At 69.4% G+C, this 55,102-nt stretch carries 55 protein-coding genes (2 of these 55 cut by a window edge); 34 read left to right on the plus strand and 21 right to left on the minus strand.

Features of this window, described 5'->3' with window-relative positions:
• Window positions 1-1,102: the 5' portion of a site-2 protease family protein gene (locus ACT535_RS12580; RefSeq protein ID WP_476364621.1), read on the minus strand. Its footprint begins 26 nt before the window's first position; only the first 1,102 of its 1,128 coding nucleotides appear in the window; it begins with the start codon at window positions 1,100-1,102; the stop codon falls past the left edge of the window.
• Window positions 1,103-1,219: 117 nt separating this feature from the next.
• Here ACT535_RS12580 and ACT535_RS12585 point away from each other — a divergent pair, with 117 nt between their 5' ends.
• The 4 genes from ACT535_RS12585 to ACT535_RS12600 all read left to right on the plus strand — a co-directional run bounded on the left by ACT535_RS12585 (window position 1,220) and on the right by ACT535_RS12600 (window position 4,225).
• A complete protein-coding gene (locus tag ACT535_RS12585) occupies window positions 1,220-1,720 on the plus strand; it encodes a MarR family winged helix-turn-helix transcriptional regulator (RefSeq protein WP_476364622.1) in 501 nt (166 codons plus the stop codon).
• Window positions 1,717-3,075, plus strand: coding sequence for a multidrug effflux MFS transporter (locus ACT535_RS12590; protein ID WP_476364623.1), 1,359 nt, complete (start codon window positions 1,717-1,719; stop codon window positions 3,073-3,075). The genes ACT535_RS12585 and ACT535_RS12590 overlap by 4 nt, the downstream gene beginning before the upstream one ends.
• Before the next feature lie 92 nt (window positions 3,076-3,167).
• Window positions 3,168-3,608, plus strand: a complete 441-nt coding sequence (locus tag ACT535_RS12595) for a hypothetical protein (RefSeq protein WP_476364624.1) — start codon at window positions 3,168-3,170, stop codon at window positions 3,606-3,608.
• Between the two features lie 14 nt (window positions 3,609-3,622).
• Window positions 3,623-4,225, plus strand: coding sequence for an OmpA family protein (locus ACT535_RS12600; protein ID WP_476364625.1), 603 nt, complete (start codon window positions 3,623-3,625; stop codon window positions 4,223-4,225).
• A gap of 106 nt (window positions 4,226-4,331) precedes the next feature.
• Here ACT535_RS12600 and ACT535_RS12605 read toward each other — a convergent pair whose 3' ends face one another.
• The gene (locus ACT535_RS12605) at window positions 4,332-5,036 is read right to left on the minus strand and encodes a hypothetical protein (RefSeq protein WP_476364626.1); all 705 of its coding nucleotides are present in this window, start codon (window positions 5,034-5,036) and stop codon (window positions 4,332-4,334) included.
• A gap of 262 nt (window positions 5,037-5,298) precedes the next feature.
• Between ACT535_RS12605 and ACT535_RS12610 the strand changes: the two genes are divergently transcribed.
• Complete coding sequence (locus ACT535_RS12610; RefSeq protein WP_476364627.1) at window positions 5,299-5,757, plus strand: arsenate reductase/protein-tyrosine-phosphatase family protein; 459 nt, start codon at window positions 5,299-5,301, stop codon at window positions 5,755-5,757.
• 143 nt (window positions 5,758-5,900) lie between these two features.
• Here the strand turns inward: ACT535_RS12610 and denD are convergent, their stop codons facing one another.
• The 5 genes from denD to ACT535_RS12635 all read right to left on the minus strand — a co-directional run bounded on the left by denD (window position 5,901) and on the right by ACT535_RS12635 (window position 11,151).
• Entirely contained in the window at window positions 5,901-6,878 is a 978-nt protein-coding gene (denD, locus tag ACT535_RS12615; RefSeq protein ID WP_476364628.1) for a D-erythronate dehydrogenase, read from the minus strand.
• 20 nt (window positions 6,879-6,898) lie between these two features.
• Complete coding sequence (locus tag ACT535_RS12620) at window positions 6,899-7,645, minus strand: SDR family oxidoreductase (RefSeq protein WP_476364629.1); 747 nt, start codon at window positions 7,643-7,645, stop codon at window positions 6,899-6,901.
• Between the two features lie 29 nt (window positions 7,646-7,674).
• Window positions 7,675-8,376: a GNAT family N-acetyltransferase gene (locus ACT535_RS12625; protein ID WP_476364630.1), complete on the minus strand. Its 702-nt coding sequence runs from the start codon at window positions 8,374-8,376 to the stop codon at window positions 7,675-7,677.
• On the minus strand, window positions 8,376-9,206 hold the full coding sequence (locus ACT535_RS12630; protein ID WP_476364631.1) for an isocitrate lyase/PEP mutase family protein: 831 nt from the start codon (window positions 9,204-9,206) through the stop codon (window positions 8,376-8,378). The genes ACT535_RS12625 and ACT535_RS12630 overlap by 1 nt, the downstream gene beginning before the upstream one ends.
• A 94-nt stretch (window positions 9,207-9,300) precedes the next feature.
• Window positions 9,301-11,151: an IlvD/Edd family dehydratase gene (locus tag ACT535_RS12635; protein ID WP_476324938.1), complete on the minus strand. Its 1,851-nt coding sequence runs from the start codon at window positions 11,149-11,151 to the stop codon at window positions 9,301-9,303.
• Window positions 11,152-11,357: 206 nt separating this feature from the next.
• Between ACT535_RS12635 and ACT535_RS12640 the strand changes: the two genes are divergently transcribed.
• The 7 genes from ACT535_RS12640 (at window position 11,358) to ACT535_RS12670 (ending at window position 18,944) form a co-directional block, all read left to right on the plus strand.
• Entirely contained in the window at window positions 11,358-12,128 is a 771-nt protein-coding gene (locus ACT535_RS12640; protein ID WP_476364632.1) for an energy-coupling factor ABC transporter ATP-binding protein, read from the plus strand.
• Window positions 12,125-12,757, plus strand: a complete 633-nt coding sequence (locus ACT535_RS12645; protein ID WP_476364633.1) for an energy-coupling factor transporter transmembrane component T family protein — start codon at window positions 12,125-12,127, stop codon at window positions 12,755-12,757. Before ACT535_RS12640 ends, ACT535_RS12645 begins: the two co-directional genes overlap by 4 nt.
• A gap of 14 nt (window positions 12,758-12,771) precedes the next feature.
• On the plus strand, window positions 12,772-13,347 hold the full coding sequence (locus tag ACT535_RS12650; RefSeq protein ID WP_476364634.1) for a biotin transporter BioY: 576 nt from the start codon (window positions 12,772-12,774) through the stop codon (window positions 13,345-13,347).
• Window positions 13,344-14,804, plus strand: a complete 1,461-nt coding sequence (locus tag ACT535_RS12655; RefSeq protein ID WP_476364635.1) for an AMP-binding protein — start codon at window positions 13,344-13,346, stop codon at window positions 14,802-14,804. Before ACT535_RS12650 ends, ACT535_RS12655 begins: the two co-directional genes overlap by 4 nt.
• The gene (locus ACT535_RS12660; protein ID WP_476364636.1) at window positions 14,801-15,928 is read left to right on the plus strand and encodes a thiolase family protein; all 1,128 of its coding nucleotides are present in this window, start codon (window positions 14,801-14,803) and stop codon (window positions 15,926-15,928) included. The genes ACT535_RS12655 and ACT535_RS12660 overlap by 4 nt, the downstream gene beginning before the upstream one ends.
• 26 nt (window positions 15,929-15,954) lie before the next feature.
• Window positions 15,955-16,815 (plus strand): CHAD domain-containing protein, encoded by an 861-nt coding sequence (locus ACT535_RS12665; protein ID WP_476364637.1) that lies wholly within the window; start codon window positions 15,955-15,957, stop codon window positions 16,813-16,815.
• Between the two features lie 374 nt (window positions 16,816-17,189).
• Window positions 17,190-18,944, plus strand: coding sequence for a PHA/PHB synthase family protein (locus ACT535_RS12670; protein WP_476364720.1), 1,755 nt, complete (start codon window positions 17,190-17,192; stop codon window positions 18,942-18,944).
• Window positions 18,945-19,007: 63 nt separating this feature from the next.
• On the opposite strand, the gene ACT535_RS12675 is transcribed toward ACT535_RS12670, so the two are convergent.
• The 4 genes from ACT535_RS12675 to mbfA form a co-directional block, all read right to left on the minus strand.
• A complete protein-coding gene (locus ACT535_RS12675) occupies window positions 19,008-19,991 on the minus strand; it encodes a zinc-dependent alcohol dehydrogenase family protein (protein ID WP_476364638.1) in 984 nt (327 codons plus the stop codon).
• A gap of 134 nt (window positions 19,992-20,125) precedes the next feature.
• Window positions 20,126-20,539: a carboxymuconolactone decarboxylase family protein gene (locus tag ACT535_RS12680; protein WP_476364639.1), complete on the minus strand. Its 414-nt coding sequence runs from the start codon at window positions 20,537-20,539 to the stop codon at window positions 20,126-20,128.
• Window positions 20,475-20,903, minus strand: coding sequence for a MerR family transcriptional regulator (locus tag ACT535_RS12685; protein ID WP_476364640.1), 429 nt, complete (start codon window positions 20,901-20,903; stop codon window positions 20,475-20,477). The genes ACT535_RS12680 and ACT535_RS12685 overlap by 65 nt, the downstream gene beginning before the upstream one ends.
• 71 nt (window positions 20,904-20,974) lie before the next feature.
• On the minus strand, window positions 20,975-21,952 hold the full coding sequence (mbfA, locus tag ACT535_RS12690; protein WP_168461472.1) for an iron exporter MbfA: 978 nt from the start codon (window positions 21,950-21,952) through the stop codon (window positions 20,975-20,977).
• A 93-nt stretch (window positions 21,953-22,045) separates the two neighbouring features.
• Between mbfA and ACT535_RS12695 the strand changes: the two genes are divergently transcribed.
• Window positions 22,046-23,932 carry a heavy metal translocating P-type ATPase gene (locus ACT535_RS12695; RefSeq protein ID WP_476364641.1) on the plus strand — a complete coding sequence of 629 codons (1,887 nt, stop codon included), beginning with the start codon at window positions 22,046-22,048 and terminating at the stop codon, window positions 23,930-23,932.
• On the opposite strand, the gene ACT535_RS12700 is transcribed toward ACT535_RS12695, so the two are convergent.
• From ACT535_RS12700 to ACT535_RS12715, 4 genes are all read right to left on the minus strand, one after another.
• Window positions 23,929-25,062: a tryptophan 7-halogenase gene (locus ACT535_RS12700; RefSeq protein ID WP_476364642.1), complete on the minus strand. Its 1,134-nt coding sequence runs from the start codon at window positions 25,060-25,062 to the stop codon at window positions 23,929-23,931. The two genes, ACT535_RS12695 and ACT535_RS12700, sit on opposite strands and share 4 nt — an antisense overlap.
• On the minus strand, window positions 25,029-27,137 hold the full coding sequence (locus ACT535_RS12705; RefSeq protein ID WP_476364643.1) for a LodA/GoxA family CTQ-dependent oxidase: 2,109 nt from the start codon (window positions 27,135-27,137) through the stop codon (window positions 25,029-25,031). The genes ACT535_RS12700 and ACT535_RS12705 overlap by 34 nt, the downstream gene beginning before the upstream one ends.
• A gap of 88 nt (window positions 27,138-27,225) precedes the next feature.
• Window positions 27,226-28,455, minus strand: coding sequence for an argininosuccinate synthase (locus ACT535_RS12710; protein ID WP_168461459.1), 1,230 nt, complete (start codon window positions 28,453-28,455; stop codon window positions 27,226-27,228).
• A gap of 97 nt (window positions 28,456-28,552) precedes the next feature.
• Window positions 28,553-29,302, minus strand: a complete 750-nt coding sequence (locus ACT535_RS12715) for a phosphatase PAP2 family protein (RefSeq protein ID WP_476364644.1) — start codon at window positions 29,300-29,302, stop codon at window positions 28,553-28,555.
• 110 nt (window positions 29,303-29,412) lie between these two features.
• Here ACT535_RS12715 and ACT535_RS12720 point away from each other — a divergent pair, with 110 nt between their 5' ends.
• From ACT535_RS12720 to ACT535_RS12740, 5 genes are all read left to right on the plus strand, one after another.
• The gene (locus tag ACT535_RS12720) at window positions 29,413-30,027 is read left to right on the plus strand and encodes a DsbA family protein (protein WP_476364645.1); all 615 of its coding nucleotides are present in this window, start codon (window positions 29,413-29,415) and stop codon (window positions 30,025-30,027) included.
• Window positions 30,028-30,289: 262 nt separating this feature from the next.
• Window positions 30,290-31,411 carry a glycosyltransferase gene (locus tag ACT535_RS12725; RefSeq protein ID WP_476364646.1) on the plus strand — a complete coding sequence of 374 codons (1,122 nt, stop codon included), beginning with the start codon at window positions 30,290-30,292 and terminating at the stop codon, window positions 31,409-31,411.
• A gap of 138 nt (window positions 31,412-31,549) precedes the next feature.
• Window positions 31,550-32,248: an orotate phosphoribosyltransferase gene (locus ACT535_RS12730; RefSeq protein ID WP_168461452.1), complete on the plus strand. Its 699-nt coding sequence runs from the start codon at window positions 31,550-31,552 to the stop codon at window positions 32,246-32,248.
• Between the two features lie 8 nt (window positions 32,249-32,256).
• On the plus strand, window positions 32,257-33,327 hold the full coding sequence (locus ACT535_RS12735) for a quinone-dependent dihydroorotate dehydrogenase (protein WP_476364647.1): 1,071 nt from the start codon (window positions 32,257-32,259) through the stop codon (window positions 33,325-33,327).
• Between the two features lie 215 nt (window positions 33,328-33,542).
• On the plus strand, window positions 33,543-34,439 hold the full coding sequence (locus ACT535_RS12740) for a proline iminopeptidase-family hydrolase (RefSeq protein WP_476364648.1): 897 nt from the start codon (window positions 33,543-33,545) through the stop codon (window positions 34,437-34,439).
• A 15-nt stretch (window positions 34,440-34,454) separates the two neighbouring features.
• Here the strand turns inward: ACT535_RS12740 and mscL are convergent, their stop codons facing one another.
• Window positions 34,455-34,919 carry a large conductance mechanosensitive channel protein MscL gene (mscL, locus tag ACT535_RS12745; protein WP_476364721.1) on the minus strand — a complete coding sequence of 155 codons (465 nt, stop codon included), beginning with the start codon at window positions 34,917-34,919 and terminating at the stop codon, window positions 34,455-34,457.
• 323 nt (window positions 34,920-35,242) lie between these two features.
• Here mscL and fabA point away from each other — a divergent pair, with 323 nt between their 5' ends.
• From fabA to ACT535_RS12775, 6 genes are all read left to right on the plus strand, one after another.
• Complete coding sequence (gene fabA / locus ACT535_RS12750; RefSeq protein ID WP_168461873.1) at window positions 35,243-35,785, plus strand: 3-hydroxyacyl-[acyl-carrier-protein] dehydratase FabA; 543 nt, start codon at window positions 35,243-35,245, stop codon at window positions 35,783-35,785.
• A gap of 55 nt (window positions 35,786-35,840) precedes the next feature.
• A complete protein-coding gene (gene fabB, locus ACT535_RS12755; protein ID WP_168461447.1) occupies window positions 35,841-37,058 on the plus strand; it encodes a beta-ketoacyl-ACP synthase I in 1,218 nt (405 codons plus the stop codon).
• Window positions 37,059-37,196: 138 nt separating this feature from the next.
• Window positions 37,197-38,045, plus strand: coding sequence for an enoyl-ACP reductase FabI (gene fabI / locus ACT535_RS12760; protein WP_476364649.1), 849 nt, complete (start codon window positions 37,197-37,199; stop codon window positions 38,043-38,045).
• A gap of 9 nt (window positions 38,046-38,054) precedes the next feature.
• A complete protein-coding gene (locus ACT535_RS12765) occupies window positions 38,055-38,684 on the plus strand; it encodes a thioredoxin domain-containing protein (protein WP_476364650.1) in 630 nt (209 codons plus the stop codon).
• Window positions 38,685-38,861: 177 nt separating this feature from the next.
• The gene (locus tag ACT535_RS12770; protein WP_168461440.1) at window positions 38,862-39,626 is read left to right on the plus strand and encodes a bestrophin-like domain; all 765 of its coding nucleotides are present in this window, start codon (window positions 38,862-38,864) and stop codon (window positions 39,624-39,626) included.
• Between the two features lie 146 nt (window positions 39,627-39,772).
• Window positions 39,773-40,663: a cation diffusion facilitator family transporter gene (locus tag ACT535_RS12775; RefSeq protein WP_476364651.1), complete on the plus strand. Its 891-nt coding sequence runs from the start codon at window positions 39,773-39,775 to the stop codon at window positions 40,661-40,663.
• 7 nt (window positions 40,664-40,670) lie between these two features.
• On the opposite strand, the gene mog is transcribed toward ACT535_RS12775, so the two are convergent.
• Window positions 40,671-41,204, minus strand: coding sequence for a molybdopterin adenylyltransferase (gene mog / locus ACT535_RS12780; protein WP_476364652.1), 534 nt, complete (start codon window positions 41,202-41,204; stop codon window positions 40,671-40,673).
• A gap of 201 nt (window positions 41,205-41,405) precedes the next feature.
• On the opposite strand from mog, the gene ACT535_RS12785 reads away from it, so the two are divergent.
• The gene (locus ACT535_RS12785; protein ID WP_476364653.1) at window positions 41,406-42,314 is read left to right on the plus strand and encodes a substrate-binding domain-containing protein; all 909 of its coding nucleotides are present in this window, start codon (window positions 41,406-41,408) and stop codon (window positions 42,312-42,314) included.
• A gap of 91 nt (window positions 42,315-42,405) precedes the next feature.
• On the opposite strand, the gene ACT535_RS12790 is transcribed toward ACT535_RS12785, so the two are convergent.
• Window positions 42,406-44,112, minus strand: coding sequence for an AAA family ATPase (locus ACT535_RS12790; RefSeq protein WP_476364654.1), 1,707 nt, complete (start codon window positions 44,110-44,112; stop codon window positions 42,406-42,408).
• Window positions 44,113-44,576: 464 nt separating this feature from the next.
• Here ACT535_RS12790 and ACT535_RS12795 point away from each other — a divergent pair, with 464 nt between their 5' ends.
• The 7 genes from ACT535_RS12795 (at window position 44,577) to ACT535_RS12825 (ending at window position 50,567) form a co-directional block, all read left to right on the plus strand.
• The gene (locus ACT535_RS12795; protein ID WP_169124693.1) at window positions 44,577-45,449 is read left to right on the plus strand and encodes a branched-chain amino acid ABC transporter permease; all 873 of its coding nucleotides are present in this window, start codon (window positions 44,577-44,579) and stop codon (window positions 45,447-45,449) included.
• Window positions 45,449-46,285 (plus strand): branched-chain amino acid ABC transporter permease, encoded by an 837-nt coding sequence (locus tag ACT535_RS12800; protein WP_374253168.1) that lies wholly within the window; start codon window positions 45,449-45,451, stop codon window positions 46,283-46,285. Before ACT535_RS12795 ends, ACT535_RS12800 begins: the two co-directional genes overlap by 1 nt.
• Window positions 46,285-47,046: an ABC transporter ATP-binding protein gene (locus ACT535_RS12805; protein ID WP_476324881.1), complete on the plus strand. Its 762-nt coding sequence runs from the start codon at window positions 46,285-46,287 to the stop codon at window positions 47,044-47,046. Before ACT535_RS12800 ends, ACT535_RS12805 begins: the two co-directional genes overlap by 1 nt.
• Before the next feature lie 3 nt (window positions 47,047-47,049).
• Window positions 47,050-47,775 (plus strand): ABC transporter ATP-binding protein, encoded by a 726-nt coding sequence (locus ACT535_RS12810; protein ID WP_476364655.1) that lies wholly within the window; start codon window positions 47,050-47,052, stop codon window positions 47,773-47,775.
• 115 nt (window positions 47,776-47,890) lie between these two features.
• Window positions 47,891-49,063, plus strand: a complete 1,173-nt coding sequence (locus ACT535_RS12815; RefSeq protein WP_168461409.1) for an ABC transporter substrate-binding protein — start codon at window positions 47,891-47,893, stop codon at window positions 49,061-49,063.
• Window positions 49,064-49,155: 92 nt separating this feature from the next.
• The gene (locus ACT535_RS12820) at window positions 49,156-49,839 is read left to right on the plus strand and encodes a DUF2848 domain-containing protein (RefSeq protein ID WP_476364656.1); all 684 of its coding nucleotides are present in this window, start codon (window positions 49,156-49,158) and stop codon (window positions 49,837-49,839) included.
• A 38-nt stretch (window positions 49,840-49,877) separates the two neighbouring features.
• Entirely contained in the window at window positions 49,878-50,567 is a 690-nt protein-coding gene (locus ACT535_RS12825) for a GntR family transcriptional regulator (RefSeq protein ID WP_476364657.1), read from the plus strand.
• Here ACT535_RS12825 and ACT535_RS12830 read toward each other — a convergent pair.
• The 3 genes from ACT535_RS12830 to ACT535_RS12840 all read right to left on the minus strand — a co-directional run bounded on the left by ACT535_RS12830 (window position 50,564) and on the right by ACT535_RS12840 (window position 53,504).
• Window positions 50,564-51,883, minus strand: coding sequence for a class I SAM-dependent methyltransferase (locus ACT535_RS12830; RefSeq protein WP_476364658.1), 1,320 nt, complete (start codon window positions 51,881-51,883; stop codon window positions 50,564-50,566). The genes ACT535_RS12825 and ACT535_RS12830 overlap by 4 nt on opposite strands.
• A 213-nt stretch (window positions 51,884-52,096) precedes the next feature.
• Window positions 52,097-52,810: a 4'-phosphopantetheinyl transferase family protein gene (locus tag ACT535_RS12835; RefSeq protein ID WP_476364659.1), complete on the minus strand. Its 714-nt coding sequence runs from the start codon at window positions 52,808-52,810 to the stop codon at window positions 52,097-52,099.
• The gene (locus ACT535_RS12840; RefSeq protein WP_476364660.1) at window positions 52,803-53,504 is read right to left on the minus strand and encodes a thioesterase II family protein; all 702 of its coding nucleotides are present in this window, start codon (window positions 53,502-53,504) and stop codon (window positions 52,803-52,805) included. The genes ACT535_RS12835 and ACT535_RS12840 overlap by 8 nt, the downstream gene beginning before the upstream one ends.
• Window positions 53,505-53,793: 289 nt before the next feature.
• Here ACT535_RS12840 and ACT535_RS12845 point away from each other — a divergent pair, with 289 nt between their 5' ends.
• Window positions 53,794-54,603, plus strand: a complete 810-nt coding sequence (locus ACT535_RS12845) for an ABC transporter permease (RefSeq protein WP_168461390.1) — start codon at window positions 53,794-53,796, stop codon at window positions 54,601-54,603.
• 10 nt (window positions 54,604-54,613) lie between these two features.
• Window positions 54,614-55,102: the 5' portion of an ABC transporter ATP-binding protein gene (locus ACT535_RS12850; RefSeq protein WP_476324866.1), read on the plus strand. It continues 336 nt past the right edge of the window; the window shows 489 of its 825 coding nt (coding positions 1-489); the start codon lies at window positions 54,614-54,616; the stop codon falls past the right edge of the window.

The raw sequence follows: 55,102 nt of genomic DNA on the forward strand, positions 1-55,102 counted from the left end.
CCGCTCTGGCGTCGCGGGCTACATGTATCATCATCAGCTCGCCCACATTCTCCGGCGTGAGCAGGCCCACGAGGCGGCCGCCGGCGGTGTCGAGGACGCCGACGGCGGGGGCCTGTGCGCTGGTGATGAGCTTCAGCGCCGCATCGAGGCGGGAGCGGGCCTCCACGGTCGGGATGTCGTGCTGCATCACCTCGATGACGGGGGTGGACGGCCCCTGTTCCTTCAGCGCCCGGATCATGGCGTCGCGGGTGAGCACGCCGCGCAGATGGCCGGCGCCGTCCACCACCGGGAATTCCTTCTGGGTGGAGCGGATGAGCGCCTCCGCGGCGTCGTCCACGGTGGACTGCGGCCCCAGCGTCTCGAAATGGGTAATCATGGCGTCCGCCACGATATGTCCGCGCGAGGCTTCCTTGAGCTGCACCTGACCGGCCTCGCCGGAGGCGGCGAGGAAGACGAAAACGCCGATGATCATCAGCATCGGGTTGGTGAAGATGCCGAGCAGCCCGAGGCCGATGGCGAGGCCCTGGCCGATGGAGGCGGCGAGCGCCGTGGCCCGGGCAAAGCCCATCTTCATGGCGAGCAGCGCGCGCAGCACCCGCCCCCCGTCCATGGGGAAGGCGGGAATCAGGTTGAACAGCACCAGGAAGATGTTGGCGCCGGCGAGCTTGACCAGCATGGAGGTGCCGGGATCCTCGATCTTCGCCAGATCCTCCGCCTTGAGGTCGCCGCCGGCCAAGGTGAAGCTCAGCACCGCCAGCAGCACGAGGGCGATCACCACGTTGACCGCCGGCCCGGCGATGGCCACCACCAGCTCCTGCGAGGGTTTTTCCGGGATGCGCTCCAGATTTGCGATGCCGCCGAACGGCCAGAGCGTGATGTCCGGCGTCTTCACCCCGTAGCGGCGTGCGGCGACCACGTGCCCCAGCTCGTGCAGCAGCACGCAGAAGAACAAGAGCGCCACGAACAGCACGCCCTCCCACGCCGCCTGCGATCCGCCGGACCGGTAATAGGCCGCCCAGATCCACACGAGGAACAGGAGGAAGGTCACGTGGATGCGGATGGCGGTCTCGCCGAGGCGGCCGATGGTCACGGACCAAGGCATCGCAAGTCTCCCTGAGGGATGTCGCCCCACACATAGCGCGTCGGACTGGGCGCGCAATGACATGTGTCAGGCCGGGCAAGGCTTGTTAGTAAGGAAGGCTTATTATATATTGGCCTTATGAGATCGCCCCCGTCTCCCGCCACGCCCCCGCTCGGCTTCCTGCTCGTGGACTCCGCGCGCCTCTATCGCGCCCGCATCGACCGAGCCTTCGACGGCGCCGGCCTCGGCCTGACCATCGGCGAGGCGCGGGCGCTGGCCCACATCAACATCAACCCGGGCCTGCGCCAGTCGGCGCTCGCCGAGAAGATGAGCGTGGAGCCGATGACGCTGGTGGGCTTCCTCGATCGCCTCGAAGGCCTGGGGCTGGTGGTGCGCGAGACCGACCCCACCGACCGGCGCGCCAAGATCGTCGTGCTCACGGATGCGGCGCGGCCCTATCTGGACGGCATCGAGCAGGCGGCGGCGCGGGCGCGCGAGGAGGCGACGCGCGGCTTCTCGGATCAGGAGCGCGCGCAGCTGCGCGAATTCCTCGACCGCATCCGCGGCAATCTCGCCCGCGACTGCGCCACCCGCGAGGCCGCCCCGCGCGAGACCCGGACCAGGGAGGCGCGGCGGTGAGCGCGTCCCATCCGGCGGAGCCCGCCGCACCGCCCCAGCCGCTCATGACCGAGCGCGAGGTGTCGATCATCGGCGGCATGATGGTCATGCTCGGCCCGGTCAGCCTCTCCCTCTACACGCCGGCCTTGCCGACGTTGGTGGAGGTGTTCGGCACCTCGATTGCCACGGTGAAGCTCACCCTCACCGTCTTCTTCTTCGGCTTCGCCGTCTCGCAGCTCATCTGCGGCCCGCTGTCCGACGCCTACGGCCGGCGGCCGGTGGCGCTTGGCTTCTTCGGGATTTATCTGTCGGGCGCGGTGGTCGCCATGCTGGCACCGACCATCGGCTGGCTGGTGGCCGGGCGCATCCTGCAGGGCATCGGCGCGGCGGCGGGCATCGCCCTGTCCCGTGCGCTGGTGCGCGACCAATATATGGGGCAGGCCTCGGCGCGGGTGATGAACCTCATCGGGACCATCCTCGCCATCGGTCCGGCCATCTCGCCCACCATTGGCGGTTTTCTGCTGGGCGCCTTCGGCTGGCATTCGGTGTTCGTGGCCATGACGGGCTTCGGCCTCACCCTCATGTCGGTGCTGCTGCTGCGCGTGCCGGAGACCAACCGCGCGCCGGACCCGCGCCTCGCCGCGCCCCGGGCGGTCGCGGTGAGCTATCGCCGCCTCCTGACCGACCGCGGCTTCATGCGCGCCGCACTCACCGCCGGTTCCGCGCTGGGCGGTATCTATACGCTGGCGGCGGCGCTGCCCTTCGTGCTCATCGACCGGGTGGGGCTCTCGCCCACCCGTTTCGGCCTCGCCATGATGATGCAGACCGGCGCCTTCATGCTGGGCACCCTCATCGCCCGCCCGCTGCTCAACCGCTTCAAGGCGCAGCAGCTCATCCTGCCCGGCCTGCTGCTGGTGCTCACCGGCGCGGTGGCCATGGCGGTGGGGCCGCATGTGATGGCGCTCTCGACGCTCAGCGTGATGCTGCCCATCTCCTTCTGGGCCTGCGGCTGCGCCCTGCTGCTGCCCGGCTGCACCACCAGCGCGCTGGCCGGTTTCGGCTCCATTGCCGGCGCTGCCTCCGCGCTCACCGGCTTCCTGCAGATCGGCAGCGGCTTTCTCGGCACCTCCATCTCGGCGCTGCTGCCCTCGCCGCTGATGGCCATGACGATGCTGGTGCCGGCCATGGCCGTGGCCGCGCTCGCCTTCCACCTCGCCCTCGCTCCACGCCGGTCGCCCGTGGCCGCGCCGGTGGAGGCCGAGCCGCAGGCCTCGGACCTTGCGCCCGATCTGGAACTCGCCGCCGATCCCCTCGGGCTCGTGGGCGCCGCGGGAGACGAGATCGAAGCCGGAACCTACCACCGCCGGGCGTCCTGATCGCGCCACGGCCGCGCCCCCGCTGGTTGACCAAGCGGGAGCTTGAATGGTCAATTCCCTCCGGCCCGCGATTCCGGGCGATGGGGGGACACATGAGACTTCGGGGACTGGCCCTCGCAGCGCTGATCGCGCTCGGGGCAGGAACGGTCGGCCACAGCGCCGGGGCGCAGGCGCAGACCATGAGCTACGCGCAGGCCGCCGGCCTTCTCGCGCAGCATTGCGGCGAAGACATCATGAAGCTCTGCCGGGGCCAGAACCTCGGCAATGGCGGCATCTACACCTGCCTCAGCCAGAATGTGGGACGCCTCTCTCCCGCCTGCGCCGCCAACCACGAGGGCATCCGCCAGATGACCGAGGCGCGCGCTGCTGCGCAGCAGGAGGTCTACAAGGTCTGCGACCGCGACCGCGCTCAGTATTGCCCCGGCATGGTGCCCGGCGATGGCAACATCGTTTCGTGCCTGCTCGAGGCCTCCAAGGTGGTGAGCCGCGCCTGCACGAGCGCCCTCATCAACGCCGGCTACAATCAGCAGTGAGAGGGGAGGGACATATGAAGATCCAGATGCGCTCCACCCTGCTGCTGTCGGCAGCTCTTCTCGTGCCGGTGCTCGCCGGCCCGGCCTCGGCGCAGGTCGCCACCTCCAATGCCCAGATCGTCCAGGGTCTGCAGGCCAGTGTGGCCGATGTGCCGACCGTGTCCGCCGAGGCCCTGCGCGGTCTCGCCGTGGCGCACATGAAGTACACCGGCCCGCCCGAGAGCCGCCCGCCGCTGGCCATCCAGCTCGATCAGCTCGCGCAGATCAACGTGGAGATCGAGTTCGATCTCAATTCCGCGATGATCAAGCCGTCGTCCTACCGGACGCTCGGGTCCATCGCCGATGCCATGCACAACCCGATCCTGCTGGGCTACAAGTTCCTTGTGGTGGGCAATACGGACACCACCGGCACGCGCGAGCACAATCTCAAGCTGAGCCAGGAACGCGCCGACGCGGTGATGCAGGCCCTCGCCACCACCTTCCGCGTCGACCCGCGCCGGCTTCAGGCCGTGGGCCTCGGCGAGGAAAACCTGCAGGACGTGAAGAATCCGCACGCCGCCATCAACCGGCGCGTCCAGATCTTCAACCTGGGCAGCACGGGCGTCCTCGCGCCCTGATCCCTTCCGTATCCTGAACGAAAGAACGCCGCCGCCGGGCATCCCCGACGGCGGCTTTCTTATTTCAGCAGACCGGTCAGGCCTTCTCGTCTCAAGCCTTCTCGTCTCACGCCTTCTTGGCGCGGGCCGGCTTGGCGGCCGCCTTCGGCGCGGCCTTGGCCGGCGCCTTGGCGGCCGGAGCGGGAGCCGTCTTCACGGCCGCCGACTTGGCGCGGGCGGCCTTCGGGGCGGGGGTCTTGGGCGCAGGGGCAGCCTTCGGAGCCTTCGGCGCAGCGGCCTTGGGCGCAGTGGCCTTGGCAGCGGCGGTCTTAGCAGTGGCGGTCTTGGGAGCCTTGGCGGCGGTCTTCGGAGCCGCAGCCTTCGCCTCGGCCGGCTTCGCCTCGGCCTTGGGCGCCTCGGACTTCGCAGCCGTCTTGGGAGCGGCAGACTTGGGAACGGCAGACTTGGGAGCGGCGGCCTTGGGCGCAGCAGCCTTGGAAGCGGCAGCCTTGGGCGCCGCCTTGGCGGGAGCCGCGGCCTTCACGGCAGCAGCCTTCGGGGCCGCGGCCTTGGCGGGGGCCTTAGGCGCGGCCTTGGCCTTGGCCGGGGCAGCCTTCGCAGCCGCAGGCTTCGCGGCAGTGGTCTTCGGGGCGGCCTTCGCTGCAGGCTTGGCAGCCGTCTTCGCCGCAGGCTTGGGCTTGTCGGGGGACTGGGTCAGAGCCGAAGCCGCGAGCGACTTGATCTCCGCGTGGGTGAGGCTGCCCGGATCGCGAAGGGCCTTCGCGGCGAGGCTGCTCACTGCGTCACTGGTGACTTCCGGCTTCTTGGCCATGACTCTTCTCCGAAATTCTACGCGCCGGCGCGAATTCCGTGTCGAATCACGACGTTCGCCAGCATGTGATCCATCCCCCGGAAAATTTTCGGAATGGTTAACGCCAGTCTTATCAGGACGTTCCCGTGCCGCCGCGCGCGGCCTCCGGCGTATCCCGCGAAGGTGTCACACCCTCGTCCCACCCTCCATCTAGGGTGCCGAATCAAAAAGCGGGCGCGGGGCGCGATGCTCGCAAATTCCGATTATAAATGAAGGGGTTCGCATGCCCGGCCGTCCGACCGTGCTCTTCCTGTGCCCCGACAACGGGGCCCTCAGCCTGATGGCGGAAGCGGTGGCGCTCCATCGTCATCCCGACCTGCGCCCGTTCAGCGCCGCCGCCGCGGTGCCGGGTCCGGTCGATGCCGCCGTCGTGGCCGCGCTGGAGGCGGAAGGCATCCCCGCCGATGGCCTGTCCGCCAAGCCGGCCGGGGTGTTCCTGCTCTCCGGCGCGCCGCGCCTGGACGTGGTGGTGGCGCTGGGCGAAGCGAGCCGGCGGGCCATCCGCCGCCAGCCCTTCCTCGGACTGTTGCGACTGGAGACGTGGGGTCTCGCGGAGGTCGTCCGCAGCCTGCCGGCGCCGGCCCGCCGCTCCGCCTATCGCCGCCTGCTGCCGGACATCGGCGCCGCCATCGCACGGCTGGAGGAGCGCATCGCGCTCCGCCTCTCCGGGGTCGCCGCGTAAGGTTTTGCGCGTTATTTGCGTTGTTTTCGCTCAAACGCCGCGCGGGCTTTTCGCGTTGCCTTCGCTCAGGCGCCGCGCGGGCTTTTGGCGTTGCCTCGCTCAAGCGCCGCGCGGGCTTGGACGGCCCGCGCGCAACGCCGGCCTCAGTCGGCGATCTTGCCGCCGAGCTCGTCCTCGATGTGGATGCGGATGATCTCCTCGAAGGAGCTTTCCGCCTTGAAGCCCAGCTCGGTCGCGCGGACGGCGTCGAACTTGCGGGGCCAGCCCGAGACGATGGTCTCGATCACCGGGTCCGGCACCTTCTTGATGCGCGCCACGGCCTTATCGCCGGCCACCTTCCGCAGCGCCTCGATCTGCTCGCCCACGGTCACGGCGAGGCCGGGCATGGTGAGGTTGCGGCGGGTGCCCACCTTCGCCCCGTCGATGGTCGCGGCATGGATGAGGAAGCCCACCGCCGAGCGCGGCGAGGCGTGCCAGTGCATCACGTCCTCGGAAACCGGAAGCACCGCCTCCTGTCCCGCAAGCGGCTCGCGGATGATGCCGGAGAAGAAGCCGGAGGCCGCCTTGTTGGGCAGGCCCGGCCGCACGCAGATGGTGGGCAGGCGGATGCCGATGCCGTCGAAAAAGCCGCGCCGCGTGTAGTCCGCCAGCAGCAGCTCGCCCATGGCCTTCTGCGTGCCGTAGGAGGTGAGCGGCGTGTGGAAATACTCGTCCGGGATCGCCTCCGGGAAGGGCGCGCCGAACACCGCGATGGACGAGGTGAAGACGAGGCGGGGCGTGTAGCCCTCGATCAGCCGCACTGCGTCGAACAGGTGGCGCGTGCCGTCGAGATTGATGCGGTAGCCCTTCTCGAAATCCGCTTCCGCCTCGCCGGAGACGATGGCCGCGAGGTGCAGGATCACGTCCGGACGGTCCGCCACCAGCGCCGCCGCCTCGCCGGGCACGGAGAGGTCGGAGACGCGGGTGTCGATGGGGAACGGCGCCTCGGGGGGCTTCGGCGTCACCACGTCATGGGCGGTGATGCGGGTGATGGGTTTGCCGCCGAGGCGGCCGTCGCGGGCGAGGCGCTCGATGAGCTTGCGGCCGACCATGCCGGCGCCGCCGATGACCAGAATGTGCATCTTGGAAGATCCCCTCGCGCTCAGAGTGCCCAGCCGCCGTCGATGATGTGGATCTGGCCCGTGGTGAAGGCGCTCTCATCCGACGCGAGATAGAGGGCGAGCGCGGCGATTTCCTCCGGCGTGCCGAGGCGCCCCATGGGCTGGCGGCCGACGAAATCGGCGCGCACCTGCTCCAGCGAGCGGCCGGTCTGGGCCGAGACCGCGGCGATGCGCTCGTCCAGCGAGGGCGACTGGATGGTGCCGGGGCAGATGGCGTTGGCGCGCACGCCCTTCAGGATGAAGTCCGCCGCCACCGCCTTGGTCAGGCCGATCACCGCTGCCTTGGTGGTGCCGTAGGCATAGCGGTTCGGCACGCCGCGGATGGAGGAGGCGGCCGAGGCGATGTTGACGATGGAGCCCGCGCCCGTCTCCAGCATCCCCGGCAGGAAGGCCGAGATGGTGCGGTGCATGGACTTCACATTGAGGTCGAAGGAGAAGTCCCAGTCCTTCTCGCTGGTCTCGAAAATGGTGCCCTGATGGACATAGCCGGCGGCATTCACCAGCACGTTGATCGGGCCGATCTCCTTGGCAAGCGCCGTCACGGCATCGGTGGAGAGCACGTCCAGCGACCGCGTCTGCGCCCCCTCGAGGCCGGCCAGCTTGCCGGTGTCGAGATCGGTCGCGATGACGCTCGCGCCCTCGCGCACGAAGGTTTCCGCAATGGCGCGGCCGATGCCCTGTCCCGCCGCCGTCACCAGCGCGGTCTTGCCCTGAAGTCGTCCACCCATGGTCTGTCCTCTTTCATTGTCGCGCGGGGTTACAGCCCGGCGCGAATGTCCTCCAGCCGCCGGAGCTGGCGGCCGTTTTCATCGAAATTTGCCGGCGCCAGCCACGCCTCGAAGGCCGCTCTGGCGCGCGGCCATTCATGGTCGAGCAGGGAGAACCAGGCGGTGTCCCGGTTTCGGCCCTTGACGATCATGTGCTGGCGAAAAAGCCCCTCGAAGGTGAAGCCGAGGCGCACCGCCGCCTGCCGTGAGGGGGCGTTGAGCGCGTTGCACTTCCATTCGTAGCGGCGATAGCCGAGCGTCTCGAAGGCGTGGCGGGCCATGAGATACATGGCCTCCGTCGCGCCCCGCGTGCGCTGGAGTGCCGGGGTGTAGAGGATGTTGCCGACCTCGATCACCCGCTGCGCCGGCTCGATGCGCATATAGGTGGCATGGCCCACTGCCCGGCCGCTGTCCGCTTCCTCGATGGCGAAGAGCAGCGGGTCCGCCTTCTTCGCGGCCTCACCGTAGAAGGCGGTGAAGGCAGCTTCGTCGGGAAAGGGGGCAGGGGAGAGATAGGCCCAGAGCACCTCCTTCTCCGGCCCGTGGGAGAGCGTGAAGAGCGATGCCGCATGCCGCGCCGCGTCGAACGGCACGAGGCGGACGTGGCGGCCCGCCAGTGTCGTCGGCTCCGGCCGGCAGGCGGGGGCGGTGTCCACGGGCGCGCCGAGGGGGATGGACGGATCGCCGGACATCACTTTTCGCCCCCGGCGCGGAAGAAACCGTTGATCTCGGCGAAGGGCACGGCGCCCGCGAATTTCTGGAAGGTGCCCGCGTCGCGGATCTCCTCCACCGAGGCGATGAAGGCGCCCCAGGCGACCCGGCTCAGGGTGCTGCCCACGCTGATGCGCCGCACGCCGAGCCCGGCGAGATCGGCGACACCGAGCCCGGTCGAACCCGGCATCAGCACGTTCACCGGCAGCGGCGCCACCGCCTCCACCACGGCGGAGATGTCCTCCCGCGTCCTGATGCCCGGCGCATAGAGGCAGTCCGCCCCCGCCGCCGCATAGGCCTTCAGGCGGGTGATGACCTCGCCGAGGTCCGGCCGGCCCACCAGGAAGCATTCCGCGCGGGCGGTGAGGATCACGTCCGCGCCTGACGCGTCGAAGGCCTTGCGCGCCGCGCGCACCCGCGCCACCGCGTCGTCCAGATCATAGAGCGGATGCGCCGCATCCCCTGTCGCATCCTCGATGGAGAGGCCGGCAACGCCGGTTTCGGCGCACAAAGTGACGCTCTCGGCGACACCGGCGGGGTCATGCGCATAGCCCGCCTCGAAATCCGCATTCATGGGCAAAGCGGTGGCCGCGACGAGATCGGCGATGTGAGCGAGCATCTCGTCCCGTCCCACCGCGCCGTCCGGCCGTCCGGTGGAGAAGGCGTAGCCCGCGCTGGTGGTGGCGAGCGCCTTGAAGCCGGCGGCCTCCAGATAGCGCGTGGTGCCCACGTCCCACGGGTTCGGCAGCACGAAGCAGCCGCTCTCGTGGAGCGTGCGGAAGGCGCGGCGCTTGTCTGTGGGCGAGGTCATGAGGGCAATCCCGTTCGCCGCCGGGGCGTGGCGGCGGGGAGAGATTAGGGCCGGCGCGGGCGGACGGGAAAGAGTCCGCCCGGCGGCAAGGCGATCAGTGGTTGTCGCGCGGCACGCCCATGGTCTGGGCGATGTGCTGGTATTTGACGGCCGGCTTCAGCACCATGCCCTCGTCGAACTGGGCGACCATGGAGCGCTGGATTTCCTGCCAGGGGGTCTGGCTCTCCGGCGCCTTGTAGCCTCCGTGGCCCTGCAGGTCGGCGCGGCGCTGGGCCAGCTCCTCCGGCGAGATCAGGATGTCGGCGGTGCAGGTGTTGAGGTCGATGCGCACCCGGTCGCCGGTCTTGAGCAGCGCCAGCCCGCCGCCCGCCGCCGCTTCCGGCGAGGCGTTGAGGATGGAGGGTGAGCCCGAGGTGCCCGACTGCCGGCCGTCGCCGATGCAGGGCAAGGCATGGATGCCCTTCTTCAGCAGGGCGGCCGGCGGCTGCATGTTCACCACCTCGGCGCCGCCGGGATAGCCCAGCGGGCCGGTGCCGCGGATGAAGAGCAGGGTGTATTCGTCGATCCCGAGCGAGGGATCGTCGATGCGGTGGTGGTAGTCCTCCGGCCCGTCGAATACCACGGCGCGGCCCTCGAAGGCGTCCGGGTCGTTCGGGTTGGAGAGGAAGCGCGCGCGGAACTCCTCGGAGATCACCGAGGTCTTCATCACCGCATTGTCGAACAGATTGCCGTGCAGCACGATGAAGCCGGCATCCTCCTTCAGCGGCGCGTCATAGGCCTTGATGACCTCGCGGTCCCAGGAAAGCTTGCCCTTGCAGTTCTCGCCCATGGTGCGCCCGTTCACGGTGAGCGCGCCCTCGTGGATCTTGCCCTGCTCGATCAGTTCCGCCACCACCGCCGGCACGCCGCCGGCGCGGTGGAATTCCTCGCCCAGATATTCGCCGGCCGGCTGCAGGTTCACCAGAAGCGGGATCTTGTGGCCGACGCTCTGCCAGTCGTCCACGCTCAGCGGCACGCCCACATGGCGGGCGATGGCGTTGAGGTGGATGGGGGCGTTGGTGGAGCCGCCGATGGCGCTGTTCACGCGGATGGCATTCTCGAACGCCTCGCGGGTGAGGATCTGCGAGGGCTTCAGGTCCTCCCACACCATGTCCACGATGCGCTTGCCGGTGTCGTAGGCGATCTGCCCGCGCTCGCGATAGGGCGCCGGGATGGCCGCGCAGCCGGGCAGGGACATGCCGAGGGCTTCCGCCAGCGCGTTCATGGTGGAGGCGGTGCCCATGGTGTTGCAATGGCCCACCGACGGGGCGGAGGAAGCCACCACATCCATGAACTCGTCATAGTCGATCTCGCCGGCGGCGAAGCGCTCGCGGTTCTTCCACACCACGGTGCCGGAGCCCGTGCGCTCGCCCTTCCACCAGCCGTTCAGCATCGGCCCGCCCGAAAGCACGATGGCCGGGATGTTCACGGTGGCGGCGGCCATGATGCAGGCCGGAGTCGTCTTGTCGCAGCCGGTGGTCAGCACCACGCCGTCGAGCGGGTAGCCATAGAGGATTTCCACGAGCCCGAGATAGGCAAGGTTGCGGTCCAGCGCGGCGGTGGGCCGCTTGCCGGTCTCCTGGATGGGATGCACCGGAAACTCGAACGGCACGCCGCCCATGGCCTCGATGCCCGCGCGGACGCGGTGGGCGAGGTCCAGATGGTGGCGGTTGCAGGGAGAGAGGTCCGAGCCGGTCTGGGCGATGCCGATGATGGGCTTGCCGGACTGCAATTCCTCGCGGGTGAGGCCGAAATTCAGGTAGCGCTCGAGATAGAGCGCGGTCATGCCGGGATTGTCCGGATTGTCGAACCACAGCTGCGACCGGAGCTTCAGGCCGTGCTTCTCGGGCTGGTCGCCCTTGCGCTCGATCGTTCCGTTTTTCCCCTGGTCGGCAGGACCGGACATGGCTTTCTCCGCTGTTCCGGCGTTCGGGTGCGCCGGATTTTAATCGATTTGATCGGCGGGATTTATGCGCCCGGCCGGCGCGGAAATCAATCCGGGAATGCCGGGCGCGCAGTGTGCAATGCACCCTTGGGAGCCAGCCTATGCCTATGGTGCTCTTGCCTCGCCGCGCGAACCGTTTATCGGAGGAACGCTATCGAGGAGAGGTCATGAGCGAGATGCCCGCCGCCGTCGACACACGCCCCGTCGCCGCGCCCTTCGCGCGGCTTGCCGGGGTCGAGGTGACGCGCGGCGCGCGCACGGTCTTCTCCAATCTCAACCTCGCGCTCACCGAGCGGCGCATCGGCCTCATCGGGGACAACGGCTCGGGCAAGTCCACTTTTCTGCGCCTGCTCAACGGGCTGATCCTGCCCGACGCCGGCACGGTAACGGTGGAGGGGCTCGATACCCGCCGCGACCGCCGCAAGCTGCCGGCGACGGTGGGCTTCGTGTTCCAGAACGTGGACCACCAGATCATCTTCCCCTCGGTGCGGGAGGAGATCGCCTTCGGCCCCATCCAGCAGGGCACGCCCAAGGCCGAGGCCAATGCGGCCGCCGACCGGCTGCTCGCCCGCCACGGCTGCGCCGGCTGGGGCGAGCGGGCGGTGTCGGACCTCTCCGAGGGGCAGAAGCAGCTCGTCTGCATCCTCTCGGCGCTGGCCGCCGGCCCCTCGGTGCTGCTGCTGGACGAGCCCTTTTCCAGCCTCGACCTCACCACCCGCCTCACCCTCGCCGCGCGCCTCGGCGCCCTCGACGTGACCCTGGTCATGGCGAGCCACGACGTGGATTTGTTCGCGGGCTTTGATCGCGTCATCTGGCTGAAGGGCGGCGAGGTGGCGGCGGATGGTGCGCCGGCCGACGTGATCCCGCTCTACGAGGCCGATGCGCGGGCCCGCGCCGAGATCGCCGTGGCGCGACAGGCCGGGAGGGCGCTGCCGTGATCGCCGGCTATCTCTCCGGCCGCAGCCTGCTGCATCGCCTGCCCGCCGGGGTGAAGCTCATCGCGCTCGCGGTGCTCTCCGTGCTGATCGTGCCGCTGGACAGCCCGGTGCTGCTGGCCATGGCGCTGGCCGCCGTTCTCATTGTCTTTTCCAGCTTCGGCCGGCCGGGGCTACGCCGGCTCGCCCAGTGGCGGAGCCTCCTGCCGCTGCTCGTCATCATCTTCGCGCTGCAGGTCTGGGCAGCGTCCGTCGAGGTGGCGATGGCGAGTGTGCTGCGCATCGCGGTGATGGTGCTGCTCGCCGATCTCGTCACCCTCTCCACCCGCATGCAGGACATGATGGACGCGCTGGCGCTGCCCATGCGCCCGCTCAGGCGCTTCGGGCTCGATCCAGAACGCCTCGCGCTGGCAGTGGCGCTGGTTTTGCGCTTCGTGCCGGTGCTGCTCGACACTTGGCGGGGCCGCGAGGAAGCCTGGCGGGCGCGCAGTCCGCGCCGGCCGGGGCTGGCGCTCATCGGCGCCTTTTTTTCCGGCGCGCTCGTCATGTCCGATCAGGTGGCGGAAGCCCTCGACGCCCGCGGCTTCGGCGCGCCACGCCGGCCCCGGCGGGTGCGCAAGCCCAGATTCTAAAAGGGGACAGACCCATGGACACTCAGATCTTCGAGACGCGCACGCTGGTGCGCATAGCCCTCGTCGCCGCCCTCATTGCCGCGCTCGGCTTCGTGCCGCCCATCTACCTGCCAATCGCGGCCGGCGTGCCCATCACCGCCCAGAGCCTCGGCGTGATGCTGGCCGGCCTGCTGCTCGGTGCTCGCGCCGGGGCGGCGGCGGTGGGGCTGTTCGTGTTCGTGGTGCTGCTCGGCGCGCCGCTGCTGGCAGGCGGGCGCGGCGGCCTCGGCGTGCTGGCGAGCCCAACGGCAGGCTTCCTCATCGGCTATGTCGCGGGCGGCTTCGTCACCGGCCTCGTCGCCGAGCGCCTCGCCGCCCGCAACCTGCCGGCGCTGGCGACGGCGCTGATCGCCGCCGTCACCGGCGGCATCCTCACGGTCTATGCGTTCGGCATTCCGGGAGTGGCTGTGATGGCCAATATCAGCCCTCTGAAGGCGCTCATCGGCGCGTCCGTCTTCGTGCCGGGCGACCTCATCAAGGCGGTGGGCGCGGCCGTGCTCGCCACCACGGTCCTGCGCAACTGGTCGATCGCGGCGCCGCACCGGCCGTGAGCATCACGCGCCACCTCGCCCGTCACGCTCTGGAGCGGCCGGAGGCGCCGGCCCTCACCTGCGCCGGCGAGACGCTGACCTACGCCGCCCTCGACGCGCTGGTGGCGCGCTGCGCGACGCGGTTCGCGGCCGCATCGGCCGGCGGCATCGGGCTCGATCTGCCCAACGGGGCGGCCCTTGCCATCCTGTTCCTCGCCGCTGCCCGCGCTGGGCGGGAGGCGCAGATCCTCGATCCCGGCTGGCCGGAGGCCCAGCGGCGTCAGGTGCTGGAGCGGGTCCGCCCCGGCCTGATCGTGAGCGCCAAGGCGGGCGACATCCGCCTCGCGCCGGGGCAGGGGGCGGCGGGGCTCGCCGAGGCGATCGGCGCGGGGCCGGCGGGGGCGATCTCCGAGCCCGATCCCGATCTGCCTTTTTATGTGGGCTTCACCTCCGGCTCCACGGGCCTGCCCAAGGGCTATCGCCGCGCGCACCGCTCCTGGACCGCGAGCTTCGATGCGGACACCGTGGAATTCGGCATCGGCGCCGCTGACGTGCTTCTCGCCCCCGGCGCGCTCACCCATTCCCTGTTCCTGTACGCGCTCGCGCGGGGCATCGATGCCGGGGCGCATGTGCTCCTCGCCCCTCACTTCCGCCCGCGCATCGCCGCCGAGCTGGCCCGGACCCATGGCGCGACTGTGCTCTACGGCGTGCCGACGCAGATCGCTCTGCTGCTGGACCATCTCGCCGCCGAGGGCGAGACCCTGCCGGGGCTGCGCCTCGTGCTCTGCTCGGGTGCCAAATGGCCGCCGGGGCGGCGGCAGATGCTCGCGCACCTCCTGCCCAATGCCGCCTTTGCCGAATTCTACGGCGCCTCCGAACTCTCCTTCGTCACCGTGGCGAAGGAGGCGGAAAACGTGCCGCCCGGCTCGGTGGGCCGAGCCTTTGCCGGCGTGCGCCTCGCCATCCGCGATGCGGCGGGGCGGCGCTTGCCGACGGGGCGGACGGGGCGGGTGTTCGTGGCGAGCCCCTTCCTGTTCATGGACTATGCCACCGGCGACAGCCCGGACCTTTATGTGAGCGGCGACGAGGTGAGCGTGGGCGACATGGGCTTTCTCGACGATGCGGGCTTCCTGCATCTCGTGGGCCGGTCGCGGCGGATGATCGTCACCTCGGGCAAGAACCTCTTCCCCGAGGAGGTGGAGCGGGTGCTGGAGACCCACCCCGCCATCGCCGCCGCCGCCGTGCTGGGGGTGGCGGACGGCAAGCGGGGCGAGCGGCTGGTGGCCTTCCTCGCGCTCGCCGAAGGGGCGGCGCCCACCCGCGCGGACCTCATCGCTTTTCTCAAATCTCGCCTGCCCTTGTTCAAGGTGCCGCGCCTCTATGCGCGGGTTACCGACTGGCCGATGACACCCACGGGGAAGACCGACTTCCCCGCCGTCGCCCGCCTGTGGCCCGAGCATTGCGAGCTTCTGTCATGAAAGTCGCGCTCCTCGCCGCGAAGCGCACGGCGGTCGCCCCGCGCGGCGGCGCCTTTCGCGACCTGCCGGCCCCTGCGCTGGCGGCGGCGCTGATCGGCCCGGTGCTGGCGGCGGCGGGGGTGAAGCCGGAGGCGGTGGACGAGGTGATCCTCGGCAATGCCCTCTCCGGCGGCGGCAACATGGCCCGCGTCGCTGCGTTGGCGGCGGGACTGCCGGAGGCTGTGCCCGCCCTCACCCTCGACACCCAATGCTGCTCCGGCCTCGATGCCATCCGCCTCGGCGCGGCGCGCATCGCGGCGGGCGAGGCGCGCTATGTGCTCGCGGGCGGCGCCGAGAGTTTCAGCACCGCGCCGCTGCGTGCCCACCGGCCGAGCGAGACGGGCGGCGCGCCGGATTTCTATCGCCAGCCAGCCTTTACCCCTTGGCCGGAACGCGAGATTGCCCTCGACGCTTCCGCCGCCGGCATGGCGTTAGCGGAGGGCATCACGCGCGCCGAGCAGGAGGCCTTCGCCGCCGAGAGCCACCGCCGCGCGCTGGCGGTGCCGGCGGCGGAGGGCGAGATCGTGCCGGTGGCCGGGCTTGCCAAAGATGCCTTCGCGCGGCGCCTCTCGCCGGCGCTCATGGTCCGCTTGCCCGTGCTCGCGGGCGATGCGGCCCATGGCATCACCGCCGCCACCATCGCGGTGGAGGCGGATGCGGCCGGCCTCGTCTTGCTCGGCCCGGCGCGGGCGGGGGACGTGACGATTGCCGGGGGCCTGGCGCGCGGCGGCGACCCGCTGGTGCCCGCGCTTGCCCCCATCGCGGCGGTGGAGGCCCTGTTTGCCCGCCTGGGCATCGCCGCCTCCGATGTCGAACATGTGGAGCTGATGGAGGCCTATGCGGCGCAGGCCCTCGTGGCCATGCGGCGGCTCGGCCTCGACCCGGCGCGGGTCAATGCGGGGGGCGGCGCATTGGCGCGGGGCCATCCCATCGGCGCCTCGGGTGCAATCCTGGCGGTACGGGGCTATCATCGGCTGAGAGCGATGGAGACAGGCCGCGCGCTGTGCGCCATCGCCGGCGCCGGGGGAATCGCCACCGCCCTGATGCTGGACCGGGACGGAACCGGCCCGGCGTGCGACCGTTGAGCCCGGGTTCCGGAGCAAACTTGCCCATGCTGGATGTCGCGATTCCCCATGCCGAACGCCTGCCCCCGCCCCGCACCCCGGGAGACGCGTTGGCGGACGCCTTGGCAGCGACCCTTGAGACCGTGGCCGCGGCGGTGGCCGATCCCGACCCCGAGGAGATGGTCCACGACGCCCGCAAGGCCATGAAGCAGTATCGCGCCCTGCTCCGCCTCATTCCGGGCGACGATGCGAAGGCCGAGCGCCGGCGCACGGCGGAGGTGGCGCGCGCGCTCTCCGGCGCCCGCGACCAGGTGGCGGCCCGCGATGCGCTGGAGGTGATGGCAAAGGGCGGCTTCCTCCTGCCCTGCGACCAGACCGACGCCGAGGCGGCGCTGGGCGAGGACGCAGCCGAGGATGGCGGCGAGCATCGCGCGACGCTGGGCGGCTTCCTCGTTTCCGCCCGAGCGCTCCTCGCCGACACGCTGGTGGCACAGGCGCGGGAGGCGGATGTGCCCAAGGGGCTCGTGAAAGCCTACAAACAGGCCCGCCGCGCGCCCTTCGACACGCCGGAGGCCATGCACGAGGCGCGCAAGCGCGTGGTGACCCACCGCTACCAGATGAGTTTCCTCGCCGAAGCCTTCGGCCATGGTGCGAAGCGTGCCCGCGCGGCGCAGCGGCTGCGCGACCTGCTCGGCGCCTATCAGGACATAGAGACCCTGCGGCCCATGCTGGAAGCGTCAGGCGCGGCCCTGGAGGACGGCACGCGGGAGCGGCTCGCTCTCGCCATGGACCGGGCGCAGAAGCGGCTGCGCAAGCGGGCGTTGCGGCAGCACGCGGCGTTGTTTCGACACAACGCCAAGGCCTTCCGCGCCACCTGCCGGGAGCAGGTTGGCGCGGCGCCCGATTGACGCGCATCATTGCCGGCCCGGCCTCGGCGCGGCCTGATCGTCATCAAAGCGCCGCGAGAAGCGGTAAAAGCTGAGGCAGCAAGAGCTTGAGCATAAGGCTCGACGCTGGGCCCGTTCCGGCCCCGCGTCAGCCGTGTGTTCCAATCCCGGGCGCCTCCGCGCCCTGAAGAGATCGGCCGATGGTCAACGTGCCCGCCAATTCGCCCCGTATCCAGCCCCAGACCGTGGGTGGCGCGCCCGTCGCCGCACCTGCCCCCGCGCCCGCCGTGCCCGCGCAGGGTGCGCCGGCCTCTGCCGCCGATCTGGCGCGCGCCGCCATGGACTTCTCCAAGCTGCCGGAGGCCGGGCGCCTCTTCGCACAGGCGTGGGCCCGGATGGCCTTCCACGACGAGGAGGATTTCGAGCACGGGCCGGGGCCGGAAGCCCTGCGCGCGGTGGACCGCGCCGCCGCCGCGCTCTCCGCCCGCGTCACCTCGGGCCTGTCGCCTACCGCGCTGACCCTGTCCCTGATGGACTGGTGGATGCATCTCGCCGCCGCTCCCGGCAAGCAGGCGGAGCTTGCGCTGAAGTCGTGGCGCAAGTCCGCGCGGCTCGGCGCCTACACGGTGGCCTCCAGCTTCGACCGCAGCTTTCCCAACTGCATCCAGCCCCTGCCGGGGGACGAGCGGTTCAGTGCCCCGGCGTGGCAGGACTGGCCGTTCCGCTTCTGGTACCAGGCGTTTTTGCTGAACCAGCAGTGGTGGCACAACGCCACCCACGGCGTGCCCGGCGTCGCGCCCCACAACGAGGCGGTGGTGGCCTTCGCCGCCCGCCAATTGTTGGACGTGTTCTCGCCCTCCAATTCGCCTTTCACCAATCCCGAGGTGCTGCGCCGGGCGCGGGAGACGGGCGGGCTCAATTTCGTGCAGGGCGCGCGGAATTTCATGGAGGATGCGGCGCGCAAGGCCTCCGGCCAGCCGCCGGTGGGCGCCGAGGCGTTCGAGGCCGGCCGCAATGTGGCGGTGACGCCCGGCGAGGTGATCTTCCGCAACCATCTCGTGGAGCTGATCCAGTATCGTGCGACCACGGCGACGGTCGCCGCCGAGCCGGTGCTGATCGTGCCGGCGTGGATCATGAAGTATTACATCCTCGACCTTTCGCCCGAGAATTCGCTGATCCGCTATCTCGTGTCCAAGGGCCACACGGTGTTCTGCCTCTCCTGGCGCAACGTGACGGCGGAGGACCGCGACCTTGGCTTCGACGACTATCGCCGCGAGGGCGTGATGGCCGCGCTCGATGCCATCAATGCGGTGGTGCCGGGCGAGAAGGTCCACGCCGTGGGCTATTGCCTCGGCGGCACGCTGCTCTCCATCACCGCCGCCGCCATGGCGCGCGCCGACGACGACCGCCTCGCCTCCGTGACGCTTTTTGCGGCGCAGACGGACTTCTCCGAGGCCGGCGAGCTGCAGTTGTTCGTCGATCCCGGCGAGCTTTACACGCTCGAAAGCATGATGTGGGACCAGGGCGTCCTCTCCTCCGGGCAGATGGCCGGGGCGTTCGAGATGCTGCGGTCCAACGATCTTGTCTGGTCGCGCCTCGTCCACGAATACCTGATGGGCGAGCGCGCGCCCATGAGCGACCTGATGGCCTGGAACGCCGACGCAACCCGCATGCCCTACCGCATGCACTCCCAGTATCTGCGCCAGCTCTTCCTCGACAACGACCTAGCGGCCGGCCGCTACAAGGTGGACGGCCGCCCGGTTTCCTTGCAGGACATCGGCGTGCCTCTGTTCGTGGTGGGCACGGAACGCGACCACGTGGCGCCGTGGCGCTCGGTCTACAAGATCCATCAATTGACCGACACGGATGTGACCTTCGTGCTGACCTCGGGCGGGCACAATGCCGGCATCGTCAGCGAGCCGGGCCACAAGCACCGGCATTTCCGCCTGCACGAGACCCGCCACGGCGATCACCATCTCGGCCCCGACCAGTGGGTGGAGGCGACGCCGGTGGAGGAGGGCTCGTGGTGGCCGGCGTGGGAGGCGTGGCTCTCCGCCCGCTCTGCTCCGGGCCGCGGCCTGCCGCCTCTGGGCGCGCCCGGCTATCCGGTGCTCTCTCCGGCGCCGGGGACCTATGTGATGCAGCGCTAAGGAATTTCACGAGCCGCATTTTCTTCATGCGAACCGGTTTCCCCTTCGCGTGAAAATGCTTTCTCACGGCACCAGCACGGCGGCCCCTTCCAGCCGGCCGCCGCGCAGGTCGTCGAGCGCGCGGTTGGCGTCGGCGAGGGGATAGGGCGTGACGTGGGTGGAAACGCCGGCCTTGGGCGCCAGCGCGAGGAATTCGTGGGCGTCGGCGCGGGTGAGGTTGGCGACGGAGAGGATTTTCCGCTCCTCCCACAGCCAGCGATAGGGAAAGGCGGGGATGTCGCTCATGTGGATGCCGCCGCACACCACCCGCCCGCCCTTGCGCACCGCTTTCAGCGCCTGCGGTACCAGTTCGCCCGCCGGGGCGAAGATGAGGGCAGCATCCAGTGGCTCCGGCGCCGGGGCGTCCGAGCCGCCGGCATAGACGGCCCCGAGCGTGCGGGCAAAATCCTGTGCCCGCGTGTCGCCGGGCCGGGTGAAGGCATAGATCTCGCGCCCCTGCCAGCGCGCGACCTGGGCGATGATGTGGGCGGCCGCGCCGAAGCCGTAGAGGCCGATGCGCTTGCCCTCACCCGCCATCTTCAGCGTGCGCCAGCCGATCAGCCCGGCGCAGAGCAAAGGGGCCAGCGCGATGTCCTCGCCGTCCTCGCCGAGGGGGTAGACGAAGCGGGCATCAGCCACCGTATGGCTGGCGAAGCCGCCGTCGCGGGTGCAGCCGGTAAAGACCGGCGTGTCGCAGAGATTTTCCGCGCCCTCCTCGCAATAGGAGCAGCAGCCGCAGGCGCGGCCGAGCCAGCCGACGCCCACCCGCTCGCTGATTGTGAGATGGGACACCCCGGCACCCAGCGCCGCGACGTGCCCGACGATCTCATGGCCGGGGATAATGGGCAGCAGCGTCTGTGGCAGCTCGCCGTCCACCACATGCAGATCAGTACGGCAGACGCCGCAGGCGCCGACCGCGATGAGCACCTCCCCCGGCCCCGGCACGGGATCGGGCCGCTCCTCGGCGAGCAGGGGACCGCCGATCTGTTTCAGCACCATGGCGCGCATGAGGGCCTCCCAGGACGAGGCAGCCTCTCACGCCGGGCCACGGCGGGCCATGATTTCCCGCAACGCGAACAGCCGGAAATCACGACGGTGCCATTCATCAAAAGGCTTCTTCCTCTCTTCTGGAAACGATGGCCTCATCCCGCCATGTCTTGATCTGTCCGGTGCGAGAAAATCTCCTTGGCCGCGAACAGGCCGTTAAGCGCTGCCGGAAAGCCCGCATAAACAGCCATCTGCATGATGACTTCGGTGATTTCCTCGCGGGAAAGACCGACATTCAAACCGGCCTCGATATGGACCTTCAGTTGCGGTGCGCAGTTGCCCAGCGCCGTCATCGCCGCAATAGCAGCAATTTCCCGCGCCTTAAGGTCGAGACCCGGACGGCTGTAGATGTCACCGAAGGAAAATTCGAGGATGTAGGTGGCGAAGTCGGGAGCAACGTCGGCCAGCGCAGCAATGACCTTGGCCCCGGCCTCTCCGTCGATTTCAGCGAGCGCGCGCTGTCCGCGTTCCAACCGGCTTTCGCCGGCGCTCTGGAAGTGTTGCGTCATAGTCCGCCGTCCTCTGTTGTTCGCCGGCGTATCCGGCGATCTTGGTGTCGAGGACGAGAAGACAGGCTTCGAGTTCGGCCACATGGGCACGAACCCGCTCACGATGCTGTTTCAGCAGGTCGCGGCGTTCGGCTTCCGTGCCGGGGCCGCGCTCCCGCAAGGCCGCATAGCGCAACATGTCACGGATCGGCATCCCGGTCGTTTTCAAACGCCCGAGAAACTCGATCCAGGTCAGGATGGATGCGTCATAGTCCCGTTGGCTCGATCGATCCCGGTCGGCATAGGGAAGCAGCCCGATCCGTTCGTAATACCGGATCGTATGGGCCGAAAGTCCCGAGCGTTTGGCCAGTTCACCGATCTTCATGAGCACCTGTTTCGTCACGACGCACAGGAAGCTACGGGTTAGAGTGCGCTCTAAGTCAAGCGCGTCTTCGACTAGCTGCCGCCGATGAAGATGCCCGCCGCCAGCACCAGCGCGCCGCCCAGCACCACCTGGAAGACCGAGCGCCAGAACGGCGTTTCCATGTAGCGGTTCTGGATGAAGGCGATGGCCCACAATTCCACGAACACGACGATGATGGCGATGGCCGTCGCGGTCCAGAATTCCGGGATGATGTAGGGCAGGGCATGGCCGAGGCCGCCGACCGCCGTCATGATGCCGGAGGCAAGACCGCGCTTCACCGGCGAGCCGCGGCCGGAGATGACGCCGTCGTCGTGCAGGGCCTCGGTGAAGCCCATGGAGATGCCCGCGCCCACCGCCGCCGCGAGGCCGACGAGCAGGGTGGTGTGGGAATCCTGCGTGGCGAAGGCGGTGGCGAAGATGGGGGCGAGGGTGGAGACCGAGCCATCCATCAGGCCGGCAAGGCCCGGCTGCACGAAGGTGAGAAGGAACTGCCGGCGGGCCTTCTCGTCCTCTTCCTTCTTCTTGTCGGCCGGCAGATAGCGGTCGGCGAGGTTGCCGGCGATCTCCTCGTGCTGGAGTTCGGTCTGGTAGAGGCTCTCCAGCAGCTTGCGGGTGTCGGGATCGGACGTCTTCTTCTGCGCCTTCAGATAGAAGGTGGCGGCCTCGTCCTCCATCCGCCCCACCTCGGAGCGGATGCGGTCGATGCCGAGATTGACCACGGCCCAGACCGGCCGGCGGCCATAATAGCCGGCGATGCTCTCGCGGCGGATCAGCGGCACGGTGCCGCCGTAGCGCCGCTCGTATTCACGGGTGAGGCTCGTCTGGTGGCCGCGCTCCTGCGCCGCCATGCTCTCGAACACCTTGGCCGTGTCGGGATACTCGCCGCGCAGCGCCTCGGCGTATTCCATATAGATGCGCGCGTCGTCCTCCTCGGAGGAGATGGCGAGGGCGAGGATTTCCCGCTCCGAAAGGTCTGCGAACCGGCGGCGGCCGGAGAGGAACGACAACATGCCGGGTGACTCCTGTTTAGAACTCTTCTAACAATCTGATCTGCGCGCGACAACAGCGACGTCAGTGCGACCAAATCGCCGCACGGGGGAAAGATGCCGGAGCCGGGCCATATCCAGAGCGAGGCTGCCACCGGGCGCAGCCGCACCCTCCTGCTCGCCGCCGCCGTGGTGCCGCTGGCGGTGGGGCTGCTGCTGCAGCTCGCGGGGATGAAGGCAGCCGCCTCGACCGCCTTCGCGGTCGGCACGGTACCGGTGCTGGCTGTGCTGCTCGTCGATATCGCCCGCTCCCTGCGCGCGGGCCGGTTCGGGCTCGACGTTCTGGCCGCGCTCTCCATGGCGACGGCTTTGGCCTTCGGCGAGCCGCTGGCCGGCAACGTGGTCGCGCTCATGTATGCGGGCGGCCAGCAGCTGGAACGATTCGCGGAGGGCCGGGCGCGGCGGGAGATGACCGCGCTTGTGGCCCGCGCTCCGCGTGACGCGGTGGTGCACCGGGACGGCGGGCTGGTGGTGGTGCCGGCGGTGGACCTCGTGGCCGGCGACCGCGTGCTGGTGCGCTCCGGCGACACGGTGCCTGCCGACGGCGCGGTGATCGGCGGGCCGGCGGTGCTGGACCTGTCCTCCCTGACCGGAGAGACGCGCCCGTCTCGGCTTGAGGACGGCGAGGAGGCACCCTCCGGCGCGGTCAATGCCGGTGATGCCTTCGATCTCGCAATCCTGCGGCCGGCGGCGGACAGCACCTATGCGGGCATCGTTCGCCTCGTGGAGGAGGCGGCATCGAGCCGGGCGCCCATGGTGCGCCTCGCCGACCGCTATGCTTTGGCCTTCCTCCTCGTTTCCCTCGCCCTCGCCATCGGCGCGGCGATCCTCGCGCATGATCCGCGCCGGGCGCTGGCGGTGCTGGTGGTGGCGACGCCCTGTCCGCTCATCCTCGCCGTGCCGGTGGCGCTCATGGCCGGGCTCTCGCGGGCGGCGAAGCGCGGCGTGCTGGTGAAGAGCGGCGGCGCGCTGGAGAAGCTCGCCCGCGTCCGCGCCTTGGTGGTGGACAAGACCGGCACCCTCACCCACGGCCGTGCCGAGCTGGAGGAGGTGCGCACCGCGCCGGACTTCGAGCCCGAGGAGGTGCTGCGCCTCGCCGCCTCCCTCGATCAGGCGTCGAGTCATGTGGTGGCGCGCGCACTGGTCCACGCCGCGCAGGAGCGGGGCCTCTCCCTTTCGCCACCCCGCGCGGTGAAGGAAGACGGTGGCGCGGGACTGGAAGGTTGGGTGGATGGCCGCACCGTCGCGGTGGGAGGCACGGCCTATGTCGCCGCCCGCGCCAGCGGCGACTGGAGCGAACTGCGCGCGCAGCTTCCCCCCGCGAGTGCGGTGGTGGCGGTGGCCGTGGATGGGCGGCCGGCGGGGCTGCTGCTGTTTGCCGATCCGGTGCGGGACGATGCCGCCGACATGATCGCCGCGCTGCGCCGCAGTGGCGTGCTGCACGTGGCGCTGGCCTCCGGCGACCGGGCCGAGGCGGTGGATGCGGTAGGCCGCGACCTCGGCCTTGATGCCTGGACCGGTGAACTGAAGCCCGAAGGCAAGATCGCGCACATCGCGCTGTCGCGGGAGACCGCCAATGGCGGCGCGGTGATGATGGTGGGCGACGGCGTGAATGATGCCCCCGCGCTCGCCGCCGCGGACATCGGCGTCGCGCTCGGCGCGCGGGGCGCGGCGGCTTCCGCCGAGGTGGCCGATGCGGTGCTGCTGGTGGACCGGCTCGACCGCCTCGCCGAGGCCATGGCCATCGCCCGCCGCTCCCTCGCCATCGCGCGGCAGAGCGTGCGCTGGGGCATCGGCCTGTCGCTGGCGGGAATGGTCGTGGCTGCCTTGGGCTATCTCCAGCCGGTGCAGGGCGCGCTCCTGCAGGAGGCCATCGACGTGGTGGTCATCCTCAACGCCTTGCGGGTGCTCATTCCCGGGCCCGGGGAGGGCGCTGAGTCCTAGGCGGCCGCCTGGGTCTGCCGGCGGCGCCAGAACGGCGCGTCGGGCCAGCGGGTCTCGCCGGCATAAAAGGCCGCGCGCAGCCGCATGCCGGCGGTGAAGCGGGCGAACAGGCGGTCCTGATAGGCCCTGAACGCGCCGGCGTCCCCCGCCTGCGTTCCAGCGATGGCGTCGGCGGCGGCGAGGCCGTCCTCCAGCGCGCGGGTGAGGCCCTGCGAGAGCAAAGGATCGAGGCAGGCGGCGGCATCGCCCACGGCGAGCCATCCGGGGGCGGCGACGGCGCTCAATATGGCGGTGGGGGCGATGGCGATGCGTGGGGCGCCCCCATCCAGCGGGTGGCCGCGCGCGATCTCAAGGCCGATCAGGCGGGTTTCGGCGAGGGCATCGCGGAAGGCGGCGCCATCGGGGAAGCGCGCGCCCACATCGGTGGCGACGCCCACCACCACCTGCCCACCGGGGATACGGCTCGCATACCACCAGCCGTCGGGGGCGGCTTCGAGGAAGGTGCGGGCGGGCATCGCCTCCGGCTCCGCGAGGGTGAGGAGGCTCCAGTGAAAGGCGATGGCATCGACGGAATTGCGCGCCACCTTCAGGCTGCGCAGCGCCGCCCCGCGCACGCCGCTCGCATCCACCACGAGGTCGGCGGTGACCTCGAACGGCCCGTCCGCGCCCTCGAAGCGGAGGCGGTGGCCCGCCCCCTCCGGCGTCATCCCCCGCAGCCGGCCCGCGTGGAGGGCCACGCCCAAAGCCTGCGCCTCGGCCCTCAAATCGGCATCGAAGCCGGCGCGGTCGAGATGCCAGCCGCCGCCGAAGGGGTTGGCGAAGCCGTCATTGTGGTGAGGCTCGGCCTTGCCCCACACGGCGGTCGAGCCCAGCGACGGCAGATGCCCGCGCGCCGTGAAGCGCTCCACGACACCGAGGCGGGAGAGCAGCGGCAGCGCGGCGCCGGGGATGGTCTCGCCGATGCGGGGGCCATTGCCTGCGCCAGCCTCGAACAGCGCCACATCGCCGATGCCGTGCCGCGCCAGCGCGATGGCTGTGGCGCAGCCGGCGGGACCGGCGCCGATGATGGCGATGCCCACCCGCTCCGGCGCAGCGTTCACGGGGCGGGCGGCGTGTTGAAGGTGGGCCAAGGGGCGACCATCTGGCTCGTGTCGTTCTCGAAGAAGCAGGCGACTTCGAGGAACGGGTCGTCCGCCGTGGCGGGTCGGGCCTCCGGATTGATCCGGCTCGCCTGCACAACGAAGCCGACCTTGTGCCAGTTGAGGAGGAAGTCCGCGGCCCGCTGGAAGCGCCCCGCATTGGCCGGGTAGATCGTGGTCGTTCCCCCGCCGCGCACGGCGAACAGCTGGCGTCCCGGCGTCCAGCCGGTGGCGGGATCGAAGCGCGCCAGCGCCTGCGGATAGACCACCACCGGCCGCTCGGCGGGCCAGGACCAGTAGAGCGTCTGGTCGGTGTTGGACGGGCTCTCCGGCGGGTGGGAGGCGCAGTGGTTGTAGTCCGTGTGCCAGGGCGCGGCCATGAATTTGGAGAAGTCGCCCGGCTCCAGAGGGAAGTTGCGCAGGGGGATGTAGCCCACCGTGAGGAAGGCCCGGTCCGCGCGCGCCTTGGAATAATCGAGCGGCGCGGCGTTGATGCGGAATGGTCCGCCTGGCGTGCGCGCCCAGTCCTGCACGAAGAGGTTCGGGTCGCGCACGGGATAGGACACCTCGATGCCGGGGCTGAAGCGCCCGCCGAGGCAATTGGCCAGCGCCACCCGGTCCATCTCCTCGCCCGCGCCCAGCTTCAGGCGGCGCTCGGGCGTGAAGGCGCCCTTATGCCACTGCCGCAGCAGGTAATATTGCGTGGGCGTGAGGGTGAGGAACGGCCGGTCCGTATCGCCCAGCGCCAGCGGCATCATGGGTGTGCCCTGGAGGAGGCTCTTCGGGTTGTCCGGGTTGCGGATGAGCGCGTCGAAGTCCGGGATCTTGTCGGTGGGCCGGTCGGCCGGGGCGATGGCGCCGATGCGGTTGTGGGCGGCGATGGCCGGCGCCGGCAGATTGGTGTTCCAGCGCTGGAGCATCACGGCATGGAACAGCGGGCGGGCATCGTCCGCGAAGGAGGCGGTGAAGCCGGGGCTGAAGGCGCCGCCCGCGTAGAGCGCCGGCTCCAGCGCCAATTGACGGACGAAGGTGTCGTAGACCTCATCCCATGCGGTGACGACGTTGCGCGTCTGGGGCGCGAAGCCGGGATCGCCGCACATCGCCCAGGCCGGCGCAGCCGTGAGCGTCGAGCCGTCCTCGAACAAAATCCGGGCGGAGACCGGGCCGTCGCCGATGTCGTCGAACCAGTTGGTGTTCTCCGCCCCGCTGCGCTCGTTCACGTTCGGCTTGCCCTCGGGCGACATGATGCCCACCGTCGCGCCGAAGCCGCCGGCGAGGATGAGGCGGCCCGTGCCGGCCTCCACCCGCATGTCACCGAGGCTGGTCAGCGGATCGGCCGGGACGTGCAGGGAGAAATGGTCCTGCGGGAAGCTCTCCGGATAGTCCGGCAGCGCCCGCACGGCCCCGCCGTCGCCGAGGCAACTCGCGGGCGTGCCGTGGGCGAAGGCGGCGACGCGGCCCTGATCGGCGCGGGCCGAGAGGGCGCGTGGGCCGGGATCGATGATGAGGCGCCTGAGGCGATCCGGGCTGTCGAGGGGGCCGTCCTGCGGGCGGCGGATGGGCATGAGCCGGCCGTCGGCGAAGCCGGCGAGAGCGGGGAAGTGGCCGGGCGCATCCTCCATGGAGAAGCAGTTGAGCTTCTTGTTGGCGAGGTGCGCCTGCCACACGATGTCCACCACCCGCTTGCCGCCGATGACCGCGCCGAGCGTGATCTCGGTGCTCTCGCCGGTGGGCCAGCCGGTGCCGGTGTAGGCATAGATGCGAAAGCGCACGGCCTGCCGCTTCAGCCGGCCCTGTCCATCGCGAAAGCCGTCTGCGGTGAGGGGCTGGCCAGTGGTGGCATCGAGGGGCAGGCCGCCCCACAGGCCTTCGCCGGAGGCGGGCAGGTCGCCGGCCGCGGTCTCGGGGGCGAGGTAATAGTCCGGGCTGTTGCCGACGCGGGCAATGCCGATGGTGGGGTGGATGCGCAGGATGGGCATGGCCGCGTCCGCCTGCGCCGGCATGGCTGCCGTGGCCGCGAGCAGTGTCGAGCCCGCGGCGCCTTTCAGAAGCTCACGACGATCCATGATTCCGCCCCCCGTATCCGGGACGGAGTGTGTCCGAGCCGATGCCGGGGGCAAGCGCAAAAAGCGCCTGCCCCCGGCGACCGCGATCTTACTCGGAGATCTTGCGGGCGCGGCTGCCCAACGTGCGCAGGCGCAGCGCGTTGAGCTTGATGAAGCCGGCGGCGTCGCGGTGGTCGTAGGCGACGGCGCCTTCCTCGAACGTGACCAACTCCTGATTGTAGAGCGAGTAGGGGCTCTTGCGGCCGACCACGGTGGCGTTGCCCTTGTAGAGCTTCACCGTCACCTCGCCGGTCACATAGGCCTGCGAATGGTCGATGGCGGCCTGCAGCATCTCCCGCTCGGGCGAGAACCAGAAGCCGTTGTAGATCAGCTCCGCATAGCGGGGCATCAGCTCGTCCTTGAGGTGCGCCGCGCCGCGGTCGAGCGTGATGCTCTCGATGCCGCGATGGGCCGCCAGCAGGATGGTGCCGCCGGGGGTCTCGTAGATGCCGCGGCTCTTCATGCCGACGAAGCGGTTCTCCACGAGGTCGAGGCGGCCGATGCCGTTCGCCTTGCCCAGCTCGTTGAGCTTGGTGAGCAGGGTCGCGGGGGACAGCGCCTCGCCGTTGATGGCCACCGCGTCGCCCTTGTCGAAGGCGATGGTGATGAGGGTGGCCTCGTCGGGCGCCTCTTCCGGGGAAATGGTGCGCTGGTAGACGTATTCCGGCGCGTCGTCGGCCGGGTCTTCCAGCACCTTGCCCTCGGAGGAGGAGTGCAGCAGGTTCGCGTCCACCGAGAAGGGCGCCTCGCCGCGCTTGTCCTTGGCGATGGGGATCTGGTGCGCCTCGGCGAATTCCAGCAGGCGGGTGCGGGAGGTCAGGTCCCACTCGCGCCAGGGGGCGATGACGGTGATATCAGGCTCAAGGGCGTAGTAGCCGAGCTCGAAGCGCACCTGGTCGTTACCCTTGCCGGTGGCGCCGTGGGCGACCGCGTCGGCGCCCATCTTCCGGGCGATCTCGATCTGCTTCTTGGCGATCAGCGGGCGGGCGATGGAGGTGCCGAGCAGGTACAGCCCCTCATAGAGCGCGTTGGCGCGGAACATGGGGAACACGTAGTCCCGCACGAATTCCTCGCGCACGTCCTCGATGAAGATGTTCTCGGGCTTGATGCCGAGCAGCTCTGCCTTCTTGCGCGCCGGCTCCAGCTCCTCGCCCTGGCCGAGGTCGGCGGTGAAGGTGATCACCTCGCAATTGTAGGTGGTCTGGAGCCACTTCAGGATGACCGAGGTGTCGAGCCCGCCGGAATAGGCCAGCACCACCTTCTTCACGTCACGCGCCATCACGTCTCTCGGATGTTCGGGGAAAATCGGCGCGGACTATAGGCGCGCGCGGCGCTCTGGCAAGCCGTCTCGGTCAAGGATGGGGTCGGGTGGCCGCTCAGGCCCGGCCGAGAAGCCGGCGCACGCCCGCCTGGAAGGCGAGGCCGGCGTTGCCGATGGCGTCTTCGAGGGAGGCATCGGTGGGGCTACGCTTGCGGTCGTACAGCCAGAGCCGCATGCCGACGATGAGCAGGATGACCAGCACGCCGGAAAACACCACATCGGTGAAGAAATGCCCGCCGAAGGCGATGCGCAGGCCCCCCGCCAGCGCGCCGAAGGAGACCGCCGCCACCATCGCCACCGCCCCCGCCGGGCCGGGCACGAGGCTTGCCGGGGCCACCAGCCAGAAGCCGAGGGACCCTTCGCCGGAGACGAAGGAGCAATTGGTGGGGCAGGTGCCGTCGGTGGCATACCAGGGGCGGAAGGTGTCCTTGCCACCGAAGGTGTCCACATGCACCGGGCGCGGCCGGCCCCAATGCTCCTTCAGGATGCCGTTGACCAGGAGCCCCGGCCCCAGCGCCATGGTGACGGCGAGCAGCACCGCCGCCCGCGACGGCATGAACATTTTACCCCGGGGAAAAATGAACTTGAGGAGGATGGCGGCGAAGGCCGGGCCGGCGAAGACCCACGGCAGCCAGTTGGCGAGGGTGCGGATGTTGGCCGCCCATCCCAGACCCGCGACGCCGAAATTGCGGCGCGTGGCATTCCAGAACAGGCTGGAGATGGCCATGTCCCACTCGGGGAACACGGTGAACAGGATCGCCACCGCGGCCCCGATCACCAGCGCGAAGAACAGCACCCACTTCACCGCGTCGCCTGCTCCGATCCGGGATTGATCCAGCCTGTTGATCCAGACCCTTGCACGCGGGGCTTTCCCCGCCGCACTCTTCCGCCGCGATGTACAGGCCGGAGGAGCCCATGGCCAGCGGCACCCTCGATTTCTATTACGAGTTCGCCTCGCCTTATTCCTACCTCGCCGCCTGCCGCATCGCCGCTCTGGCCGAGCTTGCGGACGTGCGGGTGAACTGGAAGCCGTTCCTGCTCGGCCCCATCTTCGCCGCGCAGGGCTACACAAGCTCGCCCTTCAACGTCTATCCCCTGAAGGGTGCGCATATGTGGCGGGATCTCGACCGCCTCGCGAGCGCCCAGCGCCTGCCGCCCATCACCAAGCCCGCGACCTTTCCGGCCAACGGCCTTCTGGCGGCACGGGTGGCCATGCACCTCAACGATGCCTGCCGGCCGTCCTTCACCCGCGCCCTGTTCTCCGCGGAATTCGCGCAGGGCCGCGACATTTCGGACCGGGAGACCGTCCGGCAGGTGCTCGCCGGTCTCGGCCATTTCTGGGACGAGGAGATCGCCGCCGCCGAATCCGAGGTGAACAAGGCGCGCCTGCGCGCCCAGACCGAGGAGGCGCAGGCGCGCGGCGTGTTCGGCGCGCCCACCTTCTTCACCGCCGATGGCGAGCTGTTCTGGGGCAACGACCGGCTGGAAATGGCGCTGGAGCACGCGCGCAGCCTTTCGCGGAAGTCCTGAAGATCGTGACGCGCCACCTCCGGCCCGCGAGCGCCGGCGCGGCGGACCAAAGGCAGGTCGCGGTTTTTGCCGCCTTGGGTTGATTGTGTGGTGCATGTTCGTCCATCGGTGCATGCGCGTAGCGTCAGGGGTGGCGATGGACGTATTCCTTCTGGATGGTTCTCTGGCTCACCGTGGTGGGCACAGCTACAGCTTGGTAAGGAAGGTGGGGGAAGCGGTCGCGGCACGCGGCCACGGCGTGCGGGTCTTCGGTACGCGGACCATGGACCGGGAGGTCGCAGACGACCTCGGTGCCGTCCCCCATTTCAGCGCATCGCTCTATGAAAGCGTTGATCCGTCACTGTCGGAGGTTCTAAAACACCGTATAGGCGGCGCCCTGCGCCTGCGGCGCGCCCGCTCGCATCTCCTGCGGGAGCGGATCAGCGCGGAGCGTCTCAACGCCTTGTTCCGCGCCGATCTCATGGCTCTGCCCGCCGGCGTGCTGGCGCGGGGAAATGTCGTGGTTCTGCCCAATGTGATGCAGAACCAGATCCTCGGCCTCGTCCAGGCGCTGGCAGCCCTGCCACAGGGCGCGCGGCCGCGCGTGGTGTGCCAGCTGATGTTCGCTCCCGACTGGATTCCCTGGCGTCGATCCGGCGAGCTGGGGCCCGGCATCTACAAGGAGGCATTCGCGATCGCGCGCCCGCTGATGGACGACGGCTTGGTCTTCGGCACTGAAAATGACGCCATCGCCAATCTGTACCGGGAGGGCTATGGCATCGATCCCATCCGCCTGCCGGTGCCGTTCGGCAACGTGGCGCGCGCACGGCCGGTGCCGGAACGGCCGATGTTTGGATTTCTGGGCGTTTCCAAGAACGACAAGGGGTTTCATCTCCTGCCGGAGGCCATCCGGCTGTGCCGCGCACAGGGCCTCGCCGCGGATTTCGTGGTTCAGGTGCAGCGAAGTGGGAACGAGGCGGAGACGGCGGCGGCCGAGATGGCGCTGCGCGCGCTGCCGGATGTGCGCCTCATCGATCAGGTTCTGACGGAGGAGGCGTTCGCCACGGCAACCCGTAGCGTGGACGCCATGCTGCTGCCCTATGATCCTAAGGTGTTTGGCATGCGTGGCTCGGGCATCTTCACCCAGTCCGCCGCCGCCGGACGGCCTGTCGTGGCTTCCGCCGGGACGTTCGCTGGGGCGTCCGTCGCAGGAGGGGAGGCGGAGGGAGAGGTGTTCGCCCCCTACGACGCCAAAGCTTTCGCCGCCGCCATCCTGCGGTTGGCCGGCCGGCTTAAGGACAGTCATGCGCGAGCCGCGCAGCTCGCCGACCGGTTTGCGCAGGCCACCAGCGCCGAGGCCTATGTGGACGCCCTGCTGGCGCAGGAGAGGTCGTTCTCCGGTTGAGCCGGCCGTGGCAGGACGCATTCCGGTCATGCGCAGCGCTTTTTCCTGCGCCGCGTCACCGGGCCTGTCGCAATGCCGCCCGGCTCTGATATATGCGCGTCACACACAAGCGACGAAACCGCGACGAAGGCTTCACCCATGGCGAATGTCACTGCTTTCCCGGACAAGGCTACCATCGCCGAGCAGACGGCGCGGATGCTGCTCGAGGTCGAGGCGGTGCGCTTTTCCTCCGGCGAGCCCTTCATCTTCACCTCGGGCTGGGCGAGCCCGGTCTATATCGACTGCCGCCGCCTCATCTCCTTCCCGCGCGTGCGCCAGACGCTGGTGGATTTCGGCATCTCCACCATCTACCGCGACATCGGCTACGAGCAGTTCGACACGGTGGCGGGCGGCGAGACGGCGGGCATTCCCTTTGCCGCCTGGGTCGCGGACCGGATGATGCTGCCCATGCAGTATGTGCGCAAGAAGCCCAAGGGCTTCGGCCGCAACGCCCAGATCGAGGGCCACCTCGCCCCCGGCGAGCGCGTGCTCCTGGTCGAGGACCTGACCACCGACGGCAAGAGCAAGGTCAATTTCGTCAATGCCTTGCGTGATGCCGGCGCGGAGTGCCAACACTGCTTCGTGTTCTTCTATTACGACATCTTCTCCGAGGCCGCGGGCATCCTGGACGGCGCTGGCCTCAGCCTGCACCGCCTCGCCACCTGGTGGGACGTGCTGGCGCAGGTGAAGAAGATGAACCGCTTCGAATCCGCGCAGGTCGCCGAGATCGAATCGTTCCTGCACGAGCCGCACGCCTGGTCCAAGGCCCACGGCGGCACCGCCACCACCGGCGAGTGACGCCCTAAATGGATCTCTACGCCCTTGTTCGGCCCTTCCTCGGGCTGGTGACCCCTGAGCGGGCGCACGGCTATGCCGTCCGCGCCATGGCGCGGGGCCTGATGCCGGACCTCTCCGGCCATGACGACCCGGTGCTCGCCACTCGCGTGTGGGGCCTCGACTTCCCCAATCCCGTGGGCCTCGCCGCCGGCTTCGACAAGCACTGCGAGGTTGCCGACGGCCTGCTGAAGATGGGCTTCGGCTTCGCCGAGATGGGCACGGTCACGCCGCGCCCGCAGCCCGGCAATCCGCAGCCGCGCCTGTTCCGGCTGGAGGAAGATGAGGCGGTCATCAACCGCTTCGGCTTCAACAGCGAGGGCCTCGCCCCCTTCGTCTACCGGCTGGCCAAGCGCCGGGCGGCGGGCGGCAAGAGCATCCTCGGCGCCAATGTGGGGAAGAACAAGGAGAGCGAGGACACGCTGGAGGATTACGCCGCCGGCGTGTCCGCCACCTGCCGTCTCGCCGATTATATCGTGTGCAACATCTCCTCCCCCAACACGCCGGGCCTGCGCGCCCTGCAGGCCCGGGCGGAGATGGAGGCGCTGCTCGCCCATCTCGTGGACGTGCGCAACGCCTCGGTCCCTGACCTTGCGGAACGTCCGCCGCTGCTGGTGAAGGTGGCGCCCGACCTCGACGACGCCGGCCTCGCCGACGTCGCCGAGGTGGCGCTGGAGACCGGGATCGACGGAATCATCATGGGCAACACCACTTTGTCGCGCCCGCCGAGCCTGCACAGCGCGCACAAGGGTGAGGCCGGCGGCCTCTCCGGCAAGCCGCTGATGACGCTCTCCACCGAGCGGCTCGGGGCGCTTTATCGCCTCGTGGGCGGCCGCCTGCCGCTGGTCGGCTCCGGCGGCATCAGCTCGGGCGCGGACGCCTATGCCAAGATCCGGGCCGGGGCGAGCCTCGTGCAGCTCTATTCGGCGCTGGTGTTCCACGGCCCCGGCCTCGTCGGCCGCATCAAGACCGACCTTGCCGCCCGCCTCAAGGCCGATGGCTTTGCCCATGTGGCGGACGCGGTGGGCGCCGATTTCCGCTGACCGTTGGGCGGCAGCACGCCGCCCTTGACCGCGGCGGCTACTCTGTTACCCGTGATGCTCCTTCCTCCTGACGGTGGGGCATCATGGCCGGGCTGGATCGACGCGCCTTACTCTCGTTCCTTGGCGGGACGCTTTTGGGCGCGGAGGCGCTGGTCCCTCCCTTCCGTCCCGCGCTGGCCCGTCCGGCCGTGTTCCCCCCGGCAGACCGGGAACTGATGGTTCCCGTCAAGGGCGGGCGCATTTACGTGCGCACCAACGGGACGAGCACGGGCGGACGCCTGCCGGTGCTGCTGCTTCACGGCGGGCCTGGCGGAATGCATTCCACCTTCCACGACCCGCTGGAACTGGCCGACGAGCGCATGGTGGTGCTCTACGACCAGCTCGACAGCGGCCGCTCCGACCATCCCGACGATCCTGCTAACTGGACGGTCGCACGCTTCGCCGACGAGATCGACGCCGTGGGCACGGCGCTGGGGCTGCCGCGCTTTCACGTGCTGGGGCACAGCTGGGGCGCGACGATCGCCCTCGAATGGGCGGCGCGCAACCCCGCGACACGCGCGGGACTGGTGCTGGCGAGCCCCTTCATCTCCGGCAAAAGCTGGATCGCGGACGTCGCCGCCCGCCGCGCGGCGCTCCCGGCAGACGTGCAGAAGGTGATCGACGCCTGTGAAGGCTCCGCCCCACCGCATCCGGCCACCTGCGATGCGGCGTCGGGCGCCTTCTATGCCGCCTTCAACCGGCGCGAGCCGCTGCCCGCCATGCGCAAGACCTATGAGGCGGCGCAGAACCTCAAGCTCAACGAGAAATTGTATGTGGCTATGAACGGGGCCGGCGAGTTCACCCAGACCGGCACGCTGAAGGATTACGATGGGGAGCCGCTGCTGGCGCGGCTCGACGGGGCGCGCACCTTGTTCGTCGTGGGCCAGTATGACGAGACGCGCATCTCCACGGTCGCGGCCTTCGCCGAGCAGGTTCCTGGCGGCGCAGAGTTTGCGGTGATCCCCGGCGCCGCCCACGGCATCTTCAACGACCGTCCCGACGAGTCGGTGGCGGTGGTGCGAGGTTTCCTGCGGCGGCAGGACGAACTGGCGGCGCAGGGCGCGAAGCCCTGAGCCACCATTCCGGCTTCACATGGTCGGCGGGGTCGGGGGCGCGGGCGTCACCGCCGGGCGGGCGGCGGGGCGTTCGGAGGCGAGGATGTCGCGAATCTCCATCAGCAGCGCCTCGGACTTGGTCGGCGCTGCCGGCGGCTTGCCCGCCTCCGCCCGGCGCAAGGCGTTGATGCCGCGCACCACGAGGAAGAGCACACCCGCCACGATGATGAAATTGATGGCGATGGTGATGAATGATCCATACGCTAATACCGCGCCCTGTTTCTTGGCGTCGGCGAGGTTCGCGGCGGTGACGGACTTGGACAGCGGCACGAAGTAGTTCGAGAAGTCGAGCCCGCCGGTGACGGCACCGATGACCGGCATGAACACGTCGCCCACCAGCGAGGTGACGATATTGCCGAACGCGGCACCGATGATGACGCCGACCGCAAGGTCCACCACATTGCCGCGGACCGCGAACTCCTTGAACTCCTTCAGAATCGGCATTGCGTTCTCCTGCCCGGTGTCGCGCCCGGGGCGCCGGGGCACCTTGCCCCTGCGCGACAGGATATCCCATCGCCCCGGGGGCAGCGCCCGAGCGCTCCCCAAGGGCAACGCCCGAGCTGCCGATCCGGTTCGCCCGGCGCGGCCGGATATCGCGCGCCTCGTGCCACACGTGACGCTTTCATGACTTTGAGCGCGCCCGTCCCTATGTTAGGGAGTGCCCGCCGCCGATGACGGGGGCGGGCCTAGAGGCTCATCAACAGCAACCCTCGGCTGCCCTGCGGGCGGTGCAGAGGACTAAAATGGCGACACTGGCGAGAATGGCGGACCGGCAGACCAGCTTCGAGTATGAGGATCTCCTCGCGTGCGGACGTGGCGAGCTGTTCGGGGCCGGGAACGCGCAATTGCCGCTGCCGCCCATGCTGATGTTCGACCGGATCACCGAAATCTCGGAGACCGGCGGCGAATTCGGCAAGGGCATGGTGCGCGCCGAGCTGGACGTGAATCCGGACCTCTGGTTCTTCGCCTGCCACTTCAAGGGCGATCCCGTCATGCCCGGCTGCCTCGGCCTTGATGCCCTGTGGCAGCTGGTGGGCTTCCACCTCGGCTGGCTCGGCTCGTCCGGCCGCGGCCGGGCGCTGGGCCTCGGCGAACTGAAATTCTCCGGCCAGGTTCTCCCGGGCGTGAAGAAGGTGGTCTACGGCATCGAGTTCAAGCGCGTCATGCGCTCCAAGCTGGTGCTCGGGATCGCCGACGGCTGGCTGGCGGCGGACGGCGAGGTGATCTACCGCGCCAAGGATCTGAAGGTGGGCCTGTTCCAGGCCGAGACGGCACCCCAGCCCGCAGGCGCCGCGAGCGCCTGACAAGGCCTCGCCACGATCTGCGGCGACACTGGGTGCACTCCAATGGGGATTTGACATGCGGCGCGTCGTCGTCACCGGGATGGGCATCGTCTCGTCCATCGGCAACAACACGCAGGAGGTTCTCGCCAGCCTGCGCGAAGCCAAGAGCGGTATTTCCTTCGCCGAGGACTATTCCCGGCTCGGATTCCGCTCCCAGGTGCACGGTGCGCCGACCCTGAATGCGGAAGAGGTCGTTGACCGCCGCGCCATGCGCTTCCACGGCGGCGGCACCGCGTGGAACCACGTGGCCATGGAGCAGGCCATCCGCGATTCGGGCCTTGAGCCGAACGAGGTTTCGAACATCCGCACCGGCCTGGTGATGGGTTCGGGCGGCTCCTCCACCAAGACCATCGTGGATTCGGCCGACATCACCCGCGAGAAGGGCCCGAAGCGCGTCGGCCCGTTCGCGGTGCCCAAGGCCATGGGCTCCACCGCCTCGGCGACCCTCTCCACCTGGTTCAAGATCAAGGGCCTGAGCTATTCCATCTCGGCCGCCTGCGCGACGACCAACATCTGCATCGGCAACGCCTACGAGCTGATCCAGTACGGCAAGCAGGACATCATCTTCGCCGGCGGCTGCGAGGACCTGCACTGGACTCTCTCCGTGCTGTTCGACGGCATGGGCGCCATGTCGTCCAACTTCAACGACCGCCCGGCGGTGGCCTCCCGCGCCTATGACAAGAACCGCGACGGCTTCGTGATTTCCGGCGGCGCCGGTGTCCTCGTGCTGGAAGAGCTGGAGCACGCCAAGGCCCGCGGCGCGCGCATCTACGGCGAAATCGCCGGCTATGGCGCCACTTCCGACGGCGTGGACATGGTGGCCCCCTCGGGCGAGGGCGCCGAGCGCGCCATGAAGCTCGCCATCGCGGGCATCAAGGCGCCCATCGACTACATCAACCCGCACGCCACCTCGACGCCCATCGGCGATCTCAAGGAGATCGAGGCGATCCGCGCCGTGTTCGGCGACAAGTGCCCGCCCATCTCGGCCACCAAGTCGCTCACCGGCCACTCGCAGGGCGCCACCGGCGTGCACGAGGCGATCTATTCCATCCTCATGATGCAGAACGGCTTCATCGCCGAGAGCGCCAACATCGAGGAGATCGACCCGGCGTTCGCCGACATGCCCATCGTGCGCCAGCGGGTGGACAACGTGACGCTCGGGCATGTGCTGTCCAACGGCTTCGGCTTCGGCGGCACCAACGCCAGCCTCGTCATCAAGCACGTCGACGCCTGAGGGTGCTGGACGCCTGACCGTCCCGCCTGAAGGCGGCGTTCAGGATTGGTCATCAATGGTGAGCCGGCGCCGGCCGAAACGCGATGGCGTGGCCGGGCGCCGTCTGCTATCGGCGTCTCAGGCGCAAGAGGGTGGGTTATGCAGGACCTGATGAAGGGCAAGCGCGGCCTGGTGATGGGTGTCGCCAACGATCATTCCATCGCCTGGGGCATCGCCAAGGCGCTGGCGGGTCAGGGCGCGGAACTCGCCTTCACCTACCAGGGCGAGCAGGTGGCCAAGCGCGTGAAGCCGCTGGCCCAGAGCGTCGGCTCCTCCCTCATGCTGCCGTGCGACGTGGAAGACCTCGCCAGCGTGGACGCGGTGTTCGCCGCGCTGAAGGAGGCCTGGGGCAGCATCGACTTCCTGGTCCACGCCGTCGCCTTCTCCGACAAGTCCGAGCTGAAGGGCCGCTACGCCGACACCAGCCGGGAGAACTTCTCCCGCACCATGGTGATCTCCTGCTTCTCCTTCACCGAGATCGCCAAGCGCGCGGCCGCGCTGATGACCGAGGGCGGTTCGCTGATTACCCTCACCTATGGCGGCTCCACCCGCGTCATGCCCAATTACAACGTGATGGGCGTGGCCAAGGCGGCGCTGGAAGCCTCCGTGCGGTATCTGGCGGCGGACTTCGGCCCGGTGGGCATCCGCGTCAACGCCATCTCCGCCGGCCCGGTGCGCACCCTTGCGGGCGCCGGCATCGCCGATGCGCGGGTGATGTTCAACTACCAGAAGCGCCACGCGCCCCTGCGCCGCACGGTCAGCATCGAGGAGGTGGGCGGCTCGGCCCTCTATCTCCTCTCCGACCTCTCCGCGGGCGTGACCGGCGAGGTGCATTTCGTCGATTCCGGCTACAACATCATCTCCATGCCGCACCCCGACGTGCTGAAGGCGCAGGAGGATGCCGAGGCCCAGGCAGCGGCAGACGTGCCCACCAAGGCCGCCGAATAGGGCCGGGGCATGGGCGTCCCCTCTCGCCCGCTCACCCGCCGGGGCCTGCTCGCCGCTGGTGCCGGTCTCGCCGCCATGGCGATCGCCGCGCCCGCGTTCGCCGATCCGCTCTCCCCGGAGGCGCGCAAGCTGCTGGACGGCATGCCCGGCAAGGCGGTGCTGGGGGCGGAGAAGACCAAGCCCCTCGTCACCGAGCTGGTGGATTTCAACGCCCCGGACTGGCGCCGCTCCGCCTTCGACATGCGCGAGCTTCTCGCCGGTGACGCGAAGCTCGCCTATGCCATCGTGCAGACGCCGCGGGTGGACGTGGGCTCCATCGAGGCGGCGCGGGTCGCGCTGGCAGTGCTTTCCCTCCACCCCGGGAAGTTCGGCGACTTCTACCTCGCGCTCGCCGCCACCACCGGCGACATCGACGGGGTGAAGGCGATCAACGTGGTGCGCGCCGAGGGGCTCGACCACTACAAGGTGTTCCGCGCCGCCAACCAGCCGGACATCACCGACATCCTCACCCAGGGCGTGGCGCTCGCTGCCGCCCTCCGGGTGCTCGATCCCCCCGCCTATGTCATCGGGACGGACGTGGTGACCGGCTATGCCGACCTTGCCCGCAAGCGGGCGCTGATCGCCGCCGCCGCGCGCTGATCGCCGCACGGCTCTCGCAGCGCGGTTCCTGCAAAGGCAGTTCCCGTTACGGTATGGCGCCGGTCCGCAAATTTCTCCCTTTACGCTTCGGGGCCGGCGTCGTATCGGGCGAACCTTCGGCCGCCTGCGCCGATAATCCAGCACAAGTCAGACGGCAGTGCAGGCCAGGGGGAAGCCATGCAGGCGTGGCAGGTCGCGATACTGGTCTTTCTCGCGCTCGAGGGCGGAGCGCTGTTCGGCATGGGCGCCCAGCGCTGGCTGAAGGCGCATCACCTCTCCAAGGAGACGCAGGAGGCGGTGAAGCTGGGCGTCGGCATGGTCGCCGCCATGGCGTCGCTGATCCTGGGTCTGATGACCGCCTCGGTGAAGGGCAATTTCGACACCACCGGCAAGGACGTGCAGCAATACGCGACCTTCCTCACCATTCTCGACGCCACGCTCCAGCACTACGGGCCCGATGCGAAGCCCGCGCGCGATGCGCTCAAGGTCTACACGGTCCACGCCATCGCCGAGACCTGGCCAGACGCCGCCGACCAGACCATGCGGGTGGCCAGCCTTGATTCCGAGCAGAAGCTGGAGCGAGTGGGCCATGAGATCCGCATCCTCACCCCGTCCGGGCCCGAGCAGACCGACCTCAAGGCGGAGGCGCTCGACCGGTTCAAGTCGCTCAACGCCCTGCGCTGGACGATCATCGCCGAGAGCGTCACGGATATCCCCCCGGTGTTCATCGTCGTGCTGATCGTCTGGCTGACGCTGATCTTCGCCAGCTTCGGCCTGTTCTCGCCGGTGAATCTGGTCTCGCTCATCGTCTTTCCCCTGTGCGCGTTGTCGCTGGCGGGCGCCATCTTCCTGATCCTGGAGATGAGTTCGCCGTTCGACGGTGTCATCATGGTGGGGCCCGAAGCCATGCAGCGCTCGCTCGCCCACATGAAGCTGCCCTGAGCGGCGGTGTAGAGCGGGTGTAACCGGCAGCTCGGCCGGGACTGCGACCCTCGCGCGGTTGCGCCCGGGCGCGGGGTTTTGTACGTGCTGCATCGCGGGACGGACCCGCGGCGCCGCCCCCGACGGCGCGCAGAATGGAGGCCGACATGAGCCGCAAGGTGCTCTGGATTGCGGCGGCGAGCGTGCTGGTCGGCGCGATCGTCCTCGGCCTGAAGACGCTGGCGTGGTGGATCACCGGCTCGGTGGCCCTGCTGTCCGATGCGCTGGAAAGCATCATCAACGTCGCCGCATCGGCCGCCGCCCTGTTCGCCATCACGGTGTCCGCGCGCCCCGCCGACGACAACCACCAGTTCGGCCATCACAAGGCGGAATACATTTCCGCCGTTCTGGAAGGCGTGCTCGTGGTGGTGGCCGCCATCACCATCATGCGCGAGGCCTATTACGGCTTCCTCGACCCGCATCTGCCCGACCAGCCCTTCACCGGCATGCTCATCAACGGCGCGGCGACGGTCATCAACGCCATCTGGTGCATGGTGCTGCTGCGGGTGGGCAAGGCCATGCGCTCGCCGGCCCTGGTCGCCGACGGCCGGCATGTGCTGACCGATGTCGTCACCTCCGGCGGCGTGCTGATCGGCTTCGTGCTGGTGCCCGTCACCGGCTGGCCGGTGCTCGATCCGCTGATCGCCGGGCTTGTCGCGCTGAACGTGCTGTGGACCGGCTGGAGCCTGATGAAGGATTCCGTGGGCGGGCTGATGGACGCCGCCCCGCCCCCGGACGTGGTGGCGCGCATCCGCGAGCTGGTCTCGCTGCACGCCGCCGGCGCCATCGAGGCGCACGATCTGCGCACCCGTCATGCCGGGCGCATCACTTTCGTGGAATTCCATCTGGTGGTGCCCGGCGACATGACGGTGGCCGCCGCCCACGACATCTGCGACCGCATCGAGAACGCCTTCGAGCGCGACATGGACGATGCGATCATCACCATCCATGTGGAGCCCGAGGGCGAGGCCAAGCACCGCGGCGTGGTGGTGGTCTGAGCCGGCCTCAGGCCCCTTTCGGGCGGAAGGCGGCGCACACTTCGGGATTGGTCTCGATGCGTCCGGCGCCGATCAGGTCCAGGCAATAGGGGATGGCCGGGAACACCGCCGACAGGCACACCGCGATGGAGGCGGGCTTGCCCGGCAGGTTCACGATCAGCGTCTTGCCCCGCACGCCGGCCTCCTGCCGCGACAGAATGGCGGTGGGCACCTCGTTGAGGCTGATGCGCCGCATCTGCTCGCCGAATCCGGCCAGCGGCTTCTCGATCACCGCCGCCATGGCCTCGGGCGTCAGGTCGCGCGGGGAGGGGCCGGTGCCGCCCGTGGTGCAGATGAGGTCCATGTGCTCGTCGTCGGCGAGGGCGATGAGGGTGTCGCGCACGCTCTCGAATCCGTCCGGGATCACCCGGTAGTCGGCGACCCAGGGGCTGGTAATGGCGCGGCGCAGCCAGGCCTCGATGGCCGGGCCGCTGAGATCCTCATAGGTGCCGGAACTGGCGCGGTCGGAGATGGTGACGATGCCGATGCGGGCGGGGGTCATGTGGCAAATCCGGCTGGAAAGCGTTCCGCCTGTGCTGGCGTGCCCGGCATCCTAAAGCAAGCGCCGCACCAGCGGTGCCCCGTCGCAGGGTGACAATTTGGGCTTGCGACCCGACGTCTATGCCGTATTCATGTGAACATAAGAAGAAAGTGTCGTTTCCTCCGGCGCGCCGCCTCGCCGGGGCCAATCGGGCCGGGCCGGATGTCGGAATATCTCACCACCCGCGAGCTTGCGGCGCTGCTGAGGGTGCGCGAGCGCAAGGTCTACGACCTCGTGGCCACAGGCAGCCTGCCGGTGCGGCGGGTGACGGGCAAGCTGCTGTTTCCCCGGCAGGAAATCCAGAACTGGATCGCCGGCTCAGCCGATCCCGCCCCGGCCCACGCCGCCGCGCCGGCTGCTCCCCATGCTGTCGCGGCGGACCATCATGCCCCGCCGCCGGTGATGACCGGGGGCCATGATCCGCTGCTTGAATGGGCCCTGCGGGAATCGCGCTCCGGCATCGCCTGCCTCATGGACGGCGCGCTCGACGGGCTCGACCGGGCCGGCCGGGGCGAATGCATCGCCGTGGGCCTGCATGTACCCGAGGGCGACGGCTGGAACGCGGCCGTGGTGGAAGAGCGCTTCGGCGGTGGGCCATGGGTGCTGGTGGAATGGGCGCGACGGGTGCGCGGGCTCATCTGCCGGCCGAACCTTCCCCGCGCACCCTCGTGCCTTGCCGAGACGCGGGGCCTCAAGTTCCAGATGCGCCAGAAGGAGGCAGCGAGCGAACTGGTGCTCGACCGTCTGCTCGCCGCCGAGGGCCTTGACCGCGCCGCCCTCACCTGCGCCGCCACGGTGGAGCGCTCCGAGACCGACCTCGCCCTCGCCGTTGCCGCCGGGCGGGCGGACGTTGGTCTCGGCATCGCCGCCGCCGCGCGCCTGCACAACCTCGATTTCGTGCCGCTGGTGGAGGAGCGCTTCGACCTCATGGTCTGGCGCCGCGCCTATTTCGAGCCGTCGTTCCAGAAGCTCGTCGCCTTCTGCCGCGAGCCCGCCTTCCACGCGCGGGCGGCGGAACTGGGCGGCTATGACGTCTCCGGCTTCGGGACGGTTCATTTCAACGGGGCGTGACGCCCTTTTGCCATTCAGTAGACAAAAAAGACCCGCCCGAGGGACCGGGCGGGCCAGTGAGGGCAATGGGGGTGCCCTATCAAGGCGCCGCTCAGGCGAGCGGCGGCACGTCCAGCGCGCGGAAGATGGCGCAGCGGCGGAAGGCGTCGATGGAGGGCGGCTCGCCCTTCTGCGAGCAGTATTTCGCGACCAGCTTGGCGAGGCCCTTGATGTCGCGGCCCGATGTCTCGGGGAACATCTCCACCAGTGTGTCGATCAGTTCGGCGGAGAGGATGAGGCCGAACTGGTCGCACATCACCCGCCAGATCTTGCGGCGATCATCCGGGCCCGGCGAGTGATACTTGATGAGGGCGATGCAGCGCGAGACGATGGCCTCGTCGATGTCGTCCACCCGGTTGGTGGTGAGGAACAACAGGCCGTTGAAGTATTCGAGCACGCGCAGGAACACGCCCACCACGGCATTCATGGTGAGGTTGTCCTGCCTGCGCTTGATGTAGACGTCCGCCTCGTCGATCAGCATCACCGCGCCCCAGCGCTGGGCGCGCGTCAGCGCATCTTTCAGCGCCTGTTCCATGTGCGCGACGTCGAGGCCGAGCTGGCCGGAATGCACGCGGTAGAGCGGGCGCTGGATGATCTCGGAATAGACCTCGGCGGTGAGCGTCTTGCCGACACCGGGCGGGCCGGCGCAGAGCACGGTGGTGCCGCCCGACTTGCCGGCCACCACGTCATCCATCAGCGTGTTCATTTCGGCGGTGAGGATGTCGATGAGGTCGGTCTGCTCGGGCGGCAGAACCAGCTTCTGCTTCAGTTCCGGGTGGTATTCGTAAGGTTTGATGTCGTCCACATGCACCCACACATGGTGGTGCAGCTCCAGGTGGAACATCAGGATCAGGGGATGCACCGGCATGTCGGTGAAGGCGCCCTTGGGGATGCTCTCCTTCGCCGCGCGCAGCGCTTCGTCCACCGCCATGTGGAACAGGTTCTGCTTGTCCGCCTTCTTCACGATCTTGTCGAGGAAGAAGCCGGACGTCTCGGTGCCCAAAGTGCGCTCGCCGAGCAGTTCCTCGTCATTGACGAGGCGCGCCTCGCTGCCGGAGGAGGAGAGCACCACGGTCGCCTTGCGCGCCCAGTCTGTGTCGCGCCGGTTGGCGGTGGGGTCTTCGGCGAAAAGGCCGGTGCCACGGCCGGAGAACTGCTGGCCATAGCGGCCGCGCCACTCGAAATAGCGCACCATCTGGTCGTCGAAGGAGGACAGCAGCCCCTCGTCCTCCATCAGCCAGCCCTTGGCGGCGAGGGTGCCGGGGATGGTGAGGCCGCGCAGATCCTTGGAGCGGATCAGCAGATTTTCCACATGGGTCTTGCCGCGGTTGTTGGCCTTCAATTCCACGATCAGCCGGCCCGCCTCCTCCTCGCCGGGGGGCGTGTAGTCAAGGCGGGTGATGAGATAGGGCTCGGGCTTGCCCGAGGGGTTCATGCGGAACAGCCAGCCCCGGATGCAGCGCTTGACGAAATAGAGCGCGATGGCCCCCGCCAGATCCTCCAGCTCGTCCGGCCCGAACCGCTGGCCCTCATCGCGGAAAACGCCGACGAGATTGGCGAGCTGCTCCTCCTGCCCGCGAATGGTGGTGCCGCCGGTCCGCAGCACGAGTTCGTGCAGATGGGCCAGCTCGTCGGGCTTCAGCGCATCGAGGCCCAGCTCCATGCGGCTCGAGAGACGCGGCTGGGCGAGGAGGTGCGCCTGGTCCGGGAAGGCGTCCACCAGGCTTTCGACCACCAGGCGTTCGACGATGAGTTTCATGGGGCAGCCTCATGTCTCGAACGATGTCGGGGCTTCGACAATTTGGCCGACCTGTGACACGCCCTGGCATCGTGAACGGGGATGAAGGGCCGTGAGCAAGATCGGGGCCGCAGCCACGCGGCGGCGGCGCTCCGGCGCCGCGGGTGGGGCACCGGGATAAGGGCGCTCTGCCGCAGGCGTGGGCAGAAAGGCGCCTGCGTCGAGGGCAGGCGATGCCCGCACGCTCTTGTGGAATCGACGCAAGCCTTTGGCGATGCAGCTCGCACGCAGTCGGGGAGCATGCTGCAATGCAGTGAAATCCGCCTGAAATTTCAGCTTGAAGCCACGCTCAAAATAGCTTTGTATCAAACCTAATCGCTGCCCCGCTTCCGTAGCGTCCGCCGTCCTCGGCGGGCGACGGCCTCAGGCTGAGGGGGAGGGGCGGCGCCCGCGTCCCGCGTACGAGAGGAAGGTTGCCCCGGCCCATGCTCGCGCAGCAGATCGTCAACGGCCTCATGCTCGGGGCCATCTACATGCTGGTGGCGGTGGCCTTCACCCTTGCCATCGGCGTGCTGAACTTCCTGAACTTCTCGCTCCCCGGCCTGTTCATGGTGGGTGGAATGCTCGCCTTCGGGCTGATGAAGGCGGGCTGGCCCTTCCTCATTGCCGCGGCGGGCGCGCTGGCGGCGGCGGCGTTCGTGTCGCTCCTTGTGGAGCGCTTCGCCTACCGGCCCATGCAGGGGGGCGATCCGGAAGTGCCGCTGGTCTCCTCCCTCGGCTTCCTGGTGCTGCTCGAAAACCTGATGCTGATCCAGTACGGCTCGGACCAGCAGGCGTTCCCGGCCCTGCTGCCGGACCTCAACATCCGCCTCGGCGGCCTCGTCATCGGCATCGCGCAGCTCATCTCGCTGGCGCTGTCCCTCGGCCTCGTGACGTTCCTGTCCTGGTATCTGTCCTCCACCGCCGGCGGCCGGCGCATCCGCACCGTGGCGGAGAACCGGGAGACGGCGCTCCTCATGGGCATCGACATCTCCCGCCTCGTGCCGCAGCTCTTCATCGCCTCGGCGCTGCTGGCGGCGCTGGCGGGAATTCTCTTCGCGGTGAACTACCAGCAGGTGTCGCCCTTCATGGGCGAGGGCGTCGGCTTCAAGGGCGTCGCGGCCATGATCGTCGGCGGCATGGGCTCCATCTGGGGCGCGGTGCTGGGCGGGCTGGTCATCGGCCTCGCAGAGGTGCTGTCCATCTCCTTCATCGGCGCGGACGTGGTGAACATCTCCGTCTACGGCCTCCTGCTCCTCATCCTCATCGTGCGTCCGCAGGGCCTCATGGGCCGCGCCGCCAGCCGGGAGAAGCTGTGATGAGCGGCTATCTGACGGGCGTCCTCGTCGTCCTCGCCTTCAACGTCATCGCCGCCTATGCGGTCTATCTGCCGCTGGCGGCGGGGCAGCTGAACCTCGGTATCGCCGGCTTCATGGCCATCGGCGCCTATGCCTCGGCCTTCCTCACGAATGAATATATGTGGCCCATGTGGGCGGCGATCCCCCTCGGCGCGGGGCTCGCGGGGCTGGTGGGCCTCCTCATCGGCGTGCCGGTGCTGCGCACCCACGGCATCTATCTCGCCATGGCCACCTTCGCCCTGGGCCAGGTGATCTCCGCGATCTTCCTCAATCTGGAAGTGGTGGGCGGCGCCGCCGGCTATCCCGTCACCGATTATGCCGGGCCTTACGTGGTCTATGCGGCGGCGGCGGGCGTGGTGGTGCTGATGCTGCTCGTCTCGCGCACCCGCTTCGCGCTCTGCCTCACGGCGGTGAAGAGCGATGCGACGGTGGCGGACCTGCTCGGCGTCTCGGTGCGCGGCATGAAGGTCGCGGCCTTCGCGCTGGGGGCGGCGGTGGCCGGCTTCGGCGGCGGGCTCTACGCGCACCATTACAGCTTCGTCGAGGCCCAGCACTTCAACGTGCTGCTGTCGGTCTTCACCGTGCTCTACGTGCTGTTCGGCGGCACGCAGACGGTGTGGGGGCCGCTGGTGGGCGCTGCCTTCTTCACGCTGGTGCCGGAGCTGCTGCGCGCCTCCGACCAGTGGCGCTACGCCCTGTTCGCCGTCTTCATCATCCTGTTCATGGCCGTGCGGCCGCAGGGACTGGTGACGTCCTCTTTGTTCCGCCTGTTCCGGCGCAAGGCGGAGGCCGCGTGATGTCCGCTGCTCTCGCTATAACCGGCCTCTCCAAATCCTTCGCCGGCGTGCGCGCCATCCGCGACCTGTCCTTCACCGTGCCGAAGGGCGTCACCACCGCCCTCATCGGCCCCAACGGGGCGGGCAAGACCACGGTGTTCAACTTGGTCAGCGGCGTCTATGGCGTCGATGCCGGGCGCATCGAGGTGAACGGGCAGGACGTGACGCACATGCCGTCGCGCAAGCGCATCTCCACCGGCGTCGCCCGCTCGTTCCAGAACATCCGGCTGATGCCGCACCTCTCGGTTCTCGAAAACCTGCTGGTGGGCCAGCATGTGCGCGCCTCTTCCCTCGGCGCGCTGCTCACCCCCTATCGCCTCTTCCCCAACCATCGCTGGAAGCGCGAGGCGCGCGCGGCGCTGGAGGAGAGCGGCCTCGGCCGCTGGGCGGACGAGATGGTCTCCGCGCTGCCCTATGGCGTCAGGAAGCGCATCGACCTCGTGCGCGCGACGCTCGCCGGTGCGAGCCTCCTGATGCTCGACGAACCCGCCGCCGGCCTCAATCCCAGCGAGACCAATGCCCTGCGCGATCATCTCAGGGCGCTGATGGCGAAGGGCGTCACCCTTCTCGTGGTGGAGCACGACATGCACTTCGTGGATTCGATCTGCGAGAACGTGGTGGTGCTGAACTTCGGCGAGAAGATCGCCGAGGGCCCGCTCTCCCGCGTGCGGCAGGAGAAGCTGGTGCGCGAGGCCTATATCGGCACGGACGAGGAGGCCTGAGCCATGGCGCTGCTCGAAGTCTCCGGCCTCTCCGTCTCCTACGGCCGCGTCGCGGCGCTCTCGGACGTGTCGCTGACCGTGAACGAGGGCGAGGTGGTCACCGTGCTCGGCGCCAATGGCGCGGGCAAGTCCACCTTGCTCAAGGCCATCCTCGGCGCGGTGCCGGCCAAGGCGGGCGGCATCACCTTCGCGGACGCCGACATCACCCGTCTGCCGCCGCATCGGCGCATGGCGGCCGGCGTGGTGCTGGTGCCGGAAGGCCGGCGCATCCTCATCACCCTCACCGTGGAAGAGAATCTGCGGCTCGGCGCCCACATGCGGCGCGACACGGCGGCGGTGGAGCGGGAGATGACAGCCATCTACGACCGCTTCCCCAACCTCGCCGAGCGCCGCCACATGGCCGCTTCCTGCCTCTCCGGCGGCGAGCAGCAGATGCTGGCGATCGGCCGCGCCATGATGGCGAAGCCGCGCCTGATGATGCTGGACGAACCCTCCCTCGGCCTCTCGCCGCTGTTCGTCTCCAAGCTGTTCGATCTCATCCGCGAATTGAACACGGACGGGCTCTCCGTGCTGCTGGTGGAGCAGAACACCGGCAAGGCGCTGAAGGCGGCCCATTCCGCCACGGTGCTGGAACTCGGCCGCGTGGCCATGGCCGGGGCGCCGGACGTGCTCGCCGCCGATCCCCGTTTGCAGGACGCGTATCTGGGCGGCGGGTCGGCCGCCCATTGAGACACCTCCAGGGGCCCATGGGCCCTTGGATCAAGCCCGCGCGGCGATTGAGCGTGGGCATCCGGAGCCGGTCGAAAACCGGGGCCGGGAAGCAAAGCCAAGAGGAGAACGGGACATGAAGAAGAGCGTGCTGTTCGGTGCCGGCCTTCTGGCGGCGCTGGTCGCCTCCGGTGCCGCGCGGGCGGAGGGCGAACTGGTCCTCGGCTACATGATGGCCAAGAGCGGCCCCTATGTGAGCCTCGCCAACACCAATGAGGTGGCCGTCGACATGGCGGTGGAGGAGATCAACGCCAAGGGCGGCATCAACGGCAAGAAGATCAAGGTGGTGAAGTTCGACACCGCCGGCGATCCCAAGCAGGCGACCACCGCCCTGCGCTCCTTCGCGCAGGATGCCAATGCGCTCGCCGTCATCGGCCCGTTCTCGTCGTCCGAAGTGCGCACCACCTTCCCGGTGGGCGAGCGCGAGGGCATCTCGCAGATGTCCATGGCCTCCTCGGCCCCCGGCCTCACCAAGGGCTTCACCTACGGCTTCCGCAACACCACGGACGAAGGCAAGGTCATCGACCAGGTGCTCGCCTCCATCAAGGACAAGAAGCTGCCCATGGCCTCGGGCGCGGCGGCCTATGCCACGGATGACGTGGTGTCCAAGTCCATCGGCACGGTGGTGGTGCCGAAGATGTTCGAGAAGTATGCGATCCCCTCCAAGGGCTCGGTGGACTTCCAGCTCGCCGCCTTCGACCTGTCGCCCCAGGTGGCGCAGCTGAAGCAGATGGCGCCGGATATCGTGGGCCTCGGTTCGCCCCCCGAGGGCGCGGTGAACCTCGCCAAGGAGCTGAAGCGCCAGGGCGTCTCCACCCGCATCGTCGGCGGCACCACCATCGCCGATCCCGAGCTGCCCAAGCGCATGGATGGCGCCGGCGACAATCTCACCATCGGCACCACCTTCTTCCCCGAGGTGAATGCGACCACCAAGGCCTTCACCGCCGAGTTCGGCAAGCGCACCAAGGCCGCGGGCATGACCCGCACCGACCCGAACCAGATGGACGCCTCGGTCTACGACATCGTCTATCTCTATTCGGAGGCGATGAAGCGCGCGGGCGTCACCGGCGACAAGGCGAAGCTCGCCGAGGAGCGCGCCGCCATCCGCGACCAGCTCGCCAAGCTGAAGGATTATCAGGCGCTGGAAGGTGCCATCTCCTTCACCGATGGCGACGCCGTGAAGCCCGTCTACATCCTCGAGGTGAAGGGCGGAAAGTGGACCCTGCTCGACACGCGCACGCCGAACTGACCTCGGTTGGTGTGTGTACGGCCGGCGCCTCCTTTCCCTCCCCCTTTCGGAGGCGCCGGTCTCTTTCCCAGTCTTCTGAACGAGAGAAACCGATGGGCACGAAGCTCACCTTCACCCTCCACGCCGACGGCGAGAGCCGCACGGAGACGCTAGACATCCGCCATGCGGTGATCGCGGGCTGGACCGGCCGCGACAAGGTCGCGCTGGAGAAGCACATCGTGGAACTGGAGGAGCTGGGCGTCGCCCGCCCGGCCTCGACGCCCATCTATTACCGCGTCGCCGCCGCCCGCTTCACCACGGCCGGCGAGATCGAATCCACCGGCCCGGAATCGTCCGGCGAGGTGGAGTTCATGATCCTTCAGGCGAACGGGCGCCGCTGGCTCGGCGTCGGCTCCGACCACACCGACCGCAAGGTCGAGACCTACGGCATCACCGTGTCCAAGCAGATGTGCGACAAGCCCATCGCCGCCGACCTCTGGGCGCTGGACGAGGTGCTTCCGCACTGGGACAGCCTGCTCATCCGCTCCTATGCGGTCATCGACGGCGAGCGCGTGCTCTACCAGGAGGGCTCGGTGGCGGCCATGCTGCCGCCGGAGGAGATCATCGCCGGCTACGAACCGGGCTTCACCGACGGCACCGCCATGTTCTGCGGCACGCTGGCGGCCATCGGCGGCATCCGCCCCGCCGCGCGGTTCGAGTTCGAGATCGAGGACCCGGTGCTGGGCCGGATCATCCGCCACGGCTATGACGTGACCGTGCTGCCCATCGCCGGCTGAGCGCGGGGACAACGCAAGGCAAACGGGGAGGGGGCGCCATGCAGCTCGATGCGCGCGACATGGATCAGGAGGTGCCGGCCGAGGCCGGGCCGGCACAGGTGCGCTCCCTGCGTGACACCGCTTACGAGGCCATCAAGCAGCGCATCATCATGTGCGTGTTCCGTCCCGGGGAGGCGCTGAGCGAGGCGCAGGTGGCGGCTTCCCTCGGTCTTGGCCGCACGCCGGTGCGTCAGGCCTTCGACCGGCTCATGCGCGACGGCCTCGTGGAGGTTCTGCCCCGCAAGGGCATCATCGTGCGCCCCATCTCGCAGGACGAGGTGCGCGACATGGTGGAGGTGCGCCTGCTCAACGAGAGCTTCTGCGCGCGCCTCGCCGCCGAGCGGGCGGACGCCGCCGTCATCGCCGCGCTGAAGGAAAACGTGCGCCGGGGCACCGCCGCCGCCGGGGACGGCGACATCGCCGAGCTGATGGCCCTCGATCGCGAATTCCACCTCACCATTTCCGGCGGCGCGCGCAATCCGGTGCTGGGCGAGATCCTGCGGAACCTGCATGAGCGGGCGCAGCGGGTGTGGTTCGTTTCCCTGCGCGATGTCGCCCACCACCGCCGCGTGGTGGACGAGCATGCCGCCATCGTCGACACGCTGGCCGCCCGCGACGCGGATGCCGCCGAGCAGGCCACCCGCGCCCACATCCTTTCTTTCGCCGAAAACCTGAACCGGCAGCTTTAGGCCGGCTTCGTGCCCACCACGCCGTGATGGGGGAAGGTAACGAACAGCTTGCCCTCGGCCTCCTCCTTCGCGAGCGCCCCACGGAATTCGCCAAGCTCCTCGGCCGAGAGGCGCGGCTCCAGCCGCCCGACGATGAAGCGCCAGAAGCCGCTGCCATTCTCGAAGGCCGGCATGGCCGGGCAGGGCACGAAACCCTCAAGCCCCGCCGCCCGCATCCGCCGGTAGAGGCTCGCGTCGGCGACGCCGCCGGGCGACACCATGGGCGGCACCACCTCCACCTTGGCGCCGATCGCATCGGGCAGATCGGCGCTGAAGATGTGGCAGCCGTCGATGGCGCGCACGATGACGCCCACCCGCCCGCCGGGCTTCACCACGCGGAAAAGCTCGGCAAGGGCGCGGTCGGCGTCGCACTCCTCCAGGACGGTGACGCTGTAGGCGTGGTCGAAGCTGGCATCGGCGAACGGCAAATGCTCGGCATCCGCCTCGCGGAAGGTGATGGCGTCCGCGAGGCCCGCCTGCGCGGCGAGGTCCGCGCCCTCCCGCACCATGTAGGCGTTGATATCGCAGGCGGTGACGTGGCCCGCCCGCCTCGCCGCCATGCGCGCCAGCGCGCCGGAGCCCGCGCCCACGTCGAGCACGTGATCCCCCGGGCCGGGATCGATGATGTCGAGCAGCGTTGAGAACATGCCGCGATAGCTCGGGCTCGATGCGCGGTCCTCCAGCAGCGAGACGCCGCCGAGATGCGCGCCGCCCAGCCGAATCACGGTGAAGTGGTCGGCGAGATGGGGCAGCGCGGCGTCCCACTGGGTGGGGGCGAGGAAGAGGGGGAACAGCACGAGGGCCGGCCCCGCACCCCGGATTTCGTAGCTGATGCCGGCATGGGCGCCGCTTGCGGGGGCGCGGGCGCGCGTGCTGGCCGCTCCCGGCAGGCCCTTCAGCGCGGCGATCACCTCGTCCGTGCGGTCGCGCACATGATCCGCCCATCCCGGCTGCGCATAGTTTTCGAGGACGCGGCGGCTGCTCTCGGGCAGGGCGGCCGCGATCACTCCGGCGATCTGGGCGGAGGTGCCGCCATCCCCGGCGAGCACCGTCAGGCGGTCGGCCACGGCCGTGAAGGCGGCGGGCTCGCAGCCTATCGGCTCGTGGAACAGCAGGCCGGCGATGCGCGTCGGATGGGCCGCCGCGAAGCCGGCGAGGCTGCCCGGCATCTGCGTCGCCACATGGGCGGCCTCCAGCTCCAGATGATCCCACAGGTCCGCCAGCCGGTCGGCAAGGCTCCCGCCGCGCGCCCCGGCCGTCTGTGTGTCGCTTGGCATGGTCCCCCTCCGCGCCATGATCCCGGTGACGCCGGGTCGCTCACGGCCATGCTAGCGCATTCGTGCGATGGGTCGACAACGGCCGTTTCGCCTCGCTTCACCCGCGTCGCCCTTCGGCTGGACCGGAGGGCCCATGTCGACGATTGCTCCGGCGGAGGGATAGGTCCTCCGATCAAGTCGGAGGACGACGGCGGTCCGGACGGCGCGTGGCCGTCAGCCGGCGAGGCGCTCCCACCCCGACCCGGCGGAGAGGAAGAGCGTGGGCGCCTCCACGTCCACGGCGAAGGCATAGGCGGCGGCGGGCAGGGCGCCGCTGCCGGTGAGAAAGGCACGGCCGGTGCGCACCACGAGGCCGCCGCCCTCGGGCAGGCGCACGCCGCGGGCGTCGCCGGCAAGGCCTTCGCCCGTCGCCTTCAGCACCGCCTCCTTGCCGCACCACTGGCGCAGGGCGGACGCGGCGCGACCGGGCTCGGGGAGGGCCGACCAGCGGGCGCGGTCGTCCTCGTGCATGAAATCGGGGGCGAGGCGGGTCCACAGATCGACACCGCGCGCCTTTTCCACATCGACGCCGATGGTGCCGCCGCGCGCCAGCCCCACCGCCACCCAGCCGCCCGAATGGGTGAGGTTGAAGTCGAGGTCGGAGGGCTCCGACAGTTCAGGCCGCCCGTTCGTCCCGCGTGCCACCGGCACATCCGCCGGTGCGCGGCCGAGCGCGGCACCGAGCAGGGTGCGCGCGAGGCTCCAGGCGGCAGTGCGGGCGGCGCGGTCGTCGGCCTTCACATGGCGGGCGATGCGGGCGGCCTCGTCAGGCGGCAAAGTGATGGAGAGGTCGGGATTGACGAGGGCATCGAAGACCCGCGCGATGGCGACGAGGCTCGCGCCCGGCTCCAGCCGCGCGGCCTCCAGGGGCGGGCACGCATCAGGCACGGGCGGCGCGCCAGGCGGAGAGGGTGCGCTTGAGCAGGGTCAGAAGGCGCTGCTCGTCCTCGCGCACGAAGAAATGCCCGCCGGGCCACACCTCCACCGCCACGGGGCCGGAGATCACCTCGCGCCACGCATGAAGGCTCGGCTCCGGGGTGGCGGGATCGTCCGCGCCGCCGAGGATCACCGCCGGGCAGGCCAGTGCCGGGCCGGGGGCGAAGTCGTAGGTGTCCACCATGCGGAAGTCCGCCTTCAGCGCCGGCAGCGTCATGGCGAGGATGTCGGGGCGGCGAAACAGCACCTCGGGCGTGCCGCCGAAGCGCTTCAGCTCCTCGATGAGCGCGGCATCGCTCATCAGGTGGCGGTCCTGCCGGGGAAACGGCAGGTGCGGCGCCGCCCGGCCGGAGAGCACGAGCCCGGCCACGCCGACGCCGTGGCGGGCCAGCGCCCGCGCCGTCTCGAAGGCCAGCAGCGCACCCATGGAATGGCCGTAGAGCATCACCGGCACATGGCGGTGGGCGAGGGGGGCGGCGATGTCCTCGGCGAGCGCCGCAAGGCTCGCCGGCACCGGCGCGCCGTGGCGGCTGCCGCGTCCGGGCAGCTCGGGGCTGTCCACGGTGGCGAGCCCAATGAGCGCGGCCTTCCAGGAGCGGTAGAGCACGGCGGAGCCGCCGGCATGGGGCAGGCAGACGAGGCGCACCGCTCAGCCCTTCCGGCCAAGGGGCGGTCTCGCCCGTGTGTCTGGACAGCGACGCGGCATCGTGGAAGCCTCCCGTACCGAGATAAGCGGGAAAGGGGCGGCGGCTCAAGGCTTGCGCTGCAGTGCGGCAAGAAAAGGCGCGGAAAAGCGGCGCCCGCGCTACCTCGGTGCCGCTTCGGTGCACCGGCATGGGCTTGACAACGGACCGCGCGGGAAATGTAATTCACTAGTTAGTTAAAACGGGACCGCAGAGTCCCGGCCGGGACAAACGCAAAAGGGAGGAAGCCGCATGGCGTCGCCACGCCACAGGAATCCCGTGCTCGCCGTCATCGACGCCCCGTGGGCGCGGCCGGTCGGGCTGCTGGTGATCCTCATCGTGATCTGGGACCTTTCGGTCCGCCTCTTCCAGATCCCGGCCTATCTCATCCCCACCCCGTGGGACGTGATGATCGCCTTCCGCAACGATGGCGCCATGCTGGCGCGCGAGGCGGTGCCCACCACCATCGCGACGCTGGCCGGCTTCGCGCTTTCGGCGGCCATCGGCATTCCGCTCGCCATGCTGATCGCCGGCTCGCGCACCATCGAGGCCTATCTCTACCCGCTGCTGGTCTTCTCCCAGTCCATCCCCAAGGTCGCCATCGCGCCGCTGTTCGTGGTGTGGTTCGGGTTCGGCATCGTGCCGAAGGTGATTTCCGCCTTCCTGCTGGGCGTGTTCCCGGTGGTGGTGGCAGGCGTGCAGGGCTTCAAGTCGGTGGAGGCGGACATGCGCGACCTCGCCCGCTCCATGAAGGCCTCGCGGCTGCAGACCTTCGCCATGGTGAGCCTGCCCCACGCCATGCCGGCCATCTTCGCCGGCCTGAAGGTGTCGGTGACTCTCGCTGTGGTGGGCGCGGTGGTGGGCGAGTTCGTGGGCTCGAATTCCGGCCTCGGCTTCGTGCTCCAGCGCTCCATCGGCAATTTCGAGCTGCCCACCATGTTCGCCGCCCTCATCGTGCTCGCGCTCATCGGCGTGGTGCTGTTCTGGGTGATCGACCTCGTGGAGCGCCTGGTGGTCCCGTGGCATGCGAGCCAGCGCCATGATGCCTTCGTCACCGTTTGAGGAGGGCGCCATGGCCAGACCCAACACCCTGCGCGTGATTTCCCGCAACGAAGGCCCCGCGACCCGCCGCCGGCTCATCGACATCCGCGGCCTCGCCAAGACCTACCGCACCCGCGACGGCGAAGTGCCCTCGCTGAAGCCCATGGACCTCGACATCACCGAGGGCGAGTTCATCTGCGTGGTCGGCCCCTCGGGCTGCGGCAAGTCCACTTTGCTGAAGCTGGTGGCAGGCCTCATCCCGGCGACGGCGGGGGAAATCCTCATCGACGGCAAGGCCGTGACCGAGCCGCCGGACGACGTGGGAATCGTGTTCCAGAGCCCCGTCCTGCTCGCCTGGCGCAATGTGCTGCGCAACGTGATGCTGCCGGTGGAGGTGCGCCGGCTCGATCGCGCGAGCCATCTGGAACGCGCCCGCCAGCTGCTCAAGACGGCGGGGCTCAACGGCTTCGAGAACAAGTATCCCTGGCAGCTCTCCGGCGGCATGCAGCAGCGCGCCGCC

This window comes from Xanthobacter sp. DMC12 (genome assembly GCF_056314105.1).

Coding starts and splice junctions, on each gene's coding strand:
- fabB (WP_168461447.1), top strand. CDS start 35,841: ATGCGGCGCGTCGTCGTCACCGGGATGGGCATCGTCTCGTCCATCGGC.
- ACT535_RS12770 (WP_168461440.1), top strand. CDS start 38,862: ATGCAGGCGTGGCAGGTCGCGATACTGGTCTTTCTCGCGCTCGAGGGC.
- fabA (WP_168461873.1), top strand. CDS start 35,243: ATGGCGGACCGGCAGACCAGCTTCGAGTATGAGGATCTCCTCGCGTGC.
- ACT535_RS12625 (WP_476364630.1), bottom strand. CDS start 8,376: ATGTCCGGCGATCCGTCCATCCCCCTCGGCGCGCCCGTGGACACCGCC.
- ACT535_RS12825 (WP_476364657.1), top strand. CDS start 49,878: ATGCAGCTCGATGCGCGCGACATGGATCAGGAGGTGCCGGCCGAGGCC.
- denD (WP_476364628.1), bottom strand. CDS start 6,878: ATGCACATTCTGGTCATCGGCGGCGCCGGCATGGTCGGCCGCAAGCTC.
- mog (WP_476364652.1), bottom strand. CDS start 41,204: ATGACCCCCGCCCGCATCGGCATCGTCACCATCTCCGACCGCGCCAGT.
- ACT535_RS12705 (WP_476364643.1), bottom strand. CDS start 27,137: ATGGATCGTCGTGAGCTTCTGAAAGGCGCCGCGGGCTCGACACTGCTC.
- ACT535_RS12775 (WP_476364651.1), top strand. CDS start 39,773: ATGAGCCGCAAGGTGCTCTGGATTGCGGCGGCGAGCGTGCTGGTCGGC.
- ACT535_RS12605 (WP_476364626.1), bottom strand. CDS start 5,036: ATGGCCAAGAAGCCGGAAGTCACCAGTGACGCAGTGAGCAGCCTCGCC.
- ACT535_RS12740 (WP_476364648.1), top strand. CDS start 33,543: ATGGTTCCCGTCAAGGGCGGGCGCATTTACGTGCGCACCAACGGGACG.
- ACT535_RS12830 (WP_476364658.1), bottom strand. CDS start 51,883: ATGCCAAGCGACACACAGACGGCCGGGGCGCGCGGCGGGAGCCTTGCC.
- ACT535_RS12595 (WP_476364624.1), top strand. CDS start 3,168: ATGAGACTTCGGGGACTGGCCCTCGCAGCGCTGATCGCGCTCGGGGCA.
- ACT535_RS12620 (WP_476364629.1), bottom strand. CDS start 7,645: ATGGGTGGACGACTTCAGGGCAAGACCGCGCTGGTGACGGCGGCGGGA.
- ACT535_RS12695 (WP_476364641.1), top strand. CDS start 22,046: ATGCCGGAGCCGGGCCATATCCAGAGCGAGGCTGCCACCGGGCGCAGC.
- ACT535_RS12710 (WP_168461459.1), bottom strand. CDS start 28,455: ATGGCGCGTGACGTGAAGAAGGTGGTGCTGGCCTATTCCGGCGGGCTC.
- ACT535_RS12640 (WP_476364632.1), top strand. CDS start 11,358: ATGAGCGAGATGCCCGCCGCCGTCGACACACGCCCCGTCGCCGCGCCC.
- ACT535_RS12610 (WP_476364627.1), top strand. CDS start 5,299: ATGCCCGGCCGTCCGACCGTGCTCTTCCTGTGCCCCGACAACGGGGCC.
- ACT535_RS12790 (WP_476364654.1), bottom strand. CDS start 44,112: ATGAAACTCATCGTCGAACGCCTGGTGGTCGAAAGCCTGGTGGACGCC.
- ACT535_RS12805 (WP_476324881.1), top strand. CDS start 46,285: ATGTCCGCTGCTCTCGCTATAACCGGCCTCTCCAAATCCTTCGCCGGC.
- ACT535_RS12720 (WP_476364645.1), top strand. CDS start 29,413: ATGGCCAGCGGCACCCTCGATTTCTATTACGAGTTCGCCTCGCCTTAT.
- ACT535_RS12800 (WP_374253168.1), top strand. CDS start 45,449: ATGAGCGGCTATCTGACGGGCGTCCTCGTCGTCCTCGCCTTCAACGTC.
- ACT535_RS12735 (WP_476364647.1), top strand. CDS start 32,257: ATGGATCTCTACGCCCTTGTTCGGCCCTTCCTCGGGCTGGTGACCCCT.
- ACT535_RS12680 (WP_476364639.1), bottom strand. CDS start 20,539: ATGACGCAACACTTCCAGAGCGCCGGCGAAAGCCGGTTGGAACGCGGA.
- ACT535_RS12845 (WP_168461390.1), top strand. CDS start 53,794: ATGGCGTCGCCACGCCACAGGAATCCCGTGCTCGCCGTCATCGACGCC.
- ACT535_RS12810 (WP_476364655.1), top strand. CDS start 47,050: ATGGCGCTGCTCGAAGTCTCCGGCCTCTCCGTCTCCTACGGCCGCGTC.
- ACT535_RS12685 (WP_476364640.1), bottom strand. CDS start 20,903: ATGAAGATCGGTGAACTGGCCAAACGCTCGGGACTTTCGGCCCATACG.
- ACT535_RS12665 (WP_476364637.1), top strand. CDS start 15,955: ATGCTGGATGTCGCGATTCCCCATGCCGAACGCCTGCCCCCGCCCCGC.
- ACT535_RS12785 (WP_476364653.1), top strand. CDS start 41,406: ATGTCGGAATATCTCACCACCCGCGAGCTTGCGGCGCTGCTGAGGGTG.
- ACT535_RS12585 (WP_476364622.1), top strand. CDS start 1,220: ATGAGATCGCCCCCGTCTCCCGCCACGCCCCCGCTCGGCTTCCTGCTC.
- ACT535_RS12815 (WP_168461409.1), top strand. CDS start 47,891: ATGAAGAAGAGCGTGCTGTTCGGTGCCGGCCTTCTGGCGGCGCTGGTC.
- fabI (WP_476364649.1), top strand. CDS start 37,197: ATGCAGGACCTGATGAAGGGCAAGCGCGGCCTGGTGATGGGTGTCGCC.
- ACT535_RS12795 (WP_169124693.1), top strand. CDS start 44,577: ATGCTCGCGCAGCAGATCGTCAACGGCCTCATGCTCGGGGCCATCTAC.
- ACT535_RS12630 (WP_476364631.1), bottom strand. CDS start 9,206: ATGACCTCGCCCACAGACAAGCGCCGCGCCTTCCGCACGCTCCACGAG.
- ACT535_RS12650 (WP_476364634.1), top strand. CDS start 12,772: ATGGACACTCAGATCTTCGAGACGCGCACGCTGGTGCGCATAGCCCTC.
- ACT535_RS12675 (WP_476364638.1), bottom strand. CDS start 19,991: ATGCGCGCCATGGTGCTGAAACAGATCGGCGGTCCCCTGCTCGCCGAG.
- ACT535_RS12730 (WP_168461452.1), top strand. CDS start 31,550: ATGGCGAATGTCACTGCTTTCCCGGACAAGGCTACCATCGCCGAGCAG.
- ACT535_RS12600 (WP_476364625.1), top strand. CDS start 3,623: ATGAAGATCCAGATGCGCTCCACCCTGCTGCTGTCGGCAGCTCTTCTC.
- ACT535_RS12820 (WP_476364656.1), top strand. CDS start 49,156: ATGGGCACGAAGCTCACCTTCACCCTCCACGCCGACGGCGAGAGCCGC.
- ACT535_RS12725 (WP_476364646.1), top strand. CDS start 30,290: ATGGACCGGGAGGTCGCAGACGACCTCGGTGCCGTCCCCCATTTCAGC.
- ACT535_RS12635 (WP_476324938.1), bottom strand. CDS start 11,151: ATGTCCGGTCCTGCCGACCAGGGGAAAAACGGAACGATCGAGCGCAAG.
- ACT535_RS12670 (WP_476364720.1), top strand. CDS start 17,190: ATGGCCTTCCACGACGAGGAGGATTTCGAGCACGGGCCGGGGCCGGAA.
- mbfA (WP_168461472.1), bottom strand. CDS start 21,952: ATGTTGTCGTTCCTCTCCGGCCGCCGCCGGTTCGCAGACCTTTCGGAG.
- ACT535_RS12765 (WP_476364650.1), top strand. CDS start 38,055: ATGGGCGTCCCCTCTCGCCCGCTCACCCGCCGGGGCCTGCTCGCCGCT.
- ACT535_RS12660 (WP_476364636.1), top strand. CDS start 14,801: ATGAAAGTCGCGCTCCTCGCCGCGAAGCGCACGGCGGTCGCCCCGCGC.